The sequence below is a fragment of the Mesorhizobium sp. B3-2-1 genome (assembly GCF_006439515.1).
In the GTDB taxonomy this organism is placed as follows: domain Bacteria; phylum Pseudomonadota; class Alphaproteobacteria; order Rhizobiales; family Rhizobiaceae; genus Mesorhizobium.
In genome coordinates, this window is sequence record NZ_VFTI01000012.1 from 112,107 (window position 1) to 166,255 (window position 54,149).

Genomic DNA, 54,149 nt, shown 5'->3' on the forward strand with positions numbered 1-54,149 from the left:
GACACGGTGCAGATGGGCATCACGACCGATGTGCTGAACCGGCTGTTTTCCAACGACATCACCCCGCTGCGCACCGTCCGCGACATCGGCCTCGGCCTCGTCGAACGCATGCCACGGCTGAAGGAGTTCTTCATCCGCCAGGCGTCGGGGCTTTCGGCCGGCACGCCGCGACTGCTGAAGGGCGAGGCGATCTGATCGCCCGTCGCGGATTAGTTGACCTCGAAGCCGAGCTTCTGGCGCAGTCGTAGCATGCGCTGATCCGCAATCTTCAGGCGCTGCTCTCCGCTCTGGGCCACCCGGTTCAGCATCTGCAGCAGATCGTCCCGTTCGTTCGGGTCGAGGCGTTCGCGCAAGAAGGGCGCCAACTTGTCGATGACGATGGTGGTGTCATCTATCTGCGAGGCAGCCCACTTGGCATAGACAACCGCCTCGTCGGTCTTCTTCTGGCCGTCCGCGATCTGCGAAATCACCTCCCGAATGACGGCCTCGCGCTGCGGCAGAACCGGGCCACCTTCCGAAACCATCGCGGTGATCAGCGTCGCGGCGGCCACCACCGGATCGTCGATCGCCGTCAGCGGCGACAGTGCGGCCTGCTTGCGCAGCTTCTTGCGCCTGATGTTGCCTTGCACGCGCCCGACGACGTCGGCGACCTCGCGCGCGGCGTCGTTCATGGCCTTCATCCGATACCACCACAACGCCGCCGCTCCGAGCACGCCAAGGACAGCAATCAGGAAAGGCATGTCCAGATCCCCCAAAGTCCTGGGCGACGATAGGAGAACTCGTGGCTCGCTTCAACACGCAAGAATTGAGCCCGGCAAACGGGGACGCTCGCTCGACCGCCCTCGGTTTCCAAGGGACCGCAACGCATGACAGGGAATTATGACCCCGGCACTTTGTAGATCGCGCGCACCTCGATGGTGCCGATTTCGGCCAGCGGAATCTCGCCGGCGATGTCCAGCGCCTCGTCGAGATCCTTCGCTTCGATCATGACGAAACCGAGCAACTGCTCCTTGGTTTCGGCGAACGGCCCGTCGGTGACAAGTCTCTTGCCCTTGCGCCGACGCACGCTCTTGGCTGTCTTTACCGATTGCAGCGCCTGCGCGATGATCAGCTTGCCTTGCTGATCCAATGACCTGTCATAGGCCAGCGAATCCGCGTCGAGCTTGGCGGCACCCTCGGAGGTCAGCGCGTAAAGATCTTTTTCCTCACCATAGACCAGGCAGACGTATTTCATTTCAAGCTCCCTTCCTGTGACAAACCATAGGATGCGGCGACAACCGTGTCAGCCTTGCCCGCGACCGCCGCCGCATGGTCGAGAAGGCATGCCGCGACCGCGATGATGGCAACCGCCGCCAGCAACCTGCCGAAGCCGGACGCCGGCGGGTCCAGCCAGAAGTCTTCCTGTCGCTCCAGCCTACGGCCCGGCCTCTTCCACAGCACGAAAAACAGATTGTCCATGTGAACCTCCATCCGACCACAAAACCCGTGGCCGCCCGCAGGACGGCCGGACCGGATGGAAGCCGACATTTTTGCAGGCTTATTTTTTCCCGGAAGAGAAAGAGGCCGTCATCGTGCGGTGGTCCAAACAGCGCAGTGGTCTTCGCGCCCACTCGCGCTATAGTTGGCCTGACGCTGGCTCACCCAGGACAAGTTCACGACAACCCAGGAGGACTCCATGGACCGCACCGCAAACGCCGTCTGGAAAGGCAATCTGAAAGAGGGCAAGGGCACGCTCGACACGCAGAGCGGAACCCTGAACGGTACGCCCTATTCGTTCAAGGCGCGCTTCGAGGACGAAAGCGGCAAATCCGGAACCAATCCGGAAGAACTGATCGCTGCTGCCCATGCCGGCTGCTACGCCATGCAGCTCTCGCATTTCCTGGCCGAGAACGGCACCCCCGCAGCCGAGCTCGACGCCAAGGCCGTTGTGACGCTGGTTCCCGGCACCGGCATCACCGGCAGCGCGATCACGCTGGTCGGCAAGGTGCCCGGCATCGATGCCGCGAAATTCAAGGAATTGGCCGAAAAGGCCAAGGCCGAATGCCCGGTCTCCCAGGCGCTCGGCGCGATCAAGGTTTCGCTCGACGCCAGGCTGGGCTGATGAGCTTGGCCTGAAATGACAAACGCCGGCCCCAAGGTCGGCGTTTCAGCATTGGAGATTGGCGAAAGCGGTCCCGACATCCAATCTCCCCCCTCGTGGTCCCTAGTGGGGAAGATGTCCGGCAGGACAGAGGGGGGCGCTGGCCCGCCGACGTCCCAGATTGGCGGCCTCAACCGCCCAGCGCATCAAGCCGGGCGCGTAGGGCCGCAACTTCCTGTTCCAACGCGTCCAACCGCGCTTCCAGGTCGGAGGCAGGCATAGCCGGCGCACTCCGTTGCGCCGATAGAGCTGCAACGTCCACAGGTCCAGAAAGCAGATGCACATAGCGGTCTTCGCGCTGGCCTGGCCCGCGCGGGATTTCCTGGACCAGCGGCGGCCGGCGACCGATCAGCATGTCGAGTTCTGCGCGCAGGTCTTCGATCGACGCAAACCGCGCCATGCGCTCAGCGCGCGCCAGCAGTTCATGCGCCGTCTGCGGTCCGCGCAGCAGGAGCAGGCCGAGCAGCGCGGTCTGCGGCGTGGTCAGCGAGAAGCGCTGCGCCATCTGATGCTCGTAGCGCTCCACCCGCGAGCCGAACATCTGCCGCACGAGTCCCTTCTGCTCGAGCAGCTTCAGGGCCCGGTGCACCTCCGTCTGCTCCAGCGCCATCACAGGCTCGCGCGCCGTCTTCTGGTTGGCCGCCGCAAGTGCCGCGTTGAGCGTCAGCGGATAGACGTCCGGCGTCAGTTCCTTCTTCTCGATCAGGCAGCCAAGCACGCGCGCTTCGATGGGGGAGAGGATGGGAAGGTCAGGGTCGGTCATTGGATAACTATTCGCTGTTTGTCGGCGCTGATGATTTTGACAGACATCAAAGCCTTGCGACAGGGCAGAACGTCATCGGGCGCCCGCGTTGGCATTAGCGCGCATCAGCCCTAGGCGCCACAGCCGTCCGCACTGGTTTCAGCTGCCAGAACGATCTGACGAGCACATCCTCGGCATAGATCGCATCATCGAACTGAGCCTGTCCAAGGACCTGGACCAGCATCGGCCGATCCCTGAGCAAAGAAACGCCAAAGGCAGCCTGGCCATTCGCCAGCGGCAGGCCTAATGCGTCCAGAATTGTGGGAAATATGTCGATCGTGCCCGAGAGCCCGGCATACGTTTTCGAGGGAACGCCATCGCCCGATACAGAGAAAAAGTTGCGTCGCTCGTATTTGTTCAGGATATCCGTCACCGCACTTGGCGCTGAAAGGTGGTCGCTTTGCAGCACCAGCACGGTGTCCTTCATCAGGCCCTCGGCCTCGGCCTCGTGAATGAAATCCGCGATGAGCATGTTCGTGCATTCACCGCATGGAGAATGTTGGGGGTTTGCGGAGGAAGCCCTGTCTTGCCGGTACATTTTTCGGTCAGATAGCCATCTATCGCATGCCCGCCACTGACGGCGATCGTCAACGAGAACGGTTCGCCATTCCGGCGCGCACGCCGCAAGACATCGAGACCCATATCCAGAACCTGGGCATCGTCGGCGCCGAAAGCGCTGCCTTTTCCGGGGACGGCAGCCACCACCTCTGATCCACCAAAAAGCGACGAGTAGCCATGGGTGGCATAGAATGATCCTTGACCGGTGAAGCTGAGCGGCCAACCGGATATGAAACTCTGCTGATAGCCCCGTGCCTTCAGAATGTCGCCCAGGCAAGTCAGGCCTGGCAGGAATTGCGAATTCTCCTCCAGATACTGGCGCGTCGTGAAGTACGTCATCAGCAACGGCGTTCCACAGTTCGCCGCCACCATCCCGGCCATGGAGTTATTGGTGTAGGCAAGCTGCACCATGTTGGTCGCCGAGAGGCCACGCTTGTCGAACTCGATCAGCGGGCCCATGACGTCGCCGAACTCCGCCTCATTCATGTAGGTGCGCTCGGCGCTTTCGATGAAGATGTGGACGAGATTCTTTGGCGTGGCGGCGGCGGACTCCGTTCCGGCGTCCGGCCTTGTCAACGGAGCGATATCGACGAACCGTGTGGACAGGAGGTCATGGAGCGGGTTGGGATGGATCGCTGCCGAGATCGGACGGGTCAGCATGGGGTTTGCCGCCAGAAAGAATGCCATCAAGGCGACGTCCAAACCTCTTGTCAGCGTGCCGCGCGCCTTCAGTGCGCCAAGGCCGAAGAGAACGACTGCGATGACCAGTATCGTGCTTCCGGTATTCATCAGATATTCAAGAACGACACCGGGCGTCAGGATGCCCGCATCGACATGCATGAGCATCGCGCCCCAATCAAAATAGCCGAAGACGCTTTCGAGATAGACATATGCGAGGAAAAGGAGGCACGGAAAGAGGGAGAAATAGACCTTGAACCACCTGCTTGCTGACTGATCCGCCTTTTTACTCTGGAAACGATCCAGCAAGAGCAGCGGGATCAGGACTCCCACGCCGAGAGCCGCGAGCAGCCCCTTCTCCTGAAAATAAATCAGCGACACAAGCCAAGTGAGCGATCCCACCGTCGCGGTGATGATCAATGGTCCAGATACCCAGTAACGACTCATGGTGAAGGCGCGCATCACTTTGCACTCGGTCGACGATCTCGAAAGTGGATATCGAAGATCGCTTAAAACTATACTAAGGCAATGCTGTGTGATTCCGGGTATAAACGACGCTTGCTTGCGCGATTGCTAATATGTCGCCAGAGGTGTCCTAGGTCTTGCCGAGCGACATGCTTGGAAACAACGATGGTGGCGTTCGGCGCGCGTCAGCATTTCAATCGCGGTCAGCGGCCCATGCAACAAGAGCTGGCAGAGCAAGGCGGATCCGTCCGCGACAATCACTGCACCATCTAATGCCCATGGCGCCGGTTGGCGGTGGCATGCGTCATGTTGAGTGTGAGCGATTCGGCGTTTCGATCAGGAAGCCAAGTCTTCGATCAGGGAAAGGACTGCCTTTGGGGGTTTACTATACCCTTCGCTCCACCATCATCTTCTTGATCTCGGCAGCCGTGTCGCCGAAGGCGCACAGAAGAGAAAAACGATCGCCGTCAGACGCGCCGCTCCACCATCATTTTCTTGATCTCGGCGATCGCCTTCGCGGGGTTCAGCCCCTTGGGACAGGTCTGCGCGCAGTTCATGATGGTGTGGCAGCGATAGAGCCGGAACGGGTCTTCCAGATTGTCGAGGCGTTCTCCCTTGGCCTCGTCGCGGCTGTCGATCAGCCAGCGATAGGCCTGCAGCAGCGTCGCCGGGCCGAGATAGCGGTCGCCGTTCCACCAGTAGCTCGGGCACGAGGTCGAGCAGCAGGCGCACAGGATGCATTCGTAGAGCCCGTCGAGCTTCTCGCGGTCCTCGTGGCTCTGCAGCCATTCCTTGGCCGGCGTTGGCGACACCGTCTTCAGCCATGGCTCGATCGAGGCATGCTGGGCGTAGAAATTGGTGAGGTCGGGCACCAGGTCCTTGATCACGGGCATATGCGGCAGCGGATAGACCTTGATCGCCCCTGAAACGTCGTCGCAGCCCTTGGTGCAGGCGAGCGTGTTCGAGCCGTCGATGTTCATGGCGCAGGAGCCGCAAATGCCTTCGCGGCAGGAGCGGCGCAAGGTCAGCGTCGGGTCGATCTTGTTCTTGATCCAGAGCAGCGCGTCGAGCACCATCGGCCCACAATCGTCCATGTCGACGAAATAGGTGTCCATGCGCGGGTTCTCGTCATCGTCCGGCGACCAGCGATAGATGCGATATTCGCGCAGATTGGTGGCATCCTCCGGCTTCGGCCAGGTCTTGCCCTGCTGGATCTTCGAGTTCTTGGGGAGGGTGAGTTCGACCATTACCTCAGGTCCTTTCGGATGACGAGCTTCAGCCCGGACCAGATTTCATTCACGGCGGCGACCTTGACGTCGACAAGGTCGAGCTTGAGCGCTTCAGCGCGGACAATGCCCTCGGTGACGTCGGTGGGCACTTTCGACGCCTTCTTCGGCCAGGAGACCCAGACCATGCCGTCGCGCTTGATCGCCGTCTCGAGTGCGCCAAGGCGATCCTCGATCTCGGCGCGCTGCCGGGTGAAGGCGTGAACGGCGTCGTATTTCAGGGTTGCGCCCGAAATGCCGGACCATTCGGCCAACCGGTCGACCTCGGCAAAATCAACGGCTTCGGTGAGGCTCTCGAGTTCCCTTGGCAGCGCGATGAAGGCGGCGATCATACCGTCCTTCAGGCCGAGCTTGGCCGGGAGGGGCGTATCGGAATATCCCGCCGCCGTCGCCATCGTCAGTACACCCTGGCCTTCGGCGCGATCTTTGCGAGACTGATGCCGCCGTCCTTTTCGGGCACCAGTGGCTCGGTGTGCACCGGCCGGTAGGTCAGCGTCACCGCGCCGTCCTCGCCGAGATGGGCGAGCGTGTGCTTGCGCCAGTTGGCGTCGTCGCGGGCGGAAAAATCTTCCCGCGCATGCGCGCCACGGCTCTCCTTGCGCGCCTCGGCGCCATGGACGGTGGTGATGGCGTTGGCCATCAGGTTTTCCAGCTCCAGCGTCTCGACCAGGTCCGAATTCCAGATCATCGAGCGGTCGAAGACTTTGACGTCCTTGAGCTCGGTCCAGATTTCAGAAATGCGCTTGCACCCGTTTTCGAGCGATTCCTGCGTACGGAACACCGCCGCGTCCTGCTGCATCGCCTTCTGCATCTTTTCGCGCAGAACCGCCGTCGGCGTCGAGCCGTTGGCGTGGCGCAGCCGGTCGAAGCGATCCATGATCTTGTCGACCGAAGCCTGGTTGGGCGACGGGATCGCCGCCTTGCGGTCGATGACCTGGCCGGCGCGGATCGCAGCGGCGCGGCCGAACACCACCAGATCGATCAGCGAGTTCGAACCCAGCCGATTGGCGCCGTGCACGGAAGCGCAGCCCGCCTCGCCGACCGCCATCAGGCCGGGCGAGACCCGGTCGGGATTATCGGCTGTCGGGTTGAGCACCTCGCCCCAGTAATTGGTCGGCACGCCGCCCATATTGTAGTGCACCGTCGGCAGCACCGGGATCGGCTCCTTGGTCAGATCGACGCCGGCGAAGATTTTTGCCGACTCCGAAATGCCCGGAAGCCTTTCGTGCAAGACCGCCGGATCGAGATGATCGAGGTGCAGGAAGATGTGGTCCTTGTTCTTGCCGACGCCGCGGCCCTCGCGGATTTCCAGCGTCATGCAGCGCGAGACCACGTCACGCGAGGCGAGGTCCTTGGCCGACGGCGCGTAGCGCTCCATGAAGCGCTCGCCCTCGGAGTTGACGAGGTAGCCGCCCTCGCCGCGCGCGCCCTCGGTGATCAGACAGCCGGCACCGTAAATGCCGGTCGGATGGAACTGCACGAACTCCATGTCCTGGAGCGGAAGCCCGGCCCGTGCGGCCATGCCGCCGCCGTCGCCGGTGCAGGTGTGCGCCGAGGTGGCGGAGAAATAGGCGCGACCATAACCGCCGGTCGCCAGCACCACCATCTTGGCCGAGAAGCGGTGTATGGTGCCGTCATCGAGATTCCACGCCACGACGCCGGCGCAGGTGCCGTCCGGCTCCATGATCAGGTCGAGCGCGAAATACTCGATGAAGAACTGCGCATTGTTCTTCAGCGACTGGCCGTAGAGCGTGTGCAGGATGGCGTGGCCGGTGCGGTCAGCCGCGGCGCAGGTGCGCTGCACGGGCGGGCCATCGCCATAGTTCATCATATGGCCGCCGAACGGCCGCTGGTAGATCTTGCCCTCTTCGGTGCGCGAGAACGGCACGCCGTAATGTTCGAGTTCGTAAACCGCCGCCGGCGCCTCGCGCACCATGTATTCCATGGCATCGACATCGCCCAGCCAGTCCGATCCCTTGACGGTGTCGTACATGTGCCACTGCCAGGAATCCGGACCCATATTGGAGAGCGAGGCGGCGATGCCGCCTTGCGCGGCGACCGTATGCGAGCGCGTCGGGAACACTTTGGTGATGCAGGCGGTGCGCAGCCCCTGTTCGGCCATGCCGAGAGTGGCGCGCAGGCCAGCGCCCCCGGCGCCGACGATGACCACGTCGAATTTGTGGTCGACAAAGGTGTAGCCTGCCGCATTGGCTGATTTCGTGTCCTGGGCCAAGACTTCAGCCTCCGAATGCCAGTTTCAGCAGGGCGAAGAGCGAAGCGACGCCGACCGCTATGGTGAAGAATGTGTTGAGGGCGATCAGCGCAAGCTTCATGCCTTCGCCATGCACATAGTCCTCGATGATCACCTGCATGCCGATCCGCATATGATAGAGCGGCGAGATGAGCACCAGGGCCATGACCAGCGCCACGAACGGGTTGGCGAGCGCCGCCCGCACCTGCGCATAGCCGGCGCCGTTGAGCGCGATCAGGAAGCCGGTGAAAAACAGGATCAGCGGGATGTTGGCGATCGCCGTCAACCGCTGGCGCCAGAAATGCCCGGTGCCTTCGCGGGCTGAGCCCAGGCCGCGCACCTTGGCCAGCGGGGTACGCATGTCGGTGTTTTTCGCACTCATCACAAAGCTCCCCGCGCCATGTAGCCGGCGATCCAGATCAAGAGCGTGAGCAGGACCGAGCCGGCAAGCGTCGCCCAGGCGATCCTCGAGGCCGTGTGTTTTTCAAGGCCGGCGCCGGTATCCCAGATCAGATGGCGGACACCACCCAGCATGTGATGCATCAGCGCCCAGGTGTAGCCGAACAGGATGAGTCGGCCGAGCCACGTGCCGAAAGCCCAGTTCACCCAGTCGAAAGCCGGCTGCGAGGATGCCGCCGCCATCAGCCAGACGAGGACCAGCAGCGTGCCGAAATAGAGCGCGCCCCCGGTGATGCGATGGATGATCGACATCGTCATGGTGATCGGCGGCCGGTAGACCGTCAGGTGCGGCGAAAGCGGCCGTTCGCGTCTGGCATGGGTGGCTGGTGATTTGCTCATGGCTGCCCCAGTTCGGCGTCTCCCGCCTCAGGTGGAAATGCGGCATTGCCGCTTCCGGTTGCGACTTCGGACAGCCGGTTTCTAATGCTCTTTTTGCACCGCGTCAAAGCCAGAAAACCGTTTCGAAAACGTAATTTAGTCTGACTAAAGCGCCGGATGCGGCTTCAATCGATTAGGGGCTGAACACCCGAAGCCGGCTCGATATCGCTGCGGTGCAGCATGTCTGGCCCAGGGTTCGGCCGAGTCGAGATTTGCCTCACCGCGTGCAGGTCTGCGGCGTCGACCCCCTCTTCATCACCAGCGCTTCGCGTCCGTCGATCACGATTGCGTCATGCGTGACCGCCTGGTAGCGGCTGCTCTGGTTGGCCGGCGACGCCGCGAACTCCTCGGTGGCGCCTTCCTGCCCGACCACCCGCAGCGACGCGCCGAGATTTTGGATGGTGATCATGCCGCCATTGCCACATCTATAGGTGGCCATGCCCGTGGTGAGGCGTGGCGCGGTGAGATCCGTGGTGATCTTGGTCGCCGGTGGCGCGGGCTGTTGCTGGGCGGAAGCGGCAGGCGCCACCACGGGTGTAACCGTGCTCGCGGCCTTGGGCGCGCCGTCTTCCGGTACACAGGCACCGGCCGCGAGAAGCAGCGGAATAGCGAACGACACCCGAACCGTTCGGCCAAACATCATGTGCTGCGCCCCCATGCCGCAGGCACGCTAGCCACGCGGCACGCCAAGATCAAGTTTACCCCGACCGGCCATGTCGACCGGTTGGGGACATCGGCGGCGAACCACAAAATTAACCATGTTCATTAAGAAACGGCCATCGAGCCGCCCCTCCCCTTAACAAAGGTTAAGAAAGGGTTAATTTCCGATTCGGATCGGATCGGGCGCGATCTCTCTCGCGCCGACGAAGGGAGAGCGACATGCGTTCTAAATCAGTACGGGCCAAATTAGTGCTGGCAAGCGTCGCGGTCACGCTGACAGCACTTGCCGTTGCGGTGGCCGCGCCGGCCGAGGCCGGCTTGCGCCATCACGACCGCGTTTACGCCGATTCGTTCGGCAATCTCGTCATCGACAGCGCCGCCGGCTACAAGCGCATCATCGTCGGCGAAGGCAAGCTGGCCAGGCAACTGTCCGACTACACCAGCGCCGGCCAGCCCAAGGTGATCTACCAGAACGAATCCGACGACATATCGGGCGACGGGGGTTGCTATCGCCCGCCTGTGTTCGTCAAGGGCCGCTCCTATATGTACGGCCTTTCCGACGGCGAGATGCCGGAGCTCAGCCCCTGCCGCTGATACGGGCCTGGCCGATTTTTACCAGGGCCAGCCCATCGGCTGGCCCGGTGGAGACACGAACGCAGTCGCGCCCGGCATTCTTTGCCAGGTAGAGCGCTTCATCCGCACGCCGCATCAGGTCGGGGAAACCCTCGCCCATGTGAAGCTCGGCAATGCCGAAACTCGACGTGCAGCGGCTATCGGCCGGCAACCCGTTGATGGGCAACGCGCCGAATGCGTGGCGGGTGCCTTCCGCGAACAGCCGGGCGGCCGCAAGATTGGCTCCTGTCAGGATAATGGCGAACTCTTCGCCACCGATGCGGCCAACAATGTGATGGCCCTCCGCCGCCTCTCGCAGCAGGCCGGCGAAGGCCTCTATCACCCGGTCGCCCGAGGCATGGCCGAAGCTGTCGTTGATCGTCTTGAAATGATCGAGATCGGCAATGACCATTGCCACCGGCACGCCCAGGCGCGTGGCGTCCTGCACGGCCAGCTCCGCGCGACGTGTGAAGCCGCCACGGTTGAGGAGCCCCGACAGCGTGTCCACCTCCGACTTCGAGATTACTTCAGCAAGCACGTCGCGGACCAGGATGGCCAGAATGAGCAGCGCCAGCGCCAGCCCGAAGACAGTGCCGAGCGACTGCGACACCAATGCGTAGCGGCTTTGCAGATAGGCCTGCGGATTGGCGCCCCAACCGCCGAGCGCATGCGCGATAAATGGTTTGGAGGCAAACTGCAGGCCGCTGGCCGCAAGCACCGCCATCAGGATCAGATCGAGCCGGCCACGGCTTTGCCTCGACGACCAGACGATGCCAAGGCCGACGAACTGCATCGCGGCGTAGGGAAGCTGGTAGGCCATCATGCGGGTGAGCGACTGGCGCGGGAGATCCTGCACGAAATAGACCGTGATGGTGGCGGCGGCCAGGAAGAACAGCATCGGCGTCCATGGCGGTGCCACGCCATATTTCTGGGCAAGCCCGCCATTGAAGGCAATGGTGGCGCCAAGGAAAACGGCGAAGGCGGCAACCACCGGAAGCCGCGCGTCGCTGAAGGCGGGAATGCTGAATTCGATGGCAAAGTATACCATGCCCAGGACGTAGCCTGATGCCAGCCAGCGCGCAGGCGCGCGGCCGGCATCATGGAACGAGACCGCCATGAAGCATGCCGCCAGCAGGCCGGCGACCGACAGGTTGATCAACAGGATGAAGTTGGCGCCGCTCATCGATCCTCAAACCCCCGCCGGCAGCTAAGCATCGACGGGCGAAAGAGACGTTAACGCCAGGCGCGGACGCGGCGATCAGCTGGCCCTGAGCGGCTCCGGCACGAACACCGTCTCCGGCCGCTCGTAGGAGAGGCGCACGCTGTCGCGGCCATTTTTCTTGGCCTTGTAAAGCGCCTCGTCGGCCCGGCGCATCAAGGGTTCCAGCGTCTCGTCACCACTGCGGGCCGCCACGCCGAAGCTGGCGGTGACCTTCGTGCCGGCGGGAAGCCCGTCGACGCCGCCCGCCGAATAGAGTGTGCGCACCGCTTCGGCGAACAGCCTGGCGGCGGCGAGATCGGTCAGTGGCAGGAGCACGGCAAACTCCTCGCCGCCGATGCGGCCCGCGGCACCCCGTGCTCCCGTGGCCGAGCGCAGCTTGGCGGCGAAGTCCGCGATCACCCGGTCACCGGCCGCGTGCCCGTACATATCGTTGAGGGCCTTGAAATGGTCGAGGTCGGCCAGCACCAGCGCCACCGGGAATTTGGCCATGGCGCAATGCTGCAGCAGCATGGCGGCGCGCTCCTCGAATCCTCGGCGGTTGAGCAGCCCCGAAAGCGGATCGGTATGGGTTTCCGTCTTCAGCGCCTTCATCACGTCGAGCGCGGCGGCGGTGAAGAGGCAAAGGGCGATCAGTAGCGACAGCAGCGCGTGCGACAACAGCGCGGTCGTCCAGTAGGACGAGTCGTAGAAGCCGTCATAGCTGGCGAAGGGTCCGTGCGCGATGACCACCACCAGGGTGCGCACGAAGAAATTGACGCTGGACAGCAGCGACAGCACGAACAGGATCTTTTCTGTCGGGCCATTGTTGCGCACCGGCCGCAGTTCGGCGGCGACGAGCAGGCTGACGCCACCGAAGCCGAAATTCATCGCCAGGATGCGCCAGGTGAGATCCGGCGTGACGAACAGAAACCACGCGAATGCCGCAAGGCCGCCGCCCGCCAGAACGGCGATCCCCACTGCGGGCACCTTCCTGCCATAGCGGGCGATGATGGCGCCGGACAGGCAGCAGCCGGCGATGGTGAAGCAGATGTTCGACACCAGCTTGGTCAGCGCCAGGCCGATGGGCAAGGTGAAATACTGGAACAGGAACCCGGGCGCCGAAAGGCAGTAGCTGAGCGCCAGCACCGCCAGATAGGGACGGTGGCGCTGATGGAACCACAGCACGAGGAACGCCGCGCCGAGCGCCAGCGCGATCGTCGGATTGAGCAGCGCTATCAACAGGCCAGTGTCCAAAGGACCGTGACTTCCCCTCGTTTGACGTCGGGGAAGACCATAGAGGGCAAGCCCAAACAAGCGGTTAAGCGAAGGCGCATATGCGGCGCCGTGAATGAAGAAAGGCCCGGACAGCGATGCTGTCCGGGCCCGGGATGCGCTCGGGATCGAGGCGGCCTACTTCCAGTCGCGGATGTCGACGAAGTGGCCGGCGATCGCCGCCGCCGCCGCCATCGCCGGCGACACCAGATGGGTGCGGCCCTTGAAGCCCTGCCGGCCCTCGAAATTGCGGTTCGAGGTCGAGGCGCAGCGCTCATGCGGCTTCAGCCGGTCGTCGTTCATGGCCAGGCACATCGAGCAGCCCGGCTCGCGCCAGTCGAAACCGGCGGCGAGGAAGATCTTGTCCAGCCCCTCGGCTTCCGCCTGCTCCTTGACCAGGCCGGAGCCCGGTACGATCATGGCATCGACATGCGGGCTGACCGTCTTGCCTTCGACCACCTTGGCGACGGCGCGCAGATCCTCGATGCGGCCATTGGTGCAGGAGCCGATGAAGACGCGGTCGAGCGTGATGTCGGTGATCTTCGTCCCGGGCGTCAGGCCCATATAGTCGAGCGCGCGCAGCTTGGAGCTGCGCTTGTTCTCGTCGGTGATGTCTTCCGGGTTCGGCACGATGCCCTGCACGGAGACGACATCCTCGGGCGAGGAGCCCCAGGAGACGATCGGCGGCAGTTTCGCCGCGTCGAGCACGATCACCTTATCGAAATGCGCGCCTTCGTCGGTCCGCAGCGTCTTCCAGTATTCGAGCGCCGCGTCCCAGGCAGCGCCCTTGGGCGCGCGCGGCTTGTCCTTGACATAGGCGAAGGTGGTCTCGTCCGCCGCGATCAGGCCGGCGCGCGCACCGCCCTCGATCGACATGTTGCAGATCGTCATGCGACCTTCCATCGACAGCGCACGGATCGCCTCGCCGGCATATTCGATGACATAGCCGGTGCCGCCGGCGGTGCCGATCTCGCCGATGATGGCGAGGATGATATCCTTGGCGGTGACGCCTTCGGGCAGCACGCCATCGACGCGCACCAGCATGTTCTTGGCCTTGCGCTGGATCAGCGTCTGCGTCGCCAGCACATGCTCGACCTCGGACGTGCCGATGCCGTGCGCCAGCGCGCCGAAAGCGCCATGGGTGGAGGTGTGGCTGTCACCACAGACGATGGTCATGCCGGGCAGCGTAAAGCCCTGCTCGGGTCCGATGATGTGGACGATGCCCTGGCGGATATCGTTCTCGGAATAATACTCGACGCCGAAATCCCTGGCGTTCTTGGCCAGCGCCTCGACCTGGATGCGGCTTTCCTCGTTCTTGATGCCGAACTTGCGCTCGGGCGAGGTCGAGACATTGTGATCGACCACGGCCAGCGTCTTTTCCGGGTGACGGACTTTCCGGCCGCTCATGCGCAGGCCCTCGAAGGCCTGCGGGCTGGTCACCTCATGGACGAGGTGGCGGTCGATATAGAGCAGGCAGGTGCCGTCGTCCTGGCGGTCGACGACATGGTCGTCGAAAATCTTGTCGTAGAGGGTGCGCGGTGCGCTCATGTGCGTAAATCCGTCGATATGAGAATGGGAAAGAGCTGATGCCGCAAGCCCGCGGCCGGCCGTCAGGGATCAGCGAAGTCGGCTGGTCAGGGCGCCGGACACACGCGCGGAAAAGCGCGACGGCAGGCGTTTTCTGTCCTGCAGCACGAATCCCTTGTAAGCAGGATCGCCAAAAAGCTCTTCCATGGCCGGGTAGATAGCAATGTTTTGGCTTTTCGGCAATTGGTGAGAGGAGCGGCGCTTTTTCCTTCTCCCCTTGTGGGAGAAGGTGGCCTCGCGAAGCGAGGTCGGATGAGGGGTGTTCCAGCTTGGCACCGACGGCACTCCGTCACGCACCCCTCAACCGTCTCGGCGCTGCGCGCCGATCCACCTTCTCCCACAAGGGGAGAAGGAAAGAAGGCGCCGCTCAGATCACCTCGAACACAAATGTCCTCACCAGCGCGTCCGGCTCGGCAATCGCATAGCAGCGAAACCACGGGCTTGCCTCCACCGCCCGCCACTTTCCTGCCTGCTCCAATTCGTCGAAAACCGCCTGAAAGCCACCACTCTCGAAAACCTGGTCGCGCACGGTGAAGATGGCGTGGCCGCCCTTTTTCGTGATGCGCACCAGTTCGTGCAGGCTAGACGCCGGCGCGTGGCTGATGGTGAATACACCGGTGGAGAAGAAGGCGCGGAAATGGCCGTCCGGCCATGGCAGCGGCCGGCCCAACATCGCCTGCTTCAGTTCGCTGTAGGCATTTCGGCTGCCGGCGATCTCGAGCATGTCGTTCGAGAGATCCAGCCCGGCAATGTCGGCGTAGCCCAACGCCTTCAGCGACGGTCCGGACAGGCCGGTGCCGCAGCCGGCGTCGAGCAGCGGTCCTTCGCCTACAGGCACGTGGCGCGTCACCCAGGCGGTGATCAGGAACGGCAGCAAATAGCCGAGCGAGGCGGTCTCGCTGTCATAGGTCTCGGCCCATGCGGCATAGGCCTGTGCCAGGGTTTCGGGCGTATCGGCCGTGTAGACCGAATCCAGCGCCGCATTGGCCTTGTCGATGTTCATGGGCATGCTCCTCCTCCGGTACGCCGCCCGAGCCTAACGCTGTCCTGGCTGAAAAACTATTCCTCGTGCTGGCGGCGCAAACGCCGCTCCAGCGCCCTGAGCGACAGCGACAGGCCGACGGTGAGGATGAGATAAATATAGGCCGTTATCGAATAGGTCTCGAAAAAGCGGAATGAGCCGGCCGCATACACCTTGCCCATCTGCGTGATGTCGGCGACGCCGAGCACCGAGACCAGCGAGGAATCCTTGACCAGGGCGACGAAATCATTGCCGAGCGGCGGCAGGATGGTGCGGATCGCCTGCGGGAACACGACCAGCCGGAAGCGCTGCGCGCGGCTCAGCCCCAAAGCCTTCGCCGCCTCGATCTGGCCTTTCTCGACCGACTGGATGCCGGCCCGGAAAACCTCCGAGATGAAGGCCGAATAGCCGATGGTCAGCGCCATGATGGCGCGCCACAGCAACGACATGTCGCGCACCAGCAGCTCGCCGAGAATGCCGGCGCTTTGCAGCGGGGCGGTCAGCGCGTTCCAGGCCGCGACGAAGGCCGGCGCGCCGGCAAACGCTATCCAGAACAACAGCACCAGGATCGGCACGCCACGGATGATCTCGACATAGAAGCGAGCGATCTGCCGCAGCCAGGTCGAGCCCGACAGGCCCATGAGTGCAATGCCGAGGCCGATGATCGACGCCAGGGCGAAGGCGACCACGGTGACGAAGACGGTGATGCCGATGCCCTTGGCGACAGTGGCGAAGACCTGGGCGTAGAGGTCGCTGGTGGCGATGAAGAGCGCGGCCGCCAGCGCAAGGACGCCGGCAACGGCGAGCCACCAGGGGAATTCGGGTTTGGAGATGGAGGGCGGCGCCATCAAGCGGCGTAAGAACTGAGAGAGGGACGCGCCAAGGCACCCCCCTCTGTCCTGCCGGACATCTCCCCCGCAAGGGGGGAGATTGGATGTCGTCTTGGCTTTCGCCAATTCTCAACGTTGCAGAACTTGCGGCGAGCTTGAAGCTGCTGATCTCCCCCTTTGCGGGGGAGATGCCCAGCAGGGCAGAGGGGGCTGCCTAGGCGCAGACTCAGCGCGACTCCCTGCCCCTCAGACGACGCCTTCAACAAGATTGGCTCACTGCCCCATCTTGTAATCAAGAAACCATTTCTTGTTCAGCGCATCCAGCGTCCCATCCGCCTTGAGCGCGGCGATCGCGGCATTGACCGGTTTCACCAGATCGGACCCCTTGGGGAAGATGAAGCCGAAATCCTCGGTGCCGAGCGGGCCGCCGATCAGCTTCAGCTTGCCCTCCGAAGCGTCGACATAGCCCTTGCCCGCGGTGCCGTCGGTCAGCACGACATCGACGTCGCCGGATTTCAGCGCCTGAACCGTGGCGCCGAACGTCTCGAACAGTTTGATCCGCGGGTTCTGTTCATTGCCGTCGAGCACGCTGTAGACGGCGGTGTAGAACGGCGTGGTGCCGGCCTGTGCGCCGATCAGTCCGTCCTTGAAGGCGCCGAAGGTCTTGGCGTCGGTGAAGCGGCTTTCGTCGCCGCGCACCAGCATGAACTGTTCCGAGCGCATGTAGGGGTCGGAGAAGTCGACCTTCTCCTTGCGGTCGTCCTTGATGGTGATGCCGGTCATGCCGATATTGTACTGGTTGTCGGAAACCGCCTGGATCATCGCATCCCAGGAGGTGTTCTGGTACTCGACCTTGAAATTCAGCCGCTTGGCGATCTCGTTCATCGCGTCATATTCCCAGCCGATCTGTTTGCCGGTCTTGGCATCGATGAACTGCAGCGGCGGGTAGGCGTTTTCGGTCACCACCACGACCTTCTTGCCGGCGAGATCGGGCAGCGCCTGCGCGAAGGCGGCAACGGGCGCCAGGACCAGAGCCAACAGGCCGGCCAGCAGCAATTTCGATTTGGTCATGACACACTCCCCGAAAATTGAAAGCGCCCGGATATCGACCGGGCTTACAGGAAAATCCGGCGCCGACTTTAGCTTTCCGCAAGCGCCATGCAAGCCGGTCCGCTGCATGGGAACAGCCGAAAACGGATTTGCATGCCTTCAATCGGAAGATTCCGCAACGATGCGTGCTACGACTGCGTTGACTGCCAGGATTTTCCCGTGTCCGGGACCGACGCATCCGTATCCGTCGACCGGTCATCAGCCACGGCGCTGCGCAGGCCCGCGACAAGATGGGTGAGCGTGCCGTGCAGGGCCTTCGCTTCGCCTGGTCCGAGCGGCACGCTGCAGGCAAGCGCGGCGGCCACATCCTTCATGCGGGCGCGCAGCGCCTGGCCCTTGGCCGTCGGCTCGACCAGCACCCGGCGCTCGTCGGCGGCATCGCGCCGGCGGGTGACCAGGCCGCCCGCCTCCATCCGCTTGAGCAGCGGCGTCAGCGTCGCCGAATCCAGGCCGAGCGCTTCGCCAAGGTCGCCCACCGTGCTCGGCGCGCGTTCCCACAGCGCCAGCATCGCCAGATATTGCGGATAGGTCAGGCCGAGCGGATCGAGCAACGGCCGGTAGAGCTTGGTCATCAGACCGCTCGCCGAATAGAGCGCGAAGCAGAGCTGCTGATCGAGCCGTGGCACCGGGATCGCCCCGGCGGCCTCCGCCGGGACGTCTGTGGCTTTCGTTTCGACCTTTGTCGTCATGCCGCCTTTACCGAAAGCGCCACCTCGACATTGCCCCTGATGGCGTTCGAATAGGGACAAACCTGGTGCGCCGCCGATACAAGCGCTTCCGCCGCCGCCTGATCAAGGCCTTTCGTGTCCACTGCCAACGCGACGCCGAGCTTGAAGCCCTCGCCGTCGGGGAGCAGGCTGACCGTCGAACTTATCGCGGCATCCTCGAGCGGCAGCTTCTGCTTGCGCGCGACGAAGCGGACGGCGCTTTCGAAGCAGGCGGCATAGCCGATGGCGAAGAGCTGCTCGGGATTGGTGGCGCCGCCCGGTCCGCCGAGCTCCTTGGGCATCGCCAAATCGAGCTTGAGCAGGCCGTCGCTGGTCTCGCCATGGCCGGCGCGACCGCCGGTTACGTGGGCCTGTGTGGTGTAGAGTGCCATATCGTAGTCTCCAATCATATTGTGTACGATTATTTAGTACACGATGTAATTGCACGTCAACCAGCATCCCGGAGCTGAAAGCGTTCACAGTCTGGTGAAGCGAAAAAAGGCGGCCGAAGCCGCCTTTTCGAAAAAGCCTTCGTCGAAATCTTATTCGGCGGGGGTCGCTTCGGCGGCCTTGGCTGCCTCGGCCTCGGCGGCCGCCTTCTTCTCGGCGGCTTCCTTGGCTGCCGTCTCGGCGGCCAGCGCCTGGGCGGCGGCGACCTTCTCGGCCTCGATGCGGGCCTTCTCGGCGTTCAGCGCGTCGCGCTCCTCATCGTTGAGCTTGCGGGCGCGCACGCCGGTGTTTTCCGAAATACGGGCCGACTTGCCGCGACGATCGCGCAGGTAATAAAGCTTGGCGCGGCGCACCTTGCCGCGGCGCACGATCTCGACGCCTTCGACCATCGGCGAAAAAACCGGGAACACGCGCTCGACGCCTTCGCCGTAGGAGATCTTGCGGACGGTGAAATTTTCCTGGAAGCCGGAGCCGGAACGGGCGATGACGACGCCCTCATAAGCCTGGACGCGGGTGCGGGTGCCTTCGGTCACGCGGACCTGGACGCGCACGGTGTCGCCGGGCTGGAATTCGGGAAGCTTGCGCTTGGCTTCGATTTTGGCGGCCTGTTCGGCCTCGAGCTGACGGATGAGATCCATCTGAAAATCCACTTCTTGTTCTTCCGACAGTCAGAGCGCCCTACGCTTACGTTGCAGTTCCATTGACCGCTCGGCTATGTCCTTTGTCTCCAAGACATTTGTCTCCTAGACATCGGGCAGGGGCGACTACACCGTCATTGTTGACGGGTCCGGAAGATTGTTCTTGCCGGTACGGGCGGGCACATACAGCTATTTCGGCGCTTTGTCACGCCTTGCCCATGCATTTTTTGCCGGCACGGCTCCCGGTATGGCACCATCATAATCCTGCCGTGCCGGGTTGCGCCGCTCCGGCAAGCTTCCTAAGCCAGAAATAGCACACTTCTTCACGGCGGCCTTCCATGTCTGTTCTCGATGCTATCCTGCTGTTCCTGGCGGGCTTTCTGTCAGGCGCCGCCAACGCGGTCGCAGGCGGCGGCACCTTCATCACCTTCGGCGCCATGACACTGGTCGGCGTGCCGCCGATCGTGGCCAACGCCACCTCCTCGGTGACGCAATTTCCCGGCTACATCACCTCGACGCTCGCCTACTGGGCAGACATCAGGCATTTCTGGCGCGGCGCGCTGCTTCTCTGCCTGATCTCGGCCAGCGGCGCGCTGGCCGGCGCGCTGATCTTGCTGGCGCTCGACAATCCGTCCTTTCGCGCGCTGGTGCCGTGGCTGCTTTTGGGCGCGACGGCGCTGTTTGCCGCCGGACCCTGGCTGAAGCCGGCGCCGAAACCCGGACATGAGGCGGCCGTGGGATCGCTCGGCGGTTCACTCGCGCAGTTCGTCACCGCCATCTATGGCGGCTTCTTCGGCGCCGGCATGGGCGTGATGATGCTGGCAACGCTCGGCCTGACCCAGGCCGGCGACTACCACCGGCTGAACGCGCTCAAGAACATGCTGGCCGTGGTCATCGCCGCAATCGCCATCGTCGTCTTCGTCTCGGGCGGCGTCGTCGCCTGGCCGCAGGCGATCATCATGATCCCGGGCGGCGCGCTGGGCGGCTATGCCGGCGTCTGGATCGCCAAGCGCGTGCCGCAGAACGTAGTGCGCGGCTTCGTCATCGCCGTCGGCCTGTTTCTGGCTTTTTACTATTTCAGCAAAGGCTGAGCGCCCAGCAGATCGGGCCGCCGCTCTTGCGTCAGTCTCTCTGACTGCTCACGTCGCCAGGCGGCGATCTTCTTGTGATTGCCGGAGATCAGCACTTCGGGAATCTCCCGGCCTTCGAATTCCTGCGGTCGCGTGTAGTGCGGATGTTCGAGCAGGCCGTTCTCGAAACTCTCTTCCTCGCCCGACACGGCATTGCCCATCACGCCAGGCAACAGCCGCACCACGGCATCGAGCAGCACGAGTGCCGCGGGCTCGCCGCCGGACAGAATGAAATCGCCGATCGAGACTTCCTCCAATCCCCGCGTGTCGATCACCCGCTGGTCGACACCTTCGAAGCGGCCACACAGGATGACGGCGCCCGGCCCGGCGGCCAGTTCTCGCACGCGGGCCTGCGTCAGTGGTTTGCCGCGCGGGCTCATCAGCAGGCGTGGACGCGCATCGCCCGGCGGCGAGGCGTGGTCGATCGCCCTGGCCAGCACATCGGCGCGCATCACCATGCCGGCGCCGCCGCCGGCCGGCGTGTCGTCGACCGTGCGGTGCTTATCGGTGGCGAAGTCGCGGATCTGGATCGCATCCAGCGACCATGTGCCGGCCTCCAGCGCCCGCCCGGCCAGCGACACGCCGAGCGCGCCCGGAAACATCTCGGGATAGAGCGTCAGCACCGACGCGGCAAAACTCACCGGTTGCCTCCGGCATCGCGCGGTCCGCGCGGCCGGCCCTTGGGGTCGAAATCGTCCTCGCGCGGCGCCTCGCCATCCTCGTCCTCGACCAGACCGGCCGCCACCGGGTCGACACGGACAAAGCCCTCGGCGATCGACACGGCGGGCACGGCGGCCTGCGTAAATGGGATCAGCACACCCTTGCGCCCGACGAGCGTCACATCGAGAATGTCGCCGCCACCGAAATTGTGCACCGCGACGACCTTGCCGATGACAGCACCGGTATCGTCCCGGATTTCCAGCCCGATCAGGTCGGCATGGTAGAATTCATCTTCCTCGCCGTCGTCCGGCAGCATCGAGCGGTCGACGAACAGTTCCGTACCGGCGAGCGCCTCGGCGGCGTTGCGGTCGCTGACGCCCTTGAACCGCACCACGACAACGGTGTTGGCAGGCCTGATATCCGTTATCTGGAAGGCACGGCCGTCCCTGGCGTAGAGCGGCCCGTAGTCGGCCAGCGCCATTGGATCGCCGGTGAAGGTTTTCACCCTGAGCTCACCCTTGATGCCGTGCGCTGCACCGATCACGGCCATCTGGACGGGGTTTTGCAGCTTGCTCATGGCGAAAAATCCTTTGCCCCTGCTCTAGCGCCGCCTCGCCGTCATTTCAATGACGGGCTCTTCACCGGTTCCTAACCCGGCTGCCGGAAAATGACGGCGAACCGGAAAAGACCCCCATGCAGGAATTCCTCATCCCGGCAAAGCCCGATCTCCAGTCGGCGCGTGAAAACTGGCTGAAGATGCTGGCGCGCGAACGCCGGCTGTCACCGGAGACCGTCGAGGCGTATGAGCGGGACACGCGTCAGTTCCTGCACTTCCTCACCGGCCATATCGGCGGACCGCCCGGCATTTCAGATATCGCCGACCTGCGCCCGGCCGACCTGCGCGGCTTCCTCGCCGCCCGCCGCAATGCCGGTGCCGGCGCACGCACGCTTGGCCGCGGATTGGCCGGCATCCGTTCACTGCTGCGCTTCCTCGAACGGCGAGGCCTGGCCAATGCGGCAGGTGCGGCTGCCTTGCGCGCGCCACGCCAGCCCAAATCGCTGCCCAAGCCGCTGACGGCGAGCGATGCCAGGCACGTGGTCTCCGTCGAGGGTCAGCTGGCGGAAGAACCCTGGATCGCCGCCCGCAACGCCGCCGTGCTGACGCTGCTCTATGGTTCGGGCCTGCGCATTTCGGAAGCGCTTGGCCTCAGCGCCGCCGATCTGGCATCGGAAGCCGACACCGTGTTGCGCGTCACCGGCAAAGGCGGCAAGACGCGGCTGGTGCCGGTGCTGCCGGTTGCGCTCCGGGCGATCGCCGAATACCGCCGGCTGTGCCCCTACCATCTCGATCCGAAGGGGCTGCTGTTTCGCGGCGCGCGCGGCGGCCCGCTCAACCCGGCCATCATCCAGCGCGACATGGCCAAACTGCGCTCGGCGCTCAACCTGCCCGACACCGCGACGCCGCATGCCTTGCGCCATTCCTTCGCAACCCATCTGCTCGGCCGTGGCGGCGATCTGCGCACCATCCAGGAATTGCTCGGCCACGCCAGTCTGTCGACGACGCAGATCTACACCGGCGTCGACACCGCAAGGCTGCTGGAGATCTACGAATCCGCTCATCCGAGGGCATGAATCCTTCAATTTTGCGGTCCCGATTAACGGTTTTGCCGCTTTTCGGTCCTAGTAATGGGATCATGAAACGCGTCATTGCCATCGCCGACCGTGCAGCTTCCGTCTCGCTGAAACTGCTTGTCGCGCTCAACGTGCTGTTTTTCCTGTCCTTCCTTGCTGTCCTGCTGTTCGCCGCCGGCAGGGCGCACGCGGAAATCCCGACCTGCACCGGCGCCGACATGCTGTCGGCCTTGCAGAAGGGCAGCCCTGCCACTTACGACAAGATCGAGGCGGAGGCGGCCGCCACGCTCAACGGCAAGGGCCTGCTATGGAAGCTGGAAAAATCAGGCGAACAGCCGTCCTACCTGTTCGGCACCATGCACATGACCGATCCGCGCGTCACCACGCTGCCGGCATATGCACAGAAGGCCTTTGACGCCGCCGGCACCCTCATCATCGAAACCACCGACGTGCTCGACAAGCAGAAGATGATGACGGCGATGCTGAAGGAGCCGGACCTGATGATGTTCACCGACTCCACGACGCTGTCGTCATTGCTGTCGCCGGACGACGCGGCGGCGATGAACGCAGCGCTTGACGCGCGCGGCATCCCGCCGGCAACGGTCGCCAAGATGAAGCCGTGGATGCTGTCGGCCATGATGGCGCTTCCGGCTTGCGAACTCGCCCGCCAGTCCAGCGGCGCGCCGGTGCTCGACGTCAAGCTGGCCGAGAGCGCCAAGGCGGCCGGCAAGCCGGTGGAAGGATTGGAAACGGCCGAGAGCCAGCTGCGCGCCATGGCCTCGCTGCCACTCGCCTTTCACATGAAGGGTCTGGTCGACACGCTGAAGCTGGGCGACAAGGTCAACGACATCAACGAAACCATGATCGTGCTCTACCAGCGTGGCGACACCGGCATGTTCTGGCCGCTGTTCCGCGCCGCCATGCCCGACGAGCAGAACGACCCCGCGGGCTATGCCGCCTTCGAGGAGACCATGATCACCAGCCGCAACAAGGTGATGGTCGATCATGCCGGGCCGATCCTGGCCAAGGGCAACGCCTTCATGGCGGTCGGCGCGCTGCATCTTCCCGGTCCAGAGGGACTGGTCGAGGATTTTCGTAAAGCCGGCTATACTGTCACGGCGGTGGGGCTTTAAGCCTATTTGATCAAGACCTGAGCCAGCATCGCCGGAACGATGATGCGGTGAAACGGCATGATGATGGCGAGATAGGTCCGCCCAAGCAGATTGTGCGTCTTCACGATCGTCGACGCAGCCACCTCCTGCCGGCCCGCGCCGAGATCGTTCACCTCCACCAGGATGCGGAAATCGAGATGCCGGTCGTCCAGTCCAAGGACGACCCTGCCATGTGCCTGGCTGATGAGCGGAAATATGCCGATCCTGCTTTCCGGCGGTGCGTCGGGTTCCGCCCCCGTTTTCAGCCCAAATGGCCTGACCGCAAGGTTGCGCAGTTGCGTCAGCCGGCCGACCCATCCCGGTGTCCGCCTCAGCACGCGTTCGGCCGCGCCAATGGCGGTCAGGGCAAGGCCATCGGTTATCAGCACATATCGGTCGGCGAACTGAGCGCCGGCAAGAGCACCTTTGGGATCAGGAAAAGTCTGTGCAGTTGGCGTCATACCGGCAAATCCCTCGTAACCAACGATAGCATCGGCTGGTGTGGCTCGCTGCGTGGCGAAACGCCGCCTGGCCGACGTATTCATCGCGCTTGGCGCGCTGCATCTTCCCGGTCCAGAGGGACTGGTCGAGGATTTTCGTAAAGCTGTCTATACTGTCACCGCTGTCAATTGAGTCGGATGGCAACTGGCGGATCTGCCCGTCGTATTTTCGGCGTGTCCCTTCGCTAGCGTGAAACCTGTTCAACGATGGCGCGTTAATGTCTGTTGATTGATAATTTTCATCCACGGAGGACACTTTCATGGCGAACACACCAAACGACACTCCCAGGCCAAGCGGCGGCGGCGGCGGCAGCCCTTGGCTGATTGCGCTGGTCGTCGTTATTCTGGCGATTGTCGCGTATTACGTTTTTGGAAGAAGGGGTGAGCATCCGGCACCCGCCGAGCCGCCAGCGGCCAGCACACCGGCCCCGGCGCCGGCACCGGCTGAACCGATGAAACCCGCCGAACCCGCGCCGGCTCCCGCGCCCGCCCCGGCGCCAGCGCCCGCTCCGGCACCAGCGCCGGCTCCCGCGCCTGCACCGGCTCCCGCGCCTGCACCAGCGCCTGCGCCGGCCCAGTAAGCGGCTCGATATCAAAGACGAACGGCCCGCTGAAAGGCGGGCCGCTTTGTTTTGGGCGACGCCATCGTCATCCTCGGGCTTGACCCGAGGATCCATGCCGCGACACCAACAGGGGAGCGCGGCGGCTGCTCCGTCCTGGATGACGAAGCGTTGGACGCCCCTTAAATGTGGATCGGCTTGAAGAAGGTGGCCAGTGCCGCTTCCTTCACCGCTTCCGACATCGTCGGATGCGCGTGGCAGGTGCGGGCGAGATCTTCCGACGAGCCGCCGAACTCCATCAGCACTGCTGCCTCGTGGATCATCTCGCCGGCGCCGAAGCCGACGATATGGACACCGAGCACGCGGTCGCTCTGCTTGTCGGCCAGGATCTTCACGAACCCGTCGGTGTGCAGCATGGCGCGTGCGCGGCCGTTGGCGGTGAAGGGAAATTTGCCGACCTTGAAGTCGACGCCGGCCTTCTTCAGCTCTTCCTCGGTCTTGCCGACCGAGGCGATCTCCGGACTGGTGTAGACGACGCTCGGAATGACGTCATAGTTCACATGCCCGGCCTGGCCGGCGATGGTCTCGGCCACCGCCACGCCCTCGTCCTCGGCCTTGTGCGCCAGCATCGGCCCGGCGATCACATCGCCGATGGCGTAGATGCCGGGAACATTGGTCCCGAGATGCCCGTCGGTCTTGACCCGGCCGCGCTCGTCGACCTCGACCCCGGCTTCCTTGAGGCCGAGGCTGTCCGAAAGGGCACGGCGCCCGGTCGAGATCAACACCACGTCGGCATCGATCGTCTCGGCCGCGCCGCCCTTGACCGGCTCGAAGGTAACGGTCGCGCCCTTCTTGGCCTTGGCGACGCCGGTGACCTTGGCGCCGAGCTTGAACTCGAATCCCTGCTTCGACAAAAGACGCTGGAACTGTTTCGACACCTCGCCGTCCATGCCGCCCAAAATGGTGTCGAGGAACTCGACCACGGTGACCTTGGCGCCGAGCCGGGCCCAGACCGAGCCGAGTTCGAGCCCGATGACACCGCCGCCGACCACCACCAGACGGCTGGGCACCTTCTCCAGCGACAGCGCACCGGTCGACGACACGATGATTTTCTCGTCGAAGTCGACCTTGACGCCGGGAATGCCGGCGACGTCGGAACCGGTGGCGATGACGACGTTCTTGGTCTCGATCTCCTCGACCTTGCCGTCCTCGCCGGTCACCGACACCTTGCCGGCGGCGATCACCTTGCCGATGCCGCGAAAACTGTCGATCTTGTTCTTCTTGAACAGGAAGGCGACGCCGTTGACGTTGGACGACACCGTCGCGTCCTTGTGCGCCATCATTTTCTTCAAATTCAGCTTGGGTGCCGGGATTTCGACACCGAGCGTGTCGAAGGAATGGCCGGCCTCGGCGAACATTTCGGAGGCATGAAGCAGCGCCTTGGACGGGATGCAGCCGATGTTGAGGCAGGTGCCGCCGAAGGTCGCGTTCTTCTCGATCACCGCGACCTTCAGCCCGAGCTGTGCCGCCTTGATGGCGCAGACATAGCCGCCCGGTCCCGAGCCGATGATAACCACGTCATAAGCCATGTTTGTTTCCCTTTTGCTTGGGGCTCAGCGGCCGCCGCTGACATTCAGGATCGCGCCCGTCGTATAGGACGCGGCGTCGGACAAAAGATAGAGGACCGCGCCGGCGACTTCATCCGCCGTTCCCGCTCTCTTCATCGGCAGCAGGTCGCGGACCCGTTCTATCCGGTCCGGTTGGCCGCCCGAGGCATGGATGTCGGTGTCGATGATGCCCGGGCGCACCGCATTGACGCGGATGCCTTCCAGCGCCACCTCGCGGGCAAGGCCGATGGTGAAGGTGTCGATGGCGCCCTTGGAGGCGGCATAATCGACATATTCGCCCGGCGAGCCCAGCGTCGCCGCCGCCGATGAGATGTTGACGATCGCACCGCCCGACCCGCCATGCCGCGTCGACATGCGCTTGACCGCCTCGCGGGCGCATAGGAACGAGCCCACGACATTGATGCGCATCATGCGTTCCAGCCGCGACACATCCATCTCATCGACGCGCGCCTTGACGTCGACGATGCCGGCATTGTTGACGAAGGCGTCGAGCCGGCCAAAGGCGTGGTCGACGGCGCCGAACATGGCCACGATATCGGTTTCCTTGCCGACATCGCCCCTGACGGCAACGGCCTCGCCGCCGCCGGCCTTGATTTCGACGACCAGCGCATCGGCGGCAGCCTTGTTCGAGGCATAGTTGACCGCGACGCGGTAGCCGGCCTTGGCTCCGAGCCGGCAGATGGCGGCGCCGATGCCACGGCTGCCGCCGGTGACCAGCAGCACTTTTTGCGCAGCGCTCATTCCTGGCATCCCTTCATCGCGAACACATCCGACGGCACCTTCGAAAAACCACTGCCGCCATAGGCCTGGGACTGCCGAAGCACCGGCCCGAGATCGGGCAGGATCAGCGTTTTCGGCGCCTCGACGCCCTCGGCCGGCAGCAGCCCGACAGTGCCCTTGTCGTCGGACGTGTAGATGACGCCGTTCCACAGCGTGCAGGCGGCAAGCTCCTCGCCGGTGACGTCACCTTCCGGGCATTTGTACATCAGCGCGCCGTTAGGCCGCGCCACGTCCTTCGTCCACATGACGATACCGTTCAGCACCACATTGTTGTCGAGGATCAGCCGGAACGTGTTGGTGACGGTGGCGGACGTGCCTGTCTGGGTGAAGTCGATCTCCGCGCCGCTCTGGGCGTCACCATAGACTGCGAGTTCGATCGGACAGGCGGCGGAAGCCGCAACCGGGAAGCTGAGAGCCAAGCATGGCAGGAGAACCGCTAGCGGGCGCATTCCAGGCTTTCCCCTGAACGCCGCACGTTCGTACGGACCCTCAGAGATCGAGCACCAGCCGTTCCGGATCCTCCAGGCTTTCCTTGACGCGCACCAGGAAGGTCACGGCTTCCTTGCCGTCGACGATGCGGTGATCGTAGCTGAGCGCCAGGTACATCATCGGCCGGATGACGATCTGGCCGCCGACCACGACCGGCCGGTCCTGGATCTTGTGCATGCCGAGAATGCCCGACTGCGGCGCGTTGAGGATCGGCGTCGACATCAACGACCCGTAGACGCCGCCATTGGAGATGGTGAAGGTGCCGCCCTGCATGTCGGCCACCGACAGCTTGCCGTCGCGCGCGGCGATGCCCAGCCGGCCGATATCCTTCTCGATCTCGGCGATGGACATCTGGTCGGCATCGCGCACGACCGGGACCACGAGACCCTTCTCGGTGCCGACCGCGACGCCGATATGGGCATAGTTCTTGAAGATGATGTCGGTGCCGTCGATCTCGGCATTGACCGAGGGGATTTCCTTCAGCGCGTGCGTGACGGCCTTGGTGAAGAAGCCCATGAAGCCGAGCTTCACGCCATGCTTCTTCTCGAACACGTCCTTGTATTTGGTCCTCAGCGCCATCACAGCCGACATGTCGACCTCGTTGAAGGTGGTCAGCATGGCGGCGGTCGACTGAGCTTCCTTGAGGCGGCGCGCGATGGTCTGGCGCAGCTTGGTCATGCGCACGCGCTCCTCGCGCGATGCATCATCGCCCGACGACGGCGCGCGCGCGGCAACCGGTGCCGGCGCCGCCTTTGGCGTTTCGGCCGGCTGCGACGGCGCACCCTTGGAGATGGCGTCGAGCACGTCACCCTTCAGCACCTGGCCGCGCTTGCCCGAGCCGGAAAGCTGGTCGACCGAAAGATTGTGCTCGGCGATCAGTTTGGCCGCCGCCGGCGCCGGCGGCATGGTGCGCGGTTCGACCGGGCTGGCGTCGCCGGCAACCTTGGCGGTCTCGGCTGCGGCCTGCTTGGTGGTGGATGCCGCATCGGGGCTCGAAGCCTGCGCCACCGCTTGCGGCTTGGTCGCGGGAGCAGCAGCACCACCTACCGAAATCGACCCGAGCAGGGCGCCGACGCCGACAGTCTCGCCCTCCTTGACCGTGATTTCGCCGAGCGTGCCGGCGGCGGCGGCGGGCACCTCCACCGTCACCTTGTCGGTCTCGAGCTCGAGCAGCGGCTCGTCGGCGGCAATGGCATCGCCGACCTTCTTGAACCATTTGCCGACGGTCGCTTCGGTGACGGATTCGCCAAGGGTGGGGACGCGGATTTCGGTAGCCATTGTGCCTGTCCGTTCTTTCTTCAGTTCTATTCTGCTTTATTCGCCGAGCGCGTCTTCAAGCAACGCGGCGAGCTGGGCAAGGTGCTTCGACATCAGTCCGGTCGCCGGCGACGCGGCCGCCGGCCGGCCGGTGTAGCGCACTCGCTGATGCTTGGCGTCGATATGCGCCAGCACCCATTCCAGATACGGATCGATGAACGACCAGGCGCCCATGTTCTTGGGCTCCTCCTGGCACCACACCATCTCCGCGTTGCGGAAGCGTGACAGCTCGGTGATCAGCGCCTTGGCCGGGAACGGATAGAGCTGTTCGACGCGCAGCAGATAGATGTCGTTGATGCCGCGCTTCTCGCGCTCCTCATAGAGGTCGTAATAGACCTTGCCCGAGCACAGCACGACGCGGCGGATCTTGGAATCCTTGGTCAGCTTGATCGCCTGGTTCGGCAACAGCTGGGCATCGTCCCACAGCAGCCGGTGGAACGAGCTTTCGCCCGAGATTTCCGGCAGTGTCGACACCGCCCGCTTGTGGCGCAGCAGCGATTTCGGCGTCATCAGGATCAGCGGCTTGCGGAAGTCGCGCTTCAGCTGCCGGCGCAAGATGTGGAAGTAGTTGGCCGGCGTCGTGCAGTTCGCCACCTGCATATTGTCTTCGGCGCAAAGCTGCAGGAAGCGCTCCAGCCGGGCGGAAGAATGTTCCGGGCCCTGGCCTTCATAGCCATGCGGCAGCAGGCAGACGAGGCCCGACATTCTGAGCCATTTGCGCTCGCCCGACGAGATGAACTGGTCGAATACCACCTGGGCGCCGTTGGCGAAGTCGCCGAACTGCGCTTCCCACAAGGTCAGCGCCTTGGGCTCGGCCAGGCTGTAGCCATATTCGAAGCCGAGCACCGCCTCTTCCGACAGCATCGAGTTGATGACTTCGTAGCCGGCCTGCGCCGCCGACAGATTGTTGAGCGGGATGTAGCGGGTCTCGTCGCGCTGATCGTAAAGCACGGAATGACGCTGCGAGAAGGTTCCGCGCTCGGAATCCTGGCCCGAAAGCCGGATCGGATTGCCGTCGAGCAGGATCGCGCCGAAGGCCAGCGCCTCCGCCGTCGACCAGTCTATGCCTTCGCCGGACTCGATCGCCTGACGCCGGTTCTCCAGGAAGCGGATGATCGTCTTGTGCGCTTCGAAACCCTTCGGCACCTCGGTCAGCTTCTTGCCGATTTCCTTCAGCGTCTTGACCGGCACGGCGGTCTTGCCGCGCCTTGTCTCGTCCTGGTTGTCGGCCGTGCGCAGGCCCGACCAGGCGCCGTCCAGCCAGTCGGCCTTGTTGGGCTTGTAGGCCTGGCCGACTTCCCATTCGGCTTCCAGATGCGCACGCCAGTCGGCCTTCAGCTGGTCGAGCTCGGCCTGGGTGATGTGGCCTTCGGCGATCAGCCGGTCGCCATAGATCTGCACCGTCGTCTTGTGGGTCCGGATGTTGCGGTACATGAGCGGCTGCGTGAAGGCCGGTTCGTCGCCCTCATTGTGACCGAAGCGGCGGTAGCAGAACATGTCCACGACCACCGGCTTGTGGAACTTCATGCGGAACTCGATCGCCACCTTGGTGGCGTGCACCACGGCTTCCGGGTCGTCGCCATTGACGTGGAAGATCGGCGCCTCGATCATCTTGGCGACGTCGGACGGATAGGGCGACGAGCGCGAGAAGCGCGGATTGGTGGTGAAGCCGATCTGGTTGTTGATGATGAAATGCAGCGTGCCGGCGACGCGGTGGCCGCGCAGGCCCGACAGGCCGAGGATTTCCGCGATCACGCCCTGGCCGGCGAAAGCGGCGTCGCCGTGCAGCAAGAGCGGCAGCACCTTGGCCCGCTCTTCCAGCGGCACGATCTCCTCGCGGCCGCGGCCGAACAGGGAATCCTGCTTGGCGCGCGCCTTGCCCATCACGACGGGATCGACGATCTCCAGATGCGAGGGGTTGGCGGTCAGCGACAGGTGCACCTTGTTGCCGTCGAACTCGCGGTCCGACGAGGCGCCGAGATGGTACTTCACGTCGCCCGAGCCCTCGACCTCGTCGGGGGCGGCCGAGCCGCCCTTGAACTCGTGGAAGATGGCGCGGTGCGGCTTGGCCATCACCTGGGAGAGCACGTTCAGCCGGCCGCGATGCGCCATGCCGAGCACGATCTCCTTCATGCCGAGCTGGCCGCCGCGCTTGACGATCTGCTCCAGCGCCGGGATCAGCGATTCGCCGCCGTCTAGGCCGAAGCGCTTGGTGCCCTTGTACTTGACGTCGATGAACTGCTCGAAGCCTTCCGCCTCGACCAGCTTCTGCAGGATCGCCTTCTTGCCGGTGGCGGTGAAGGAAATCTCCTTGTCGGCGCCCTCGATACGCGCCTGGATCCAGGCCTTCTCCTCGGGATCGGAAATATGCATGAACTCGACGCCGAGCGTCGAGCAATAGGTGCGGGCCAGGATCTCCAGCATCTGCCGGATGCTGCCGAATTCGAGCCCGAGCACATTGTCGAGGAAGATCGGCCGGTCGTAGTCGGCTTCGGTGAAGCCGTAATTCTCCGGCGACAGCTCGTTATAGTCTTCGAGCTTGGCAATGCCGAGCGGGTCGAGATTGGCGTGCAGATGGCCGCGCATGCGGAAGGCGCGGATCATCATGATGGCGCGCACCGAATCGCGCGTCGCCTGGTGCACATCGGCGTCGGACAGCACGACACCGTTGGTGACGGCCTTGTCCTTGACCTTCTTTTCCAGGTGCTTTTCGACGATGCCCCAATTGCCGTCGAGCGCCGACACCAGTTCGCCATTGGCCTGCAGCGGCCAGGAGGGTTTGGCCCATGAGGCGCCCTTGGCGTTCCTGCGCACATCGCCGGCATCGTCCTTCAGCCCGGCGAAGAACTCCTGCCATTCGGGATTGACCGAGGCGGGATCGTCCTCATAGGCGGCATAGAGCGCGTCGATGTAATCGGCATTGCCGCCATAAAGGAAAGAGGTGAGCGAAAACTGGTCGTTGGCCTGATCTTGTCGTGCCATTTTTGTCCGCGGAGCCTGGCTCCGTCTCCTTTCGAGGGAATAGTGAGTAGTCAGTAGTGAGTAGAAAGATGGAAATCCCACTCAGCTGCTACTCGCGCGTTCTTCCCTTTTTGACTACTGACTACTGCCTACTCACTACTGCCTTAGCCCTTGATCGCCTCGACCAGGGTCGTGCCCAGCCGCGCCGGGGAGGGCGAAACCTTGATGCCGGCCGATTCCATCGCCGCGATCTTGTCTTCGGCGCCGCCCTTGCCGCCGGAGATGACCGCGCCCGCATGGCCCATGGTGCGGCCGGCCGGCGCGGTGCGCCCAGCGATGAAGCCCGCCATCGGTTTCCTGCGGCCGCGCTTGGCCTCGTCCTTGAGGAACTGCGCGGCGTCTTCCTCGGCCGAACCGCCGATCTCGCCGATCATGATGATCGACTTGGTCTCGTCGTCGGCAAGGAACATCTCGAGCATGTCGATGAACTCGGTGCCCTTGACGGGGTCGCCGCCGATGCCGACGGCGGTGGTCTGGCCGAGGCCGACATTGGTGGTCTGGAACACAGCCTCATAGGTAAGTGTTCCCGAGCGCGAAACAACGCCGACCGAGCCCTTGCGGAAGATGTTTCCGGGCATGATGCCAATCTTGCATTCGTCGGGGGTGAGCACGCCCGGGCAGTTCGGTCCGATCAGCCGCGAGGCCGAGCGGTCGAGCCGCGCCTTGACCTTGACCATGTCCATCACCGGAATGCCTTCAGTGATGCAGACGATCAGCGGGATCTCCGCCTCGATCGCCTCGATGATGGCTTCGCCCGCGCCCGCCGGCGGCACGTAGATGACGGAAGCGTTGGCGCCCGTCCTTTCCTTGCCTTCAGCGACCGCGGCGAAGATCGGCAGGCTCTCGCCTTTCGCGCCGGTCCAGGTCTCGCCACCCTTCTTCGGGTGGATGCCGCCGACCATTTTTGTCCCGTGATAGGCCAGCGCCTGTTCGGTATGGAACGTACCGGTCTTGCCGGTCAGGCCCTGCACCAGCACCTTGGTGTTCTTGTCGACGAGAATGGACATCGGAGCCCTTTTCTAAAAACCGTTGATCGAGGAAGGCGAGACGCGCCGGTAGACGCCGCTCACCATGTCTTGCCAGCCATCGCTGCCAGCGGGTTTGAAATGCAATCGCATGCGGTAGGTGTCGGTATCGTCGAAAGCATACGTCACACGCGCAAAGCCGCGCGGCGACGACCGCTCAAGAGTGAGTTCACTGCCGTTCCACATGCCGGTGGCAGGCGACACCGGCACGAAGCCCATCGAATCGAACTGGTGCATGGTCACGACGCCGTTCTGATGGTCGACGCCGAACACGTTATGCGAACCGAACGAAATCGTGCCGTCGCGGCGCTGACGATAACGCTGCACCACGAACTGGCCGCCGAACTCCGCTTCCGCCAGCACTTCGCTGGTCGCCGCGCCGCCATCGGCCCATTGCGTGTCCGCCACCTCTTCCTCGCCGCGCCACGCGCCGACCAGCGCCTGCAGGCGCTGATGGTCGGCCGAGAGCGAAGAGAAGGACGCCGCGTTCATGGGTCAGAGCCGCTTCAGATCGGTGACGGTGAGATCGCTCTTGGCGTTGCCGGTGTTGAGCGTCGTCGCCGGCTCGAACATCAACACCACGGGCTCGGCGGTGAGCGAGCGTGGCCGGTGCTCGGTGCCCTTCGGTACGACGATGAAGTCACCCTCGCCGAGTTCGACCGGACCGTCGCGGAAATCGATGGCGATCCTGCCGCGCAGCACGAGGAAGGCTTCGTCCTCATTGTCATGCGCATGCCAATCGAAGGCCTCGCCGAACTTGGCGACCTTGGCCTGGCTGTCATTGACGTCGCCGGCAATGTGCGGATCGAACACCTCGGTGATCGTCCGATCCGCCGCCTCGACCAGATTTATCTTGCGTGGAGGCACCGGCTCAGCCCTGCACCGCCGCCACGATCTTCTTGGCCGCGTCGTCGAGATCGTCGGCCGAGACGACGTTCAGGCCGCTGTCGTTGATGATCTTCTTGCCGAGATCGGCATTGGTGCCTTCCAGGCGCACGACCAGCGGCACCTTCAGGCCGACTTCCTTGACCGCGGCGATCACGCCCTCAGCGATGATGTCGCACTTCATGATGCCGCCGAAGATGTTGATCAGGATGCCTTTGACCGCCGGGTCCCTGGTGATGATCTTGAATGCCGCCGTCACCTTCTCCTTCGAAGCACCGCCGCCGACATCGAGGAAGTTGGCCGGCTCGGCGCCGTAAAGCTTGATGATGTCCATCGTCGCCATGGCAAGGCCTGCGCCATTGACCATGCAGCCGATATTGCCGTCGAGCGCGACATAGGCGAGGTCGTATTTCGACGCCTCGATCTCCTTCTCGTCCTCTTCGGAGGTGTCGCGCAGTTCCATCAGATCGGGGTGGCGGAACAGCGCGTTGTTGTCGAACGACACTTTTGCGTCGAGCACGCGCAGCCGGCCGTTCTTCATCACGATCAGCGGGTTGACTTCGAGCAGGCTCATGTCCTTCTCGACGAAGGCCTTGTAGAGGATCGGGAACAGCGTGCCGCCGTCCTTGGCCGCGTCGCCGTCGAGCTTCAGCGCGCCATTGAGCGCCTTGACGTCGTCGGCCGTGACACCCTTTTCCGGGTCGATGGCGACGGTGATGATCTTTTCCGGCGTGTCGTGTGCGACCGCCTCGATGTCCATGCCGCCCTCGGTCGAGACGACGAAGGCGATGCGGCCGACCGAGCGGTCGACCAGGATGGAGAGATAGAGCTCTCGCTCGATGTCGGCGCCGTCCTCGATATAGAGGCGGTTGACCTGCTTGCCGGCCGGGCCGGTCTGCTTGGTCACCAGCGTGTGGCCGAGCATCTCGTTGGCGTTGGCGACCACCTCGGCGACCGACTTCGCCAGCCGCACGCCGCCCTTGGCGTCGGGGCCGAGCTCCTTGAATTTGCCCTTGCCGCGGCCGCCGGCATGGATCTGGCTCTTCACCACATAGAGCGGGCCGGGCAGCGCTTGTGCCGCGGCTTCCGCCTCGCTTGCCTTGAACACCGGTACGCCTTCGGCCACCGGCGCGCCAAAGCTCTTCAGCAGCGCCTTGCCTTGATATTCATGGATGTTCATCGGGAACTATCTCCAGGTCGTTTACCGGGGTGACGTTTGGGCGGGGTTACTTCGAGGCGAGCTGCGGCGCGATCTTGACGCAGGCCTCGGTCAGGCCCTGCACGGTCGCCAACGAAGTCTCGAACATCTTCTGCTCGGCCTTGTTGAGGTCGATCTCGATGACGCGCTCGACACCGCCGGCGCCGATCACCACGGGCACGCCGACATAGGTGCCCTTGACGCCATATTGGCCGGAGAGGTGCGCCGCGCAAGGCAGCACGCGCTTCTTGTCCTTGAGGTAGGATTCGGCCATCTGGATCGCCGAGGCGGCCGGCGCGTAATAGGCCGAGCCGGTCTTCAGGAGGCCGACGATCTCGGCGCCGCCGTCGCGGGTGCGCTGCACGATCTGGTCGAGCTTCTCCTTCGAGGTCCAGCCCATCTTGATCAGGTCGGGAAGCGGAATACCCGACACCGTCGAATAGCGGATCATCGGCACCATGGAATCGCCGTGGCCGCCGAGCACGAAGGCAGTGACGTCCTCGACCGAGACCTTGAATTCCTCGGCCAGGAAGTAGCGGAAGCGTGCGCTGTCGAGCACGCCGGCCATGCCGACGACATGGGTCTTGGGCAAGCCCGAGAACTTCTGCAGCGCCCACACCATGGCGTCGAGCGGATTGGTGATGCAGATGACGAAGGCCTTCGGCGCGTACTTCTTCAGCCCGGCGCCGACCTGCTCCATGACCTTCAAATTGATGCCCAGCAGGTCGTCGCGGCTCATGCCCGGCTTGCGCGGCACGCCGGCGGTGACGATGCAGACATCGGAGCCCTCGATGCCGGCATAGTCGTTGACGCCGGTCAGCCGGGAGTCGAAACCATCCACCGGCGAAGACTGCGCAATATCGAGCCCCTTGCCTTGCGGGATACCCTCGGCGATATCGAACAGGACCACGTCGCCGAGATCCTTGAGGCCGATCATGTGGGCGAGCGTGCCGCCGATCATGCCAGAGCCGATAAGCGCTATCTTGTTGCGTGCCATGTGAGGATGATTTCCCTTTGTCTGTGACGCGCCAACACGGCGTCGAGGAAGAGGCCGGAATGCTGCGGGGAACCGCGGATTTCGCCGCACCCAATAGCTCCGGTGCGGAATAAATTCAAACGATTATTTCGACCCCTGCATTTTCAATCGGTTAGAGTGTTTGGGATTTACGTAAACGTCAAAATTTGTAAGCCGACTTGGGGGAATTTACACGATGACGATCGAGATCAGAAGGCTCAATCCCTGATATGACGCCCTTGTGATGCGGGTTGCCGACGATGCGTTCGACGAGCCGGTGCGGCCCGATCGCCTTGCCAGCTATCTCGCTTAATCGGGCCATTTCATGATCGTGGCAATCGCCGATCGCAGGGTCGGAACGCGGCTTGCGGCTATTTCAGGCCTGTACCTGCTGCTGCGCTTCCGTCTTCGCCTTCCGCCGCTCCGCCCAATCCTCCAGCCAGTCGCGGCTCTGCATTTCGATCAGTCGGGAGGCTGTGCGCTCGAATTCGAACACCTCGACGCCGCGCTTGGCCACATAAAGCTCGTGCGGCGGCGCCTCGGCGCTCATCACCAGGCGCATGTGATGGTCGTAGAGCGTGTCGATCAACAGGATGAAGCGCTTGGCCTCGTTGCGCTTGCCTTCGCCCAACACCGGCACATGGTCGATGAAGACGGTCGAAAACCGGCCGGCGATCGCCAGGTAATCGCGCGCGCCGAGCGGCTTTTCGCAGAGGTCGGCGAAGGAGAAACGCGCGGCATCGCCGGCGGCGGCAGGCACCACCACCTTGCGGCCCTTCAGCGTCAGCGACGTCTCGGCCGTCGGCGCCCCGCGCGTCATCGCCTGCCAGGCCTCGTCGAGCGCCTGGTCAGCCGCCGCCCCCACCGGCGTGACATAGACCGGCGTGCGGATGAGCTTTTCCAGCCGGTAGTCCTTGTCGCTGTCCAGCGAGAGCACCTGCGTGTGGCGCTCCAATATGGCGATGAACGGCAGGAAAAGCTGGCGGTTCAACCCGTCACGGTAAAGGTTTTGCGGCGCCACGTTCGAAGTGGCGACCAGTACGACCCCGTTGGCGAACAGCGCCGAGAACAGCCTGGACAGGATCATGGCGTCGGCGATGTCGGTGACCGAGAACTCGTCGAAGCACAGCACCCAGGCCTGCTCGGCGAGCGCCTTGGCCACCGGCGGGATCGGATCGTCTTCCCTGACCGCGCCTTCCTTGCGCGCCTGCCGGTGCTTCTGGATGCGGTCCTGCACGTCGGCCATGAAGTCGTTGAAATGGACGCGGCGCTTGCGCCTGACCGGCAAGAGCTCGAAGAACATGTCCATCAGCATGGTCTTGCCGCGCCCGACGCTGCCATGGATGTAGAGGCCCTTGACCGCCTCATGCGTCTCGCGCTTGCGGGCAAACAGCCAGCCCAGCGCACTGGACTTCTGCGCCAGCCGCTTGGCTGAAATCTCGTCGATCAGCCGGTCGAGCGCGGCGGCGATCTCTTCCTGCGCGGCATCGCGTCCGATCGCGCCGGTTTCCACCAGATGATCGTAGCGCTGCCTGACGGTCACATGGGTCTGGAGGCCGTCACGCAGATGCATCGGTCACGTCGTTGTTCAGAGCAGGATGCCCAAGAGAGAGGGTGTGTCGAGATTCAGGTCAGGCCGCCGGCATCACCTGAGTGTCAGCACATCTAGGCTTACCTCGTAAGCGAGATCGGCTGCCCGTTGGAAGTCTGGCCGTCGAATTTCGAGCCGCCCGACGAATAGAGCCGCGCCAGCGAGCCGCCGTTTTCGTCATAAAGCGTCAGCTGCTTGCCGGCGACGTTCCAGGACTTGATGCCGTCGATCGGCGGCGGGCAATGCAGCGGGCCGGCGCGGAAGCCGGCTCCGAATTTGGTCTGCGGCGTCGCCACCTTGCAGCTCTGGCCGGAGACGCTGACGTTCCAGACACCGGCGACGCTTCCCGCGTTGAGATCCGCGGCGCCTGCCGGCGCCGCGCCGTCCGGCGGCAGCGAGGCAACCTGCGTGTTCGCCGGCGCGGTCGGGAATTGCGACGGGTCGGTGGTGCCGGGGGAGGCCGGCGGCGGCAGCTGGTTCGAGCTCACCTGGCCAGCGGGGGCCGCCTGCAACGGCGCCGGTTGCTGGTCGTCCATCGACGAGAACCGTGAGGTTGAGCAGCCGCTCGCAACGAGTGCCGCCAGGGATACGGCCACCAGGCCGCCTTTCGAAAAATTCATTACAACCTCCGTCGGATTCGGCTGGGGGGACGCCGTCCGCGCAATCTCACTTCCACCAAGATGGAGAAGGTGGCGAAATTTCAACCCGATATGGTTAAAATAGAGTTTGCGGCAAGATTGTTGCAAATTTATCGCACTCATCCGGCGAGCGGCGCGCTCGGCACGAACACATATCCATCCGGTCCAACGATATAGCACTCGCGCAGACCATGCGGTTTGTCGATCGCGCCGGCCAGCACGATGTGGCCATGGTCCAGCGCCGCCGCCTCGACCGCGTCGGGATCGGCACCATAGAGGCGCAGCTCGATGCCGGCGCCGCGCGTCTCCGCGCCCGCGATGGAGCCCGTCATCGGATTGTCGAGATAGGAATGGTCGGCATGCAGCATGAACACCGATCCCAGAAGCTCGATCGCCGCGAAATCCTCGTCGGCATAGATCACTTGGGCACCAAGCACGTCGCGGCAGAAGGCCTCCATCGCCACAATGTCCGATACCAGCAGGTTGACGCCGATGCCGGGCGGCAGCGAGCGGCCGAAATCCTCGGCCTTCATCCAGGGGGTCTTGGTCCGCTTCATCGCCATGGCATCGTCCTCTCGACCCGCGATCCTAGCCGAGGCCGTTTCTCCGCCCTTGGCCTTCGGCCGGCAAACGCTTGCGCCAGCCGCGGCAGGGCTTATGTCTAGGACGTCTCCAGGAAAAGTGCGCAGCGGTTTTCCCGGGCAAAACGGGCAGCGCTTTCCCTAGGGAAATGCGCGAAAACACAAAGAGTTGACCGAAACCCGCCGGAGCGCAGACCTTGGCCGGAAGGAAGAAAGCCGTCAACCGCTACTACAGCGGCCCGCCCAGCGATCATTTCGACGGCACCCTGTTCTTCAATCCCGGCGGCCGGATGCCCGGCTCCTTTACGGACCTGCTGAAATGGCGGTTCAGCGGCCAACGCTCGAAATGGCCGCCTGCCAGCCGAAGCCCCTTCGCGCCGGGAAAGCCGGCCGCGACGGTCGAAGGCGCCGATCTGACCGTGACCATGGTCGGCCATTCCACCTTGCTGATCCAGACCGCCGGGCTGAACATCCTCACCGATCCGGTCTGGTCGCGACGCACCTCGCCGTTCTCCTTTGCCGGACCCAGCCGCGTCAATCCACCAGGTATCGCCTTTGGCGATCTGCCGGCGATCGACCTCGTGCTGGTCAGCCACAACCATTATGACCATCTCGACCTTGCCACGCTGAGGTGGCTGAAGGAGAAGCACGATCCGCTGGTGGTGACGCCGCTCGGCAACGATGCCATCATCGCCGCCGCCGTGCCTGGCATGCGGCTTTCCGCGCATGACTGGAGCGACAGGTTCGATGTCTCGGGCGGCGCCGCCATCCATATCGAGCCCGCGCATCATTGGTCGGCGCGCGGGGCGCGCGACCGGCGCATGGCGCTGTGGGCCGGCTTCGTCATCGAGACGCCGGGCGGAAATATCTACTTCGCCGGCGATACCGGCTTCCACGATGGCATCAACTACCGGCTGATGGCGAAAAAACATGGCGGTTTCCGCTTCGCCATCCTGCCGATCGGCGCCTACGAGCCACGCTGGTTCATGGCGCCGCAGCACCAGAACCCCGAGGAAGCGGTCCAGGGCATGTTGTTGTGCAACGCCGCCTTCGCCGCCGGCTGCCATTGGGGCACCTTCCAGCTCACCGACGAGCCATTCGACGAGCCGGTGCGGAAGCTGGTCGAAGCGCTGGACGCCGAAGGCGTGCCGCGAGAGCATTTCCGCGCCTTGCGGCCCGGCGAGATCTGGGACGTGCCTCGGATCTGATGGCCTCGGGAACCCAAGCACGACAGCCGCGTTTTTCAACCGGTTTCAATGCGTTCGGCTTGTGAGGCGTTCCCATGCTCAAATGGATCATCATTCTCCTGATCATCGCCGCCGCGGCGAGTCTGCTCGGCATGCCGGCGCTGGCCGGCGCCGCTGCCACTGGCGCGCGCATTCTCATCGGCATCGTGCTCATCATCTTCCTGTTGATCTTGTTCGGGGTTTTCGCGGTGACGTAAATCCGGCTTGGCCGTGACTTCGGTCCGGCACCTTGCCGTGACTTCGGTCCGGCGCCTGAAAGCGGCTGCGCACTGGTAATTCCTGCCCGTTTCCGCCATATAGCGCCGAACGGACATGGAATTTTCGGAGCAATGGCAGGCACGGCCCCTTTCGCCAAGATGAACGGCATCGGCAACGAGATCATCGTTGCCGACATGCGTGGCCGCGCGGATCGGGTGACGCCCGCCGCTGCCATCGCGCTGAATGCCGACGCGGCGACGCGGTTTGACCAGATCATGGCGATCCACGACGCCAGGACGCCGGGCACCGCCTATTTCGTCGACATCCTGAACTCCGACGGGTCGGGCGCTCAGGCTTGCGGCAACGGTATGCGCTGCGTCGTCCAGGCGCTGGCCGCCGAGACCGGCGAGAAGACCTTCACGTTCGAGACCGTGGCCGGCATTCTCAATGCCCGAGAACACGCCGACGGCTCGATCTCGGTCGACATGGGCACCCCGCGCTTCGGCTGGCGCGACATTCCGCTGGCCGAGGAGTTCCGCGATACCCGCATGATCGAATTGCAGGTCGGCCCGATCGACGCGCCGGTGCTGCATTCGCCCTCCGCCGTCTCGATGGGCAACCCGCACGCCATCTTCTGGGTCGATGACGACGTCTGGACTTATGAACTCGACCGTTTCGGTCCGCTGCTCGAAAACCATCCGATCTTTCCCGAGCGCGCCAACATAACCATCGCGCAGGTCACCTCGCCCGACAGCATGATCATCCGCACCTGGGAGCGCGGCGCCGGCCTGACCAAGGCCTGCGGCACCGCCTCCTGCGCGGCTGTCGTTGCCGCGGCGCGCACCAGGCGCACGAGCCGCAGCGTCAACCTTTTGACCCCCGGCGGCGGCACGCTGCACGTCGAGTGGCGCGATGACGACCACGTCATCCTGACCGGCGCGGCCGAATGGGAATTTTCCGGCAGCTTCGATCCGTCGACCGGGAAATGGACCCGCGACACCGAAAGCGCGGCCTGATGTCCGCTCTTGCCAAAGGCGTCGACGTGGCGAAGCAGCCCGGCCGCATCGACGTGGTGACCTTCGGCTGCCGCCTCAACACCTATGAGTCCGAAGTGATGCGGCGCGAGGCCGAAAGTGCGGGCCTCGCCGCGCTGGCAGGTGGCGCCGTGATCTTCAACACCTGTGCCGTCACCGGCGAAGCGGTGCGCCAGGCCAGGCAGGCGATCCGCAAGGCGCGCCGCGACAACCCGGCCGCGCGCATCATCGTCACCGGCTGCGCCGCGCAGACCGAGCCCGAAAAATTCGCCGCCATGGACGAGGTCGATTTGGTCCTTGGCAATGAGGAGAAGCTCAAGGCCAATTCCTATCGCGCGCTGCCTGATTTCGGTGTCAACGACACCGAGAAGGCGCGCGTCAACGACATCTTCTCGGTGCGCGAGACCGCCGGCCACATGGTCGACGCCATCGAGGGCCGGGCACGCGCCTTCGTGCAGGTGCAGAACGGCTGCGACCATCGCTGCACCTTCTGCATAATCCCCTATGGCCGCGGCAATTCGCGCTCGGTGCCGATGGGCGCCGTGGTCGAGCAGGTCAAGCGGCTGGCGGGCAACGGCTATGCCGAGATCGTGCTGACCGGCGTCGACATGACGTCTTTCGGCGCCGACCTGCCCGGTGCGCCGAAGCTCGGCAAGCTGGTGAAGACCATCCTGAAACAGGTACCCGACGTGAAGCGCCTGCGGCTGTCTTCCATCGATTCCATCGAGGCCGATGAGGACTTGCTCGACGCCATCGCCACCGAGCCGCGGCTGATGCCGCATCTGCATCTGTCGCTGCAGTCGGGCGACGACATGATCCTCAAGCGCATGAAGCGCCGGCATCTGCGCGACCAGTCGATCCGCTTTTGCGAGGATGTGCGCAAGCTGCGTCCCGGCATTGTTTTCGGCGCCGACATCATCGCCGGCTTCCCGACCGAGACCGACGCCATGTTCGAGAATTCGCTGGAAATCGTCGAGGAATGCGGCCTGACCCATCTCCACGTCTTCCCGTTTTCACCGCGCGAAGGCACGCCCGCCGCGCGCATGCCGCAGGTTCGCCGCGAGCTGGTCAAGCAGCGCGCCGCCCGGCTGCGCGCCGCCGGCGAAGCAGCCTATGTCAGGCATCTCTCTTCGCTCGCCGGCAGCCGCCAGTCGATCCTGATCGAGCGCGATGGCCTCGGCCGCACCGAAGGGTTCACGCTTGCCGCACTCGGCACCGGAGCGCCGGGAGAGATCGTCGAAGCTGATATAACCGGCCACGATGGCATCAGGCTGATAGCCGCCCCCCTTGCCGCCCACGCCGCCTGAGAACGCAAGAGCATGGCTGGTTTTTTCAAGAAGATATTTTCGTTCGGCAAGAAGGAGGTCGTCGAGGAGCGCGTCGACGAAACCGCCCCGCTGCCGCCGATCAAATGGGACCAGCTCGACGCGCTGAAGCCGGCGGCCGAGCAGGCGGTGCCGGAGTTTTTGAAGCGCGAGGAGCCGACGGCGGAAGCCCCGCCAGCGGCCGAACCCGCTCCGGTCCAGGCCGCGCCTAGACCGGAGCGCGAGGAGCCCAAGCCCGAACCTGTCCCCACCATTCCGCCAGCGCCGGAGCCGACCGTTCCGTCAGAACCGGAGCCGCAGCCGAAGCCTGCGCCGGAAGAGAAGCCGGCACCCCCGCCCGAGACGCCTGAACCGCCTGCGCCCGAAGAGGTTCCGACGACGCCGGTCGTGCCGGAGCCCACGCCCGAGCCACAGCCGCAAGAAGTGCCACCACCCGCGCCATCCGAGCCGGAGATCGTTCCCTCGCGTCCGGAGAGGCAACCGGAACCCGCGCCCGTCGAAGTGCCGACGCCGCCGGTCGAAGTGCCGGCCGGGGTGCCTGCACCGGTCGAAGTGCCTACGCCATCGCCGGTTGAAGTGCCTCCATCGGCTGCCTCCGAGCAGCCGACTTCAGAGGCCGGCGCTGCCCCTCATCCGCCTACCGGCACCTTCTCCCCGTATAGGGACGGGGAGAAGGTGCCTGATCGCGATGCCGGCGCCGCTCTTAGCGACGTCAAAGAAAAAAGCTCACCGCTGACGCCCCCCTCTCCCCGTCCTTCACGGGGAGAGGATGAGGGACTGCGCCGGCCTGCGGAAATTATCCCATCGCCGATCGAAACCGCTCCACCAGCGGAAATCGCCCCTCCCATTCGCCAGCCTGCACCGGTCGAAACACAACCGATCATTGCCGAGGTTGCGCCCGAGCCTCAATCGGTCCCGCAACCCGAACCAAAACCCGCGCCCGGCAAGGTGACCGTCGCCAAGAAGGTCGAGCAGAAGGCCGAGCCGCAGAAGGCGCCCGAGCCGGCGCAGAGGCGATCCTGGTTCCAGCGCATGCGGGACGGGCTTGCCCGGTCCTCGCGCGAACTGACCGGCAACATTGCCGGCGTCTTCACCAAGCGCAAGCTGGACGAGGAGACGCTGCAGGACCTGGAGGACGTGCTGATCCGCGCCGATCTCGGCGTGGAAACGGCGTTGCGCGTCACTGATTCACTGGCCTCGAGCCGCTACGGCAAGGACGTCTCCGACACGGAGGTGCGCGCCGTCATGGCGGCCGAGGTGGAGAAGGTGCTCGCCCCGGTCGCAAAATCGCTCGAGCTCGACCTTTCGCACAAACCGCATGTCATCCTGGTGGTTGGCGTCAACGGCACCGGCAAGACCACGACGATCGGCAAGCTCGCCGCCAAGCTGACCGATGGCGGCCTGTCGGTGATGCTGGCCGCCGGCGACACCTTTCGGGCCGCCGCGATCGAACAGCTGAAGATCTGGGGCGAGCGCACGAAATCACCGGTCATTGCCTCCAAGCTCGGGGCCGATGCCGCCGGTCTCGCCTACGACGCCTTCGAACGGGCAAAAGAAGCGGGCTCCGACGTGCTGATCATCGACACCGCCGGCCGGCTGCAGAACAAGACCGAACTGATGGCGGAGCTGGAAAAGATCGTCCGCGTGCTGGGCAAGCTCGATCCCGAAGCGCCGCACACGGTGCTACAGACGGTCGACGCCACCACCGGACAGAACGCGCTCAACCAGGTCGAGATCTTCCGCAATGTCGCCGGCGTCAATGGCCTGGTGATGACCAAGCTGGACGGCACGGCGCGCGGCGGTATTCTGGTGGCGATCGCGGCAAAGCACAGATTGCCGGTCTATTTCATCGGCGTCGGCGAACAGGTCGACGACCTCGAACCTTTCTCGGCAAGCGAATTCGCCAGGGCGATCGCTGGCGTGGCTTGAACAAGCACGATGCCGGAAGTGCTTCCGGATTGGATCGTGCGTAAGAAGGAAACCATGAACCCACCCATTCTCGAACGCGATCCGTCCGACCCGCAGAAAGAGAAGAAGGAAGGCGTCAATCCCGTGCTCAAGCTGGCGCTGGAGCTTGGACCGTTGATGGTCTTCTTCTTCGCCAATGCGCGCGGCGAGTGGCTGACGCAGAAATTACCCGTGCTGGCCGAGTTTGGCGGCCCTATCTTCGTCGCCACCGGCCTGTTCATGGCCGCGACCGCGATCGCGTTGATCGCCTCGTGGCTGCTCACCCGGACCTTGCCGATCATGCCGATGGTGTCGGGCGTCGTCGTCTTCATCTTCGGCGCGTTGACGCTCTATCTGCAGGACGACATCTTCATCAAGATGAAGCCGACCATCGTCAACACCCTGTTCGGCGGCGTGCTGCTCGGCGGCCTCTTCTTCGGTCGCTCGCTGCTCGGCTATGTCTTCGAGTCCGCCTTCAAGCTCGATGCCGAAGGCTGGCGCAAGCTCACCTTCCGCTGGGGCCTGTTCTTCCTGTTCCTGGCCGTCGTCAACGAAGTTGTCTGGCGCAATTTTTCCACCGACACCTGGGTTACCTTCAAGGTCTGGGGCATCATGCCGATCACGCTTCTGTTCACCTTCAGCCAGATGCCGCTGATCCTGTGCCATTCGCTCGACGACAAGGCCGGCGAAGAAGAGAACGCCGGCAAATAGAGCAATTCCAGGAAAAGTGTGTAGCGGTTTTCCGTCCGGAATTGCGTCGAGACAAACAAAGGGGAGAGCCATGGAATTCGTCACCACCCAGGAAGAGCTGCGGACGATCTACAAGACCCCACGTTCGACCGATGGCTCGATCCGCAAGGAACTGAAGGCGCTCGACGGCCATTGCCGCTCCTTCATCGGCAAGAGCCCGTTCGTGCTGATCGGCTCGTCCGATGGCGAAGGCAATGCCGACGTCACCCCGAAAGGCGACAAGCCCGGCTTCACCGCCATTCTCGACGAGAAGACGATCGCCATCCCCGACCGGCCCGGCAACAACCGGCTGGATACGCTGGAGAACATCCTGCGCAATCCCTCGGTCGGGCTGCTCTTTCTCATCCCGGGCATGAACGAGACGCTGCGCGTCAACGGCGACGCCCGCATCACCGTGGATGCCGCCTTGCGCGAGCGCCTCGCGATCGACGGCAAGGCGCCGCAAAGCATCATCGTGGTCGCCGTCAAGGCCGCCTACATGCATTGCGCAAAGGCCTTCATGCGCTCCGATCTGTGGAAGCCCGACAGCTGGTACGACCGCGCGACGCTGCCGACGCTCGGCCAGATCCTGCGCGACCAACTGGCATTGGCCGATTCGGCCGAGGCGACCGACCGCTGGCTGGACGACGAGTACAAGCAAACGATGTGGTAGGGTTTCGGCCCACGAATCGCCCGGACCTGCCTGCCTTGCTCAATCTTCTTGCCATCTCGGGCAGCCTGCGGGCGGCCTCCACCAATTCGGCCCTGGTCGCGGCATTGGCATTGAACGCGCCCGAGGGCTGCCTCGTCACCGTCTATGACGGGCTTGGCCGACTACCGATCTTCAACCCCGACGACGAGGGCGAGCGCACGCCGCGCGAAGCCTCCGACCTGATCGACGCCGTCACCGGCGCCGACGGCATCATCGTCTCCTGCCCCGAATATGCCCATGGCGTGCCGGGCGGGCTGAAGAACGCGCTCGACTGGCTGGTCTCGCGCGACGCTGCCGTGGGCAAACCGGCCATGCTGGCGCACGCCTCGCCACGCTCGCTCCATGCCCGCGCGGCGCTGGCGGAGATCATGCGCACCATGTCGTTCGCGCTGTTCGAAGGCGGACCGGAGATTGCCCTGCTCGGCAAGAAGCCACCGGAGGTGGCGAGTATTCTGGCTGAGCCGGCAAACGTGCTGGCGATGCGCGAGACGCTCACGGCCTTCGCGGATTTCATCCGCACGCGATGAGCGGCGGCCTCTCTTCCTTCTCCCACAACGGGAGAAGGAAGAGGCACCTTACTTCTTCCCCCGCAATGTCTCGACATCGGTCTTACCGACATACCAGTCGCGGGCATTGACTTCCTCGAAGACCACCCAGACATCGTCATTGCCAAGTCCGGTGGCGTCCATGATGGCCGCCGTGACTTTCCTGGCGATGTCAGCCTTCTTGCCGGCCGGATCGGCGGCGATCACTTCCTTGACGATGCGGATGTTGACGAATGGCATAACGTCCTCCCGTTCATTCCTGATCAGTACGTCTTGGCCCCATTCACCATCAGCCGCACCGCATAAAGCGAGGTGGTGCCGGCGATGTAGAGGCAGTTCAGCTTGGCGCCGCCAAACACGCAATTGGCGGTCACCTCCGGCACCTTGACCTTGCCGATCAGCGTGCCGTCCGGATCGTAGCAATGGATGCCGTCGGCCGCGCTGGTCCAGATACGCCCGTCGGCATCGAGCCGGAAGCCGTCGAACAGGCCGGCGGTGCAGTCGGCGAACACCTTGCCCCCCGAAATCTTCTTGCCGTGCTTGCCGACATTGAACACCCGCATATGCGCCGGATTCTGCGCGCCATGGGTGCGGCCGGTGTCGACGACGTAGAGCAGGCTTTCATCGAGCGAAAAGGCAAGCCCGTTCGGCCTGACCATATCGGTGATCACCGCTTCGACCTCACCGCTGTCGGGGTCGACCCGGTAGACATGGCAGGCGCCGATCTCGCTCTCGGCCTTGTCGCCTTCATAGTCGGTGTCGATGCCATAGGTCGGGTCGGTGAACCAGATCGAGCCGTCGGACTTCACCACCACGTCGTTGGGCGAGTTCAGCGGCTTGCCCTTCCATTTGGCGGCGACGGTGGTGACCGAGCCGTCATGCTCGGTGCGGCTGACGCGGCGGCCCGAATGCTCGCAGGTGACCAGCCGGCCCTGCCGGTCGACGGTGTTGCCGTTGGAATTGCCCGACGGCTGACGGAACACGCTGACGCTGCCGTCGGTCTCGTCAAAGCGCAGCATGCGGTTGTTCGGAATGTCGGACCACACGACATAGCGGCCGGCGGCGAACCAGGCCGGCCCTTCCGCCCAGCGGCAACCGGTGAACAGTTTCTCCACTTGCGCGTTGCCGTTGAACAGGCGCGCGAAACGCGGATCGAGAATTTCGTAATAGTCTGCGGCCGCCATGCATTTCCTCCCGGCATCACGTGACGCCAGGGATCAAGCCAGCCCGCGACCGATCTGGCAAGACGGGGTATCAGCAATTTGTAAGACAAAACGGACAGGGCGTCCCTTAGGACGCCATTAACCGGCTATGCACGCAGCGCAATGGTGCATTGCAACATCTTCTTTTTGCAATGCACCATTACTATGTCATGTTCCGTATCGATCAAGGGAGGAAGAACCAGCCGCGAGAATGCGGCACAGAAGGAACCTTGCTATGATCTTCAACGATCTCATGACCCGCGCTCGCAGCAGCATCGCAAAGCGCAAGCACTACAACCGCCTCGTCGCCGAAATCGACAGCTTCTCCAGCCGCGATCTAGCTGACATGCGGGCCGACCGCTCGGAAATGCTCTACCAGATCCACAAGCAGATCTACGGCTGATTTCTTCAGTCGAGTGTCTCGGCGCCGCCCAGGCGCTTTGAGATTCAGGTCAGGCCGAGCCGAAAATGGTGGTTCCGAGAACCGGAGCGGAGCGTACTTAAGTACGTGAGCGCCGGAAGCGCGGGAAGCCTCCATTTGCAGGCCGGCATCACCTGAATATCAATACGCCGCGAGCGCCTTGTCGATCTGCGGCAGCAGAAGCTCCTTGGCAGACTCGGCCGTCAGCGGGCCGACATGCTTGTAGGCTATTTTGCCATCCTTGCCGATGACGAAGGTTTCCGGCACGCCATAGACACCCCAGTCGATCGCCGTGCGGCCGGCTTCGTCGACGCCGATCGCCTGGAACGGGTTGCCGAGGTCGCCGAGGAAGCGGCGGGCGTTTTCCGGCCGGTCCTTGTAATTCAGCGCCGCCATCACGAACCGCTTGTCCTGCGCCAGCGCCAGGAGCACCGGGTGTTCTTCCCGGCATGGCGCGCACCACGACGCAAAGACGTTGACCAGCGTGACCTTGCCGGCGAAGGCTTTCGAATCGAGCCCCGGCAGATTGCTGCCCTCCAGGGGCGGCAGGCTGGTCTGCGGCGCCGGCAGACCGATCAAAGCCGACGGCACTTCCGCGACATCGCGCCCCGACAACAACTGCGACAGGAACAGTCCGGCCAGGCCGAGAAAGACCAGCAGCGGCAGAAACACGAACAGGCGGCGACGGGTCGGCGGCGGCGTTTCGGTTTCGCTGCTCACGGCTTTCCCGCCCCGGTCTTGTCGGAGCGCCGCCGCACCCCGGCCGCCTCGAGTTCGGCGAGTTCGCGCTTGCGTGCCCGCTGGTCGAGCAGGATCCAGCCGATCAGTCCGGCCAGCACGATCGCCGTGATGGCGTAGGCGGCGGTGACGTAAAGGGCGTGCGGGCTCATCTCTCGATCCAAGGCTTGCCAGTTCATAACTGGGGCGGCCGTCCGCCGCAATGAATGGCGTCTGCGGCAGATTTGCGGTTATGGCGCCTTCGACAGCAAAAAACCCCAAATACTGGAAATATGCATAGCTTGGCATGTCAGCGAAAGCCGTACGGTGCCTTCACAGGTGAGCAGAATTTTGCCTGCGTCATCCCACATCCTAATGGCGCTCAAGCCGTTGCTCTGGAATTTGCGCAGGCTGATCGTCTCGATCCCGATGAATTCGAGCCCGAAAGACACTGCGTTGAACTCACCCCATTTGGCCGGCGGACGATAGGGAAGCACTGTCGACATAAACGAGAGGTGCATGCTGGGGCCGTCGCGGTTCATCGCTGCTGATGTGATCTCGACGGACGACAGATCGGGATAGTTGCCGTAGATGTTCTGCAGGAAGATCGGGTTTTCAATGCGTAGCGGCCACATCAATCCGTACCATGGCGTAGCGCCAGCGCCGCGGCCACGGGGCCCAGCACCGCAAGGAACAAGGTCAGCGCGGCAAGAATGAGGAAAGGCTGCAGGAACGGATCGGGATTGGCCGTCGCGCCATAGCTTGCCGAAACGCCGAAGATCAGCACCGGGATGGTCAGCGGCAGCACCAGCACCGAGATCAAGAGCCCGCCACGCGGCAGCGCCACCGCCACCGCGGCGCCCACGGCGCCGATGAAGGTGATGGCCGGCGTGCCGACCAGAAGCGTCAGCGCCGTGGCGCCGATCGCCAACGGCTCCATGTTCATGAACAGGCCGAGCAGCGGCGCGGCGACCACCAGCGGCAAGACGCTGCCCGCCCAATGCGCCACGCATTTCACCAGCACCGTCAGCGCCAGCATGTGCCGGTCGTTGCCGAGCACCAGCAGATCGAGTGAGCCGTCCTCGCGGTCGGCCTGGAACAGCCGGTCGAGCCCGAGCAGGCAGGCAAGCAGCGCCCCGATCCACAGGATCGCCGGGCCGATGCGGGCCAAGAGCTTGAGGTCCGGCCCGACGCCGAACGGGATGGTGGCGATGACGGCGAGGAAGAAGATGACGCCGGTCAACGCGCCGCCGCCGGCGCGGATCGAAAGGCGGATGTCGCGGAGGAGGAGGGCTAGCATGGTTTGAGATGCCTGCGCCCAGGCCCCCCTCTCTGGCCTGCCGGCCATCTCCCCCTCAAGGGGGGAGATTGGCAGTTTGCACGCCGCGCCGGCATTCCCACGTTGAATGTTGGCGAAGGCCGGGATGACATCCAATCTCCCCCCTTGAGGGGGAGATGTCCGGCAGGACAGAGGGGGGCGCCGTAGAGTGCTGACATCAAAGGGCCTCCCCCATTGCCAACGCCTTCGCCCCCTCCAATCCCAACGGCAGATGCGTCGCCGCCACGATCATCCCGCCATCCGCGCAATGCCCGCGCATCAGTCCCGCGAACCGCGCCTCCGAGGCCTTGTCCAGCCCCGCCGTCGGCTCATCCAGCAGCCACAACGGCCGGTGGCTGACCAGAAGTTTCGCGATCGCCGCGCGGCGTCGCTGTCCGGTCGAGAGATAGCCGAACGGCAAATGGCCGATGCCGCCCAGCCCGACTGTTTCCAGCGCCTCCTCCACATCGAGCCGGCCTTCGCCATGGAACTCCCGCCAGAAGCGCAAATTCTCGGTCACGCTCAGCGCCGTCTTCATCGCGTTCTGGTGGCCGAGATAGTGGCAGGCCGAGGCGATCGAGGGGAATTCGTCGCCGCCGCCTTCGAGCAGCAGGCGGCCTTCGGCTTTCGGCAGCAGGCCGGCGACCACCCTGAGCAAGGTCGATTTGCCCGAACCGTTCGGCCCGGTGACGATCAGCGCCTGTCCGGCCTCCAGCACAAACCCGATGCCGGAGAACACCGTCGCGCCGCCGCGCTCGCCGCCCAGATTTTCGGCGATCAGCCGCATCCCGTACCTGTCCCTGGAACGATGCGGCACCGTCGCTGCCGCATCGCACAAATTTGCTTTGCAACTGTCTAGAACTATTCCAGAAAATTCTCTATATCCGGGTCATCCGTGCCAGCGGTCGGCTCGGGAACAGAATTAGCGCCGGACCAGCGCACGCGCCGCCTTGAACGGCTCGGGTTGCTTGGGAGCGGACAGCGGAAATGGCCGTACCCGCACCTTTGCGCGTGATTGCATGCCATCGGCGTCCGTTCCCTTTCAGGCTGAACAGACAAGGATCGCACGTGTCAAAATCCCTCGACAGTTTCAATTGCCGCCGCACGCTGAAAGCGGGCGACGCCGAGTATGTCTATTTCGACCTCGTCGAGGCCGAGAAGAACGGCCTCACCGGCATTGCCCAGCTGCCCTATTCGATGAAGGTGCTGCTGGAAAACCTCCTGCGCAACGAGGACGGCCGCTCCGTCACCAAGGACTCGATCCAGGCGGTGGCCGGCTGGCTGACCGACAAGGGCACCGCCGGCGTCGAGATCGCCTATCGCCCGGCCCGCGTGCTGATGCAGGATTTCACCGGCGTTCCCGCCGTGGTCGATCTCGCCGCCATGCGCGATGCCATGGCTTCGCTCGGCGGTGATCCGCAGAAGATCAACCCGCTGGTGCCGGTCGACCTCGTCATCGACCACTCCGTGATCGTCGACGAGTTCGGCACGCCGATGGCCTTCGCCCGCAATGTCGAGCTCGAATATGAGCGCAACGAGGAGCGCTACAAGTTCCTGAAATGGGGCCAGCAGGCGTTCCGCAACTTCCGCGTCGTGCCGCCCGGCACCGGCATCTGCCACCAGGTCAACCTCGAATATCTCGGCCAGGTCGTCTGGACCAACACCGAGGACGGCGAAACCACCGCCTATCCCGATACCTGCGTCGGCACCGATTCGCACACCACCATGATCAACGGCCTTGGCGTGCTCGGCTGGGGCGTCGGCGGCATCGAGGCAGAGGCGGCCATGCTCGGCCAGCCGGTCTCCATGCTGTTGCCCGAGGTGATCGGCTTTCGCCTCACCGGCAAGCTCAAGGAGGGCGTCACCGCCACCGACCTCGTGCTCACCGTCACCCAGATGCTGCGCAAGAAGGGCGTCGTCGGCAAGTTCGTCGAGTTCTTCGGCCCTGGCCTCTCCAACATGACGCTGGCAGACCGCGCCACCATCGGCAACATGGCGCCCGAATATGGCGCCACCTGCGGTTTCTTCCCGGTCGATTCGGAAACCATCCGCTACCTCACGATGTCCGGCCGCAGCGAGGACCGCATCGCCCTGGTCGAGGCCTATTCCAAGGCGCAAGGCATGTGGCGCGAGGCCGGCTCCGCCGACCCGGTCTTCACCGACTTGCTCGAACTGGAGCTGGACAGCGTCGTACCGTCCATGGCCGGTCCCAAGCGTCCGGAAGGCCGTGTCGCGCTCGAAGGCATTCCGGCCGGCTTCGCCAAGGCGATGGAGACCGAATACAAGAAATCCGCCGAAATCTCCAAGCGCTACGCCGTCGAAGGCACCGACCATGACCTTGGCCATGGCGACGTCGTCATCGCCGCCATCACCTCGTGCACCAACACCTCGAACCCATCAGTGCTGATTGCCGCCGGCTTGCTTGCCCGCAACGCCAACCGCCTCGGCCTCAAGCAGAAGCCGTGGGTGAAGACTTCGCTGGCCCCCGGCAGCCAGGTGGTGGCGGAATATCTGGAGAAGTCGGGCCTGCAGAAGGAGCTCGACCAGATCGGCTTCAACCTGGTCGGCTTCGGCTGCACCACCTGCATCGGCAATTCCGGCCCGCTGCCGGCGCCGATCTCGAAAACCATCAACGACAAGGGCCTGATCGCTGCCGCGGTGCTCTCCGGCAACCGCAACTTCGAAGGCCGCGTCTCGCCCGACGTGCAGGCGAATTACCTGGCCTCGCCGCCGCTGGTCGTGGCGCATGCGCTCGCCGGCACCGTCAGCAAGGACCTGACCACCGAGCCGCTCGGCGAGGACAAGAACGGCAATCCGGTCTATCTCAAGGACATCTGGCCGAGCTCGGCCGAAATCCAGGAGTTCATCGAGAAGAACGTCACGCGCGAGCTGTTCGCCCGCAAATATGCCGACGTATTCAAGGGCGACGAGTACTGGCAGAACGTCAAGGCGCCGGAAGGCCAGACCTATGCCTGGGACAACAATTCGACCTATGTGCAGAACCCGCCCTACTTCGCGGGCATGACATCAGGTTTCGGCAAGATCGGCGACATCAAGGGCGCGCGCGTGCTCGGCCTGTTCGGCGACAAGATCACCACCGACCACATCTCGCCGGCGGGTTCGATCAAGGCGGCCTCGCCGGCCGGCAAATACCTCACCGACCATGGCGTCGGCGTCGCCGAGTTCAACCAGTACGGCACGCGGCGCGGCAACCATGAGGTGATGATGCGCGGCACCTTCGCCAACATCCGCATCCGCAACCACATGCTGGGCGAGAACGGCCGCGAGGGCGGCTACACCATCCACTATCCCACGAAGGAAGAGGAATCGATCTACGACGCGGCGATGGAATACAAGAAGGAAGGCGTGCCGCTGGTCATCTTCGCCGGCGTCGAATACGGCAACGGCTCGTCGCGCGATTGGGCTGCCAAGGGCACGAACCTGCTTGGTGTCCGCGCCGTCATCGCCCAGTCGTTCGAGCGCATCCATCGTTCGAACCTGGTCGGCATGGGCGTCATCCCCTTCGTGTTCGAGGACGGCACCTCATGGGCTTCCCTCAACCTGAAGGGCGACGAGCTGGTCGAGATCGACGGATTGAGCGCCATCAAGCCGCGCAAGACGATGACCGCCAAGATCACCTATGGCGACGGCACGGTGAAGAACGTGCCGATCATCTGCCGTATCGATACGCTGGACGAGCTCGACTACTTCAAGAACGGCGGCATCCTGCAATACGTGCTGCGCGATCTGGCGGCTTAGCAATGAGGGAGTAGGGAATAGGGGAATAAGGAACTTAAGCCGGGAAGGTTCCCCTACTCCCCTACTCCCCTACTCCCCTACTCCCCTAC

62 protein-coding genes (1 of these 62 only partly in view) are annotated in these 54,149 nt (G+C 64.0%); 17 read left to right on the forward strand and 45 right to left on the reverse strand.

Annotation, left to right across the window (positions count from 1 at the left end; genetic code table 11):
* A protein-coding gene (locus tag FJW08_RS14790) for a ubiquinone biosynthesis hydroxylase (protein ID WP_140811191.1) crosses the window boundary here: on the forward strand, positions 1-195 show its end. The gene continues 1,065 nt to the left of window position 1, outside the view; the window shows 195 of its 1,260 coding nt (coding positions 1,066-1,260); its start codon lies beyond the left edge, outside the window; the stop codon is at positions 193-195.
* A gap of 14 nt (positions 196-209) precedes the next feature.
* Here the strand turns inward: FJW08_RS14790 and FJW08_RS14795 are convergent, their stop codons facing one another.
* The 3 genes from FJW08_RS14795 to FJW08_RS14805 form a co-directional block, all read right to left on the reverse strand.
* Positions 210-740 carry a hypothetical protein gene (locus FJW08_RS14795; protein WP_140811193.1) on the reverse strand — a complete coding sequence of 177 codons (531 nt, stop codon included), beginning with the start codon at positions 738-740 and terminating at the stop codon, positions 210-212.
* Positions 741-877: 137 nt separating this feature from the next.
* On the reverse strand, positions 878-1,234 hold the full coding sequence (locus tag FJW08_RS14800; RefSeq protein ID WP_140811195.1) for a YciI family protein: 357 nt from the start codon (positions 1,232-1,234) through the stop codon (positions 878-880).
* Entirely contained in the window at positions 1,231-1,458 is a 228-nt protein-coding gene (locus FJW08_RS14805) for a hypothetical protein (protein ID WP_140763277.1), read from the reverse strand. Before FJW08_RS14805 ends, FJW08_RS14800 begins: the two co-directional genes overlap by 4 nt.
* A gap of 217 nt (positions 1,459-1,675) precedes the next feature.
* Between FJW08_RS14805 and FJW08_RS14810 the strand changes: the two genes are divergently transcribed.
* Positions 1,676-2,101, forward strand: coding sequence for an OsmC family protein (locus FJW08_RS14810; RefSeq protein ID WP_140763274.1), 426 nt, complete (start codon positions 1,676-1,678; stop codon positions 2,099-2,101).
* 169 nt (positions 2,102-2,270) lie between these two features.
* On the opposite strand, the gene FJW08_RS14815 is transcribed toward FJW08_RS14810, so the two are convergent.
* From FJW08_RS14815 to FJW08_RS14850, 9 genes are all read right to left on the reverse strand, one after another.
* Positions 2,271-2,903: a DUF480 domain-containing protein gene (locus FJW08_RS14815; protein WP_140811197.1), complete on the reverse strand. Its 633-nt coding sequence runs from the start codon at positions 2,901-2,903 to the stop codon at positions 2,271-2,273.
* A 94-nt stretch (positions 2,904-2,997) separates the two neighbouring features.
* Positions 2,998-3,414 carry a sulfatase-like hydrolase/transferase gene (locus FJW08_RS33255; protein WP_281408441.1) on the reverse strand — a complete coding sequence of 139 codons (417 nt, stop codon included), beginning with the start codon at positions 3,412-3,414 and terminating at the stop codon, positions 2,998-3,000.
* Positions 3,369-4,640 (reverse strand): sulfatase-like hydrolase/transferase, encoded by a 1,272-nt coding sequence (locus tag FJW08_RS33260; RefSeq protein WP_281408442.1) that lies wholly within the window; start codon positions 4,638-4,640, stop codon positions 3,369-3,371. Before FJW08_RS33260 ends, FJW08_RS33255 begins: the two co-directional genes overlap by 46 nt.
* 470 nt (positions 4,641-5,110) lie before the next feature.
* The gene (locus FJW08_RS14825) at positions 5,111-5,890 is read right to left on the reverse strand and encodes a succinate dehydrogenase iron-sulfur subunit (RefSeq protein ID WP_140811199.1); all 780 of its coding nucleotides are present in this window, start codon (positions 5,888-5,890) and stop codon (positions 5,111-5,113) included.
* A complete protein-coding gene (locus tag FJW08_RS14830) occupies positions 5,890-6,324 on the reverse strand; it encodes a DUF3052 family protein (protein ID WP_140811201.1) in 435 nt (144 codons plus the stop codon). The genes FJW08_RS14825 and FJW08_RS14830 overlap by 1 nt, the downstream gene beginning before the upstream one ends.
* Before the next feature lie 2 nt (positions 6,325-6,326).
* Positions 6,327-8,162 (reverse strand): succinate dehydrogenase flavoprotein subunit, encoded by a 1,836-nt coding sequence (gene sdhA, locus FJW08_RS14835; protein WP_140811203.1) that lies wholly within the window; start codon positions 8,160-8,162, stop codon positions 6,327-6,329.
* Positions 8,163-8,166: 4 nt separating this feature from the next.
* Complete coding sequence (sdhD, locus tag FJW08_RS14840; RefSeq protein WP_027145531.1) at positions 8,167-8,562, reverse strand: succinate dehydrogenase, hydrophobic membrane anchor protein; 396 nt, start codon at positions 8,560-8,562, stop codon at positions 8,167-8,169.
* Entirely contained in the window at positions 8,562-8,978 is a 417-nt protein-coding gene (gene sdhC / locus FJW08_RS14845) for a succinate dehydrogenase, cytochrome b556 subunit (protein ID WP_140811205.1), read from the reverse strand. The genes sdhD and sdhC overlap by 1 nt, the downstream gene beginning before the upstream one ends.
* Before the next feature lie 256 nt (positions 8,979-9,234).
* Entirely contained in the window at positions 9,235-9,660 is a 426-nt protein-coding gene (locus FJW08_RS14850) for a hypothetical protein (RefSeq protein WP_181182923.1), read from the reverse strand.
* A gap of 236 nt (positions 9,661-9,896) precedes the next feature.
* On the opposite strand from FJW08_RS14850, the gene FJW08_RS14855 reads away from it, so the two are divergent.
* Positions 9,897-10,271 carry a hypothetical protein gene (locus FJW08_RS14855; RefSeq protein WP_140763250.1) on the forward strand — a complete coding sequence of 125 codons (375 nt, stop codon included), beginning with the start codon at positions 9,897-9,899 and terminating at the stop codon, positions 10,269-10,271.
* Here FJW08_RS14855 and FJW08_RS14860 read toward each other — a convergent pair.
* From FJW08_RS14860 to rplS, 10 genes are all read right to left on the reverse strand, one after another.
* On the reverse strand, positions 10,255-11,472 hold the full coding sequence (locus tag FJW08_RS14860) for a GGDEF domain-containing protein (protein ID WP_140811207.1): 1,218 nt from the start codon (positions 11,470-11,472) through the stop codon (positions 10,255-10,257). The genes FJW08_RS14855 and FJW08_RS14860 overlap by 17 nt on opposite strands.
* A gap of 75 nt (positions 11,473-11,547) precedes the next feature.
* On the reverse strand, positions 11,548-12,744 hold the full coding sequence (locus tag FJW08_RS14865; RefSeq protein ID WP_140811209.1) for a GGDEF domain-containing protein: 1,197 nt from the start codon (positions 12,742-12,744) through the stop codon (positions 11,548-11,550).
* A 156-nt stretch (positions 12,745-12,900) separates the two neighbouring features.
* Complete coding sequence (leuC, locus tag FJW08_RS14870) at positions 12,901-14,310, reverse strand: 3-isopropylmalate dehydratase large subunit (RefSeq protein WP_140763244.1); 1,410 nt, start codon at positions 14,308-14,310, stop codon at positions 12,901-12,903.
* A gap of 69 nt (positions 14,311-14,379) precedes the next feature.
* Positions 14,380-14,625, reverse strand: coding sequence for a hypothetical protein (locus tag FJW08_RS32375; RefSeq protein WP_181182929.1), 246 nt, complete (start codon positions 14,623-14,625; stop codon positions 14,380-14,382).
* Positions 14,626-14,716: 91 nt separating this feature from the next.
* A complete protein-coding gene (locus FJW08_RS14880) occupies positions 14,717-15,352 on the reverse strand; it encodes a class I SAM-dependent methyltransferase (protein ID WP_140811211.1) in 636 nt (211 codons plus the stop codon).
* Positions 15,353-15,408: 56 nt separating this feature from the next.
* Positions 15,409-16,218 carry an amino acid ABC transporter permease gene (locus tag FJW08_RS14885; RefSeq protein ID WP_140811213.1) on the reverse strand — a complete coding sequence of 270 codons (810 nt, stop codon included), beginning with the start codon at positions 16,216-16,218 and terminating at the stop codon, positions 15,409-15,411.
* 255 nt (positions 16,219-16,473) lie between these two features.
* Positions 16,474-17,271, reverse strand: a complete 798-nt coding sequence (locus FJW08_RS14890) for a transporter substrate-binding domain-containing protein (protein ID WP_140811215.1) — start codon at positions 17,269-17,271, stop codon at positions 16,474-16,476.
* A 167-nt stretch (positions 17,272-17,438) separates the two neighbouring features.
* Complete coding sequence (locus tag FJW08_RS14895) at positions 17,439-17,999, reverse strand: MarR family winged helix-turn-helix transcriptional regulator (protein ID WP_140811217.1); 561 nt, start codon at positions 17,997-17,999, stop codon at positions 17,439-17,441.
* On the reverse strand, positions 17,996-18,409 hold the full coding sequence (locus FJW08_RS14900) for an organic hydroperoxide resistance protein (RefSeq protein WP_140811219.1): 414 nt from the start codon (positions 18,407-18,409) through the stop codon (positions 17,996-17,998). The genes FJW08_RS14895 and FJW08_RS14900 overlap by 4 nt, the downstream gene beginning before the upstream one ends.
* Before the next feature lie 150 nt (positions 18,410-18,559).
* A complete protein-coding gene (gene rplS, locus FJW08_RS14905; RefSeq protein WP_140763225.1) occupies positions 18,560-19,105 on the reverse strand; it encodes a 50S ribosomal protein L19 in 546 nt (181 codons plus the stop codon).
* 338 nt (positions 19,106-19,443) lie between these two features.
* Here rplS and FJW08_RS14910 point away from each other — a divergent pair, with 338 nt between their 5' ends.
* The gene (locus FJW08_RS14910; RefSeq protein WP_140811221.1) at positions 19,444-20,196 is read left to right on the forward strand and encodes a sulfite exporter TauE/SafE family protein; all 753 of its coding nucleotides are present in this window, start codon (positions 19,444-19,446) and stop codon (positions 20,194-20,196) included.
* Here the strand turns inward: FJW08_RS14910 and trmD are convergent.
* Positions 20,178-20,876, reverse strand: a complete 699-nt coding sequence (trmD, locus tag FJW08_RS14915) for a tRNA (guanosine(37)-N1)-methyltransferase TrmD (protein ID WP_140811223.1) — start codon at positions 20,874-20,876, stop codon at positions 20,178-20,180. The genes FJW08_RS14910 and trmD overlap by 19 nt on opposite strands.
* Positions 20,873-21,472, reverse strand: a complete 600-nt coding sequence (rimM, locus tag FJW08_RS14920) for a ribosome maturation factor RimM (protein ID WP_140811224.1) — start codon at positions 21,470-21,472, stop codon at positions 20,873-20,875. Before rimM ends, trmD begins: the two co-directional genes overlap by 4 nt.
* Before the next feature lie 116 nt (positions 21,473-21,588).
* Between rimM and FJW08_RS14925 the strand changes: the two genes are divergently transcribed.
* Positions 21,589-22,527 (forward strand): tyrosine recombinase XerC, encoded by a 939-nt coding sequence (locus tag FJW08_RS14925; protein WP_140811225.1) that lies wholly within the window; start codon positions 21,589-21,591, stop codon positions 22,525-22,527.
* 62 nt (positions 22,528-22,589) lie between these two features.
* Positions 22,590-23,660 carry a TraB/GumN family protein gene (locus tag FJW08_RS14930; RefSeq protein ID WP_140811226.1) on the forward strand — a complete coding sequence of 357 codons (1,071 nt, stop codon included), beginning with the start codon at positions 22,590-22,592 and terminating at the stop codon, positions 23,658-23,660.
* Between the two features lie 2 nt (positions 23,661-23,662).
* Here FJW08_RS14930 and FJW08_RS14935 read toward each other — a convergent pair whose 3' ends face one another.
* A complete protein-coding gene (locus FJW08_RS14935) occupies positions 23,663-24,139 on the reverse strand; it encodes a DUF2867 domain-containing protein (RefSeq protein WP_140811227.1) in 477 nt (158 codons plus the stop codon).
* A gap of 52 nt (positions 24,140-24,191) precedes the next feature.
* Here FJW08_RS14935 and FJW08_RS33355 point away from each other — a divergent pair, with 52 nt between their 5' ends.
* Complete coding sequence (locus FJW08_RS33355; RefSeq protein WP_348642669.1) at positions 24,192-24,311, forward strand: TraB/GumN family protein; 120 nt, start codon at positions 24,192-24,194, stop codon at positions 24,309-24,311.
* Between the two features lie 609 nt (positions 24,312-24,920).
* Here FJW08_RS33355 and lpdA read toward each other — a convergent pair.
* From lpdA to FJW08_RS15010, 13 genes are all read right to left on the reverse strand, one after another.
* A complete protein-coding gene (lpdA, locus tag FJW08_RS14945) occupies positions 24,921-26,327 on the reverse strand; it encodes a dihydrolipoyl dehydrogenase (RefSeq protein WP_140811228.1) in 1,407 nt (468 codons plus the stop codon).
* 24 nt (positions 26,328-26,351) lie between these two features.
* The gene (locus FJW08_RS14950; protein ID WP_140811229.1) at positions 26,352-27,107 is read right to left on the reverse strand and encodes an SDR family oxidoreductase; all 756 of its coding nucleotides are present in this window, start codon (positions 27,105-27,107) and stop codon (positions 26,352-26,354) included.
* Positions 27,104-27,595 (reverse strand): hypothetical protein, encoded by a 492-nt coding sequence (locus FJW08_RS14955; RefSeq protein ID WP_140811231.1) that lies wholly within the window; start codon positions 27,593-27,595, stop codon positions 27,104-27,106. The genes FJW08_RS14950 and FJW08_RS14955 overlap by 4 nt, the downstream gene beginning before the upstream one ends.
* A gap of 40 nt (positions 27,596-27,635) precedes the next feature.
* Positions 27,636-28,913 carry a 2-oxoglutarate dehydrogenase complex dihydrolipoyllysine-residue succinyltransferase gene (gene odhB, locus FJW08_RS14960; RefSeq protein WP_140811232.1) on the reverse strand — a complete coding sequence of 426 codons (1,278 nt, stop codon included), beginning with the start codon at positions 28,911-28,913 and terminating at the stop codon, positions 27,636-27,638.
* A 36-nt stretch (positions 28,914-28,949) separates the two neighbouring features.
* Positions 28,950-31,934 carry a 2-oxoglutarate dehydrogenase E1 component gene (locus tag FJW08_RS14965; RefSeq protein WP_140764061.1) on the reverse strand — a complete coding sequence of 995 codons (2,985 nt, stop codon included), beginning with the start codon at positions 31,932-31,934 and terminating at the stop codon, positions 28,950-28,952.
* A 143-nt stretch (positions 31,935-32,077) separates the two neighbouring features.
* Positions 32,078-32,980, reverse strand: a complete 903-nt coding sequence (gene sucD / locus FJW08_RS14970; protein ID WP_140811233.1) for a succinate--CoA ligase subunit alpha — start codon at positions 32,978-32,980, stop codon at positions 32,078-32,080.
* 12 nt (positions 32,981-32,992) lie between these two features.
* Positions 32,993-33,490, reverse strand: a complete 498-nt coding sequence (locus FJW08_RS14975) for a DUF1579 family protein (protein WP_140764055.1) — start codon at positions 33,488-33,490, stop codon at positions 32,993-32,995.
* Between the two features lie 3 nt (positions 33,491-33,493).
* Entirely contained in the window at positions 33,494-33,865 is a 372-nt protein-coding gene (locus tag FJW08_RS14980) for a cupin domain-containing protein (protein WP_140811234.1), read from the reverse strand.
* 4 nt (positions 33,866-33,869) lie between these two features.
* On the reverse strand, positions 33,870-35,063 hold the full coding sequence (gene sucC / locus FJW08_RS14985; RefSeq protein ID WP_140811235.1) for an ADP-forming succinate--CoA ligase subunit beta: 1,194 nt from the start codon (positions 35,061-35,063) through the stop codon (positions 33,870-33,872).
* A 46-nt stretch (positions 35,064-35,109) separates the two neighbouring features.
* Complete coding sequence (gene mdh / locus FJW08_RS14990; protein WP_140811236.1) at positions 35,110-36,078, reverse strand: malate dehydrogenase; 969 nt, start codon at positions 36,076-36,078, stop codon at positions 35,110-35,112.
* A 394-nt stretch (positions 36,079-36,472) separates the two neighbouring features.
* Positions 36,473-37,669: a cell division protein ZapE gene (gene zapE / locus FJW08_RS15000; RefSeq protein WP_140811237.1), complete on the reverse strand. Its 1,197-nt coding sequence runs from the start codon at positions 37,667-37,669 to the stop codon at positions 36,473-36,475.
* 98 nt (positions 37,670-37,767) lie between these two features.
* A complete protein-coding gene (locus tag FJW08_RS15005; protein ID WP_140764041.1) occupies positions 37,768-38,307 on the reverse strand; it encodes a protease inhibitor Inh/omp19 family protein in 540 nt (179 codons plus the stop codon).
* Positions 38,308-38,444: 137 nt separating this feature from the next.
* On the reverse strand, positions 38,445-38,888 hold the full coding sequence (locus FJW08_RS15010) for a hypothetical protein (RefSeq protein ID WP_140811239.1): 444 nt from the start codon (positions 38,886-38,888) through the stop codon (positions 38,445-38,447).
* Between the two features lie 215 nt (positions 38,889-39,103).
* On the opposite strand from FJW08_RS15010, the gene FJW08_RS15015 reads away from it, so the two are divergent.
* From FJW08_RS15015 to FJW08_RS15050, 8 genes are all read left to right on the forward strand, one after another.
* Complete coding sequence (locus tag FJW08_RS15015; protein ID WP_140811240.1) at positions 39,104-40,114, forward strand: MBL fold metallo-hydrolase; 1,011 nt, start codon at positions 39,104-39,106, stop codon at positions 40,112-40,114.
* A 74-nt stretch (positions 40,115-40,188) separates the two neighbouring features.
* Positions 40,189-40,350 carry a DUF1328 family protein gene (locus FJW08_RS15020; RefSeq protein WP_140811241.1) on the forward strand — a complete coding sequence of 54 codons (162 nt, stop codon included), beginning with the start codon at positions 40,189-40,191 and terminating at the stop codon, positions 40,348-40,350.
* 132 nt (positions 40,351-40,482) lie between these two features.
* Entirely contained in the window at positions 40,483-41,367 is an 885-nt protein-coding gene (gene dapF / locus FJW08_RS15025; protein ID WP_140811242.1) for a diaminopimelate epimerase, read from the forward strand.
* Complete coding sequence (gene mtaB, locus FJW08_RS15030) at positions 41,367-42,692, forward strand: tRNA (N(6)-L-threonylcarbamoyladenosine(37)-C(2))-methylthiotransferase MtaB (protein ID WP_140811243.1); 1,326 nt, start codon at positions 41,367-41,369, stop codon at positions 42,690-42,692. Before dapF ends, mtaB begins: the two co-directional genes overlap by 1 nt.
* Positions 42,693-43,133: 441 nt before the next feature.
* Positions 43,134-44,639 carry a signal recognition particle-docking protein FtsY gene (gene ftsY, locus FJW08_RS15035; protein WP_246682352.1) on the forward strand — a complete coding sequence of 502 codons (1,506 nt, stop codon included), beginning with the start codon at positions 43,134-43,136 and terminating at the stop codon, positions 44,637-44,639.
* A gap of 54 nt (positions 44,640-44,693) precedes the next feature.
* Positions 44,694-45,368, forward strand: a complete 675-nt coding sequence (locus tag FJW08_RS15040) for a septation protein A (RefSeq protein ID WP_140811245.1) — start codon at positions 44,694-44,696, stop codon at positions 45,366-45,368.
* A 70-nt stretch (positions 45,369-45,438) separates the two neighbouring features.
* Positions 45,439-46,059 (forward strand): pyridoxamine 5'-phosphate oxidase family protein, encoded by a 621-nt coding sequence (locus tag FJW08_RS15045; RefSeq protein ID WP_140811247.1) that lies wholly within the window; start codon positions 45,439-45,441, stop codon positions 46,057-46,059.
* 35 nt (positions 46,060-46,094) lie between these two features.
* Positions 46,095-46,625, forward strand: coding sequence for an NADPH-dependent FMN reductase (locus tag FJW08_RS15050; RefSeq protein ID WP_140811248.1), 531 nt, complete (start codon positions 46,095-46,097; stop codon positions 46,623-46,625).
* Positions 46,626-46,673: 48 nt separating this feature from the next.
* Here the strand turns inward: FJW08_RS15050 and FJW08_RS15055 are convergent, their stop codons facing one another.
* Positions 46,674-46,883, reverse strand: a complete 210-nt coding sequence (locus tag FJW08_RS15055) for a 4-oxalocrotonate tautomerase family protein (protein WP_140618294.1) — start codon at positions 46,881-46,883, stop codon at positions 46,674-46,676.
* Positions 46,884-46,906: 23 nt separating this feature from the next.
* Entirely contained in the window at positions 46,907-47,827 is a 921-nt protein-coding gene (locus tag FJW08_RS15060) for an SMP-30/gluconolactonase/LRE family protein (protein WP_140811249.1), read from the reverse strand.
* Between the two features lie 253 nt (positions 47,828-48,080).
* Between FJW08_RS15060 and FJW08_RS15065 the strand changes: the two genes are divergently transcribed.
* Positions 48,081-48,248: a hypothetical protein gene (locus FJW08_RS15065; RefSeq protein ID WP_023774506.1), complete on the forward strand. Its 168-nt coding sequence runs from the start codon at positions 48,081-48,083 to the stop codon at positions 48,246-48,248.
* Between the two features lie 159 nt (positions 48,249-48,407).
* On the opposite strand, the gene FJW08_RS15070 is transcribed toward FJW08_RS15065, so the two are convergent.
* The 5 genes from FJW08_RS15070 to ccmA all read right to left on the reverse strand — a co-directional run bounded on the left by FJW08_RS15070 (position 48,408) and on the right by ccmA (position 51,088).
* Complete coding sequence (locus tag FJW08_RS15070; protein ID WP_140811250.1) at positions 48,408-48,986, reverse strand: DsbE family thiol:disulfide interchange protein; 579 nt, start codon at positions 48,984-48,986, stop codon at positions 48,408-48,410.
* Complete coding sequence (gene ccmD / locus FJW08_RS15075) at positions 48,983-49,156, reverse strand: heme exporter protein CcmD (protein WP_127280270.1); 174 nt, start codon at positions 49,154-49,156, stop codon at positions 48,983-48,985. The genes FJW08_RS15070 and ccmD overlap by 4 nt, the downstream gene beginning before the upstream one ends.
* 78 nt (positions 49,157-49,234) lie before the next feature.
* The gene (locus FJW08_RS15080; RefSeq protein WP_140811251.1) at positions 49,235-49,618 is read right to left on the reverse strand and encodes an Imm50 family immunity protein; all 384 of its coding nucleotides are present in this window, start codon (positions 49,616-49,618) and stop codon (positions 49,235-49,237) included.
* Positions 49,618-50,283 carry a heme exporter protein CcmB gene (ccmB, locus tag FJW08_RS15085; RefSeq protein ID WP_027146188.1) on the reverse strand — a complete coding sequence of 222 codons (666 nt, stop codon included), beginning with the start codon at positions 50,281-50,283 and terminating at the stop codon, positions 49,618-49,620. The genes FJW08_RS15080 and ccmB overlap by 1 nt, the downstream gene beginning before the upstream one ends.
* Before the next feature lie 196 nt (positions 50,284-50,479).
* Positions 50,480-51,088 carry a heme ABC exporter ATP-binding protein CcmA gene (ccmA, locus tag FJW08_RS15095; protein WP_140811252.1) on the reverse strand — a complete coding sequence of 203 codons (609 nt, stop codon included), beginning with the start codon at positions 51,086-51,088 and terminating at the stop codon, positions 50,480-50,482.
* A 281-nt stretch (positions 51,089-51,369) separates the two neighbouring features.
* Between ccmA and acnA the strand changes: the two genes are divergently transcribed.
* On the forward strand, positions 51,370-54,060 hold the full coding sequence (gene acnA, locus FJW08_RS15100; protein WP_140811253.1) for an aconitate hydratase AcnA: 2,691 nt from the start codon (positions 51,370-51,372) through the stop codon (positions 54,058-54,060).
* Positions 54,061-54,149: the final 89 nt, after the last annotated feature.

Bases quoted from the DNA above. Each gene is read 5' to 3' on its own strand.
- FJW08_RS14900 (WP_140811219.1), bottom strand. From the start codon at position 18,409: ATGGCACTCTACACCACACAGGCCCACGTAACCGGCGGTCGCGCCGGC.
- FJW08_RS14930 (WP_140811226.1), top strand. From the start codon at position 22,590: ATGAAACGCGTCATTGCCATCGCCGACCGTGCAGCTTCCGTCTCGCTG.
- FJW08_RS14825 (WP_140811199.1), bottom strand. From the start codon at position 5,890: ATGGTCGAACTCACCCTCCCCAAGAACTCGAAGATCCAGCAGGGCAAG.
- sdhD (WP_027145531.1), bottom strand. From the start codon at position 8,562: ATGAGTGCGAAAAACACCGACATGCGTACCCCGCTGGCCAAGGTGCGC.
- FJW08_RS15020 (WP_140811241.1), top strand. From the start codon at position 40,189: ATGCTCAAATGGATCATCATTCTCCTGATCATCGCCGCCGCGGCGAGT.
- leuC (WP_140763244.1), bottom strand. From the start codon at position 14,310: ATGAGCGCACCGCGCACCCTCTACGACAAGATTTTCGACGACCATGTC.
- ccmD (WP_127280270.1), bottom strand. From the start codon at position 49,156: ATGAGCCCGCACGCCCTTTACGTCACCGCCGCCTACGCCATCACGGCG.
- mdh (WP_140811236.1), bottom strand. From the start codon at position 36,078: ATGGCACGCAACAAGATAGCGCTTATCGGCTCTGGCATGATCGGCGGC.
- FJW08_RS14890 (WP_140811215.1), bottom strand. From the start codon at position 17,271: ATGACCAAATCGAAATTGCTGCTGGCCGGCCTGTTGGCTCTGGTCCTG.
- FJW08_RS14910 (WP_140811221.1), top strand. From the start codon at position 19,444: ATGTCTGTTCTCGATGCTATCCTGCTGTTCCTGGCGGGCTTTCTGTCA.
- FJW08_RS14815 (WP_140811197.1), bottom strand. From the start codon at position 2,903: ATGACCGACCCTGACCTTCCCATCCTCTCCCCCATCGAAGCGCGCGTG.
- zapE (WP_140811237.1), bottom strand. From the start codon at position 37,669: ATGCATCTGCGTGACGGCCTCCAGACCCATGTGACCGTCAGGCAGCGC.
- FJW08_RS14795 (WP_140811193.1), bottom strand. From the start codon at position 740: ATGCCTTTCCTGATTGCTGTCCTTGGCGTGCTCGGAGCGGCGGCGTTG.
- FJW08_RS14880 (WP_140811211.1), bottom strand. From the start codon at position 15,352: ATGAACATCGACAAGGCCAATGCGGCGCTGGATTCGGTCTACACGGCC.
- FJW08_RS14860 (WP_140811207.1), bottom strand. From the start codon at position 11,472: ATGAGCGGCGCCAACTTCATCCTGTTGATCAACCTGTCGGTCGCCGGC.
- FJW08_RS14950 (WP_140811229.1), bottom strand. From the start codon at position 27,107: ATGAGCGCTGCGCAAAAAGTGCTGCTGGTCACCGGCGGCAGCCGTGGC.
- rimM (WP_140811224.1), bottom strand. From the start codon at position 21,472: ATGAGCAAGCTGCAAAACCCCGTCCAGATGGCCGTGATCGGTGCAGCG.
- FJW08_RS15045 (WP_140811247.1), top strand. From the start codon at position 45,439: ATGGAATTCGTCACCACCCAGGAAGAGCTGCGGACGATCTACAAGACC.
- FJW08_RS14895 (WP_140811217.1), bottom strand. From the start codon at position 17,999: ATGACGACAAAGGTCGAAACGAAAGCCACAGACGTCCCGGCGGAGGCC.
- FJW08_RS33260 (WP_281408442.1), bottom strand. From the start codon at position 4,640: ATGCGCGCCTTCACCATGAGTCGTTACTGGGTATCTGGACCATTGATC.
- FJW08_RS14965 (WP_140764061.1), bottom strand. From the start codon at position 31,934: ATGGCACGACAAGATCAGGCCAACGACCAGTTTTCGCTCACCTCTTTC.
- rplS (WP_140763225.1), bottom strand. From the start codon at position 19,105: ATGGATCTCATCCGTCAGCTCGAGGCCGAACAGGCCGCCAAAATCGAA.
- odhB (WP_140811232.1), bottom strand. From the start codon at position 28,913: ATGGCTACCGAAATCCGCGTCCCCACCCTTGGCGAATCCGTCACCGAA.
- FJW08_RS14925 (WP_140811225.1), top strand. From the start codon at position 21,589: ATGCAGGAATTCCTCATCCCGGCAAAGCCCGATCTCCAGTCGGCGCGT.
- FJW08_RS14885 (WP_140811213.1), bottom strand. From the start codon at position 16,218: ATGGCGCCGCCCTCCATCTCCAAACCCGAATTCCCCTGGTGGCTCGCC.
- FJW08_RS14935 (WP_140811227.1), bottom strand. From the start codon at position 24,139: ATGACGCCAACTGCACAGACTTTTCCTGATCCCAAAGGTGCTCTTGCC.
- FJW08_RS14855 (WP_140763250.1), top strand. From the start codon at position 9,897: ATGCGTTCTAAATCAGTACGGGCCAAATTAGTGCTGGCAAGCGTCGCG.
- FJW08_RS15010 (WP_140811239.1), bottom strand. From the start codon at position 38,888: ATGGCGATGAAGCGGACCAAGACCCCCTGGATGAAGGCCGAGGATTTC.
- FJW08_RS14975 (WP_140764055.1), bottom strand. From the start codon at position 33,490: ATGAACGCGGCGTCCTTCTCTTCGCTCTCGGCCGACCATCAGCGCCTG.
- FJW08_RS15055 (WP_140618294.1), bottom strand. From the start codon at position 46,883: ATGCCATTCGTCAACATCCGCATCGTCAAGGAAGTGATCGCCGCCGAT.
- FJW08_RS14955 (WP_140811231.1), bottom strand. From the start codon at position 27,595: ATGCGCCCGCTAGCGGTTCTCCTGCCATGCTTGGCTCTCAGCTTCCCG.
- FJW08_RS15040 (WP_140811245.1), top strand. From the start codon at position 44,694: ATGAACCCACCCATTCTCGAACGCGATCCGTCCGACCCGCAGAAAGAG.
- FJW08_RS33255 (WP_281408441.1), bottom strand. From the start codon at position 3,414: ATGCTCATCGCGGATTTCATTCACGAGGCCGAGGCCGAGGGCCTGATG.
- FJW08_RS14805 (WP_140763277.1), bottom strand. From the start codon at position 1,458: ATGGACAATCTGTTTTTCGTGCTGTGGAAGAGGCCGGGCCGTAGGCTG.
- sucC (WP_140811235.1), bottom strand. From the start codon at position 35,063: ATGAACATCCATGAATATCAAGGCAAGGCGCTGCTGAAGAGCTTTGGC.
- FJW08_RS15005 (WP_140764041.1), bottom strand. From the start codon at position 38,307: ATGAATTTTTCGAAAGGCGGCCTGGTGGCCGTATCCCTGGCGGCACTC.
- ccmA (WP_140811252.1), bottom strand. From the start codon at position 51,088: ATGCGGCTGATCGCCGAAAATCTGGGCGGCGAGCGCGGCGGCGCGACG.
- FJW08_RS15060 (WP_140811249.1), bottom strand. From the start codon at position 47,827: ATGGCGGCCGCAGACTATTACGAAATTCTCGATCCGCGTTTCGCGCGC.
- FJW08_RS14800 (WP_140811195.1), bottom strand. From the start codon at position 1,234: ATGAAATACGTCTGCCTGGTCTATGGTGAGGAAAAAGATCTTTACGCG.
- FJW08_RS14830 (WP_140811201.1), bottom strand. From the start codon at position 6,324: ATGGCGACGGCGGCGGGATATTCCGATACGCCCCTCCCGGCCAAGCTC.
- ccmB (WP_027146188.1), bottom strand. From the start codon at position 50,283: ATGCTAGCCCTCCTCCTCCGCGACATCCGCCTTTCGATCCGCGCCGGC.
- FJW08_RS15080 (WP_140811251.1), bottom strand. From the start codon at position 49,618: ATGTGGCCGCTACGCATTGAAAACCCGATCTTCCTGCAGAACATCTAC.
- dapF (WP_140811242.1), top strand. From the start codon at position 40,483: ATGGCAGGCACGGCCCCTTTCGCCAAGATGAACGGCATCGGCAACGAG.
- sdhC (WP_140811205.1), bottom strand. From the start codon at position 8,978: ATGAGCAAATCACCAGCCACCCATGCCAGACGCGAACGGCCGCTTTCG.
- mtaB (WP_140811243.1), top strand. From the start codon at position 41,367: ATGTCCGCTCTTGCCAAAGGCGTCGACGTGGCGAAGCAGCCCGGCCGC.
- FJW08_RS14850 (WP_181182923.1), bottom strand. From the start codon at position 9,660: ATGATGTTTGGCCGAACGGTTCGGGTGTCGTTCGCTATTCCGCTGCTT.
- sucD (WP_140811233.1), bottom strand. From the start codon at position 32,980: ATGTCCATTCTCGTCGACAAGAACACCAAGGTGCTGGTGCAGGGCCTG.
- lpdA (WP_140811228.1), bottom strand. From the start codon at position 26,327: ATGGCTTATGACGTGGTTATCATCGGCTCGGGACCGGGCGGCTATGTC.
- FJW08_RS14810 (WP_140763274.1), top strand. From the start codon at position 1,676: ATGGACCGCACCGCAAACGCCGTCTGGAAAGGCAATCTGAAAGAGGGC.
- FJW08_RS15065 (WP_023774506.1), top strand. From the start codon at position 48,081: ATGATCTTCAACGATCTCATGACCCGCGCTCGCAGCAGCATCGCAAAG.